This window comes from Oceanococcus sp. HetDA_MAG_MS8, assembly GCA_019192445.1.
Taxonomy (GTDB): Bacteria; Pseudomonadota; Gammaproteobacteria; order Nevskiales; family Oceanococcaceae; genus MS8.
In genome coordinates, this window is sequence record JAHCMK010000001.1 from 460,857 (window position 1) to 518,270 (window position 57,414).

A 57,414-nucleotide genomic window follows, 5' to 3' on the forward strand; every position below is an offset into this window, starting at 1 on the left:
CGCCAGATTGTGGGGGACATCGCCCACGCGGGTCTGCAGGGCGATGGCAGCGGCTTTAATGCTCATGCCAGCAGCCCTAGAAGCAGAATAAGCCCCAAGCCGATCAATTGCCCGGCGAAGAAGAGTCCGCGTACGAAGACCAGTAGGGACGTGGTTCCCAATAGGTGGGTGAAGGACTGGGCCAGCCGCAAACCAAACAGGTAGGGCAGCAACCAGGCCCAGTTCTCCAAGCTGGCTGGGTTTTGGCTGATCAGCAGGAGGGCGACTAGCCACAATACAAAGCTTTCCACACAATTCTTGTGGGCGTCATGGGCGCGTTGCACAAAGGCAGGCTCAGGCGCCGGCCCGCTGCGGGCCCAGACATTGGCCGCCGAGCGTCCCAGAATCACCTGCAGGCTGCGAAAACCGAACACCACAGCCACCAGGGCCAGGGTGAGCAGGGCATACAGGCTCAAGATCAACAAAACCGGTTGGGTCAACATGGATGTGTCTCCACAAGTGTTTGATGGGAATAAGACTGCCGCAGCGGTTCAGGGCCGACTTGTAGAAATCTGTTGCGGTCTACCAGGGGGTGGTCCAGAGCCTGAAGCCACCCTGAATGATTCCGGCATCCCGGGCGCTGATGCCAAACATGCTGCGAAAGGCCGTGCTGAAATGCGAAGAATCGCTAAAGCCGCCCTCCAGCGCAGCATCGGTGAGCGTGCCCAATTGGCCTACCGCCTGGACGGCGATGCGAAAGCGGGCCCAGTGCTGCACGCGCTTAAAGCCCACACCTAGTTCGCGCAAAAACAGATGCTGCACCCGGCTGGTGGAAAGATTCATGCGCGCAGCCAAGTCTTCCAGCCGCAGGTCCTGGCAGTGCTGCAGGTGTTCGCTCAGAGCGGCTTGTAAGCGGCTTTGCGTGTCGGGCGTCGGGCCCAGAGTGTTCCGCAGGGTCCTATCCAAACCCTGTTCCAAGGCGGATGTCCAGGCCTGTGATTCCGCCACCGCCGTCAATGCACCTTTGAGGGCATCGATGTGAGGGAGTGAGGCCTGCGCCGACTGCAGGGGCTGCATAGCCTGCCAGCAAGGCGAATGGACATCGGAATAGATCACGGCGCAGCGGCCCTGCTGTGGATCCAGTTCATGGCGGGTGCCAGCGGGAATCAGGGCGCTAAAATGCTCCACCCAATCGCCCTCGGGTTCGCGGATGAGCATCGGCCGGTCCAGGGCCACCAGCGCCACATTGGCCGCATGAGTGTGGGGCAGGCCACGCCCCAGCGGCCCCACATAGATGAGGCTGCGCGGTCCAAGCAGAATCGTGGGTGGGCTGGATGCAGACAATGTCTCGGATGTCGTGCGCTGGCTGGTCAGTGTCTTATTCTAGTCTGCGCCGGCATTCAAGCTTGCGTCGCGGAGCTTGATCGAGGCTGGCAAGATTCCGAAGAGCCACTCATTTCGTATCGCGGTGGGGCGCCACAATGCTCTTCGAAGAGATGGCTGGCCCCGACCGCAGCGCGACAGACGCCGCACATAGCATGAATAAGGCGCTGGGGCTAAACGCCAAGCCCCACAGGCTAAAGACGCTTGCGAACAACAGTGCGGACAAGAACATCGCCATCAGGCATTCCACCAGGGGGCGGGGCCGCAGCTTAAAAAACAACCAGGGAATCAGCGTAAAGACAATGGGAACGGTGAAAGGCGCTATCACATCGCTTCCATTGGTTTGGTAGTACGCACTGCTGGTGTTTTCGCAATGAGCACTAACCTCCGCCGAGCTCTGGCCCTCCGGTTGGCCATCTTCCCAATGTGGTCTCACTACAGCCTCACCATTCGGCCCTTGTGTGAGTTCATAAGAAACGCTACCTGCGCCTTGAACATCCGAGATCGACAAGCTGCAAGTCGAGCCCTGGTAAGCCGGTATGACGAGGAGGGAAGCGCTGCCCAGAGCGGCAGCGATAAAGGCCATGAACAGCCAGCCTTGCTCTCCGCGGTTTTCACTGAGATGCACGGGGAGCTTGCGCAATAGCAGTATGCGAATGCAGCCGACCACGAAAGCGAGGAATGCACCAACTACGTTAAACATGGCCAGCATCGCCAATGCCCAAGCAATCGCGGGCAGCCAATTCGCAGCGTCAGCCAGCACGGTGTCCGTACACCGCCAGAATGGTGGAAAGATAGCCCCGACATTTACTGATCGTCTTCACACCAAAGCCCTCGTCATAAACACATTGAAGTCGGTGGAGCGGTAGTCGCCGAAGGGGCCGCAAAAGCGAAACCCGTTGCGGGTGTACAGCCGATGCGCTGCCTCGAAGTTCTCCCCGCTGCCGGTTTCCAGGAACAGCGCCTCGTAGCCGCGCTCCAATGACGTTCGAATGATGGTGTCCAGCAAGGCCTGTGCGACACCGCGTTTAAGAAAGGCCGAGCGGGTGCGCATAGACTTGATTTCCCCGGCAGCAGGGTGCAGCTCCTTGAGGGCGCCACAGCCGCACAGGACGCCATCAATACTGGCGGTCCAGAAACTAACCCCCGGCGCCCGTAGGGCATCCAAAGCCAAAGCATGCACATGACCCGGCGGCGAATTAGCCGTCATGCCGGACAGATGCTCAGCCACCAACTCGCGGGATTCCTCGGATTCGATCTTGTCCTGGGTGATTGTGATCATTGCGTTGCAGGGTATGGGCGGAGTCGAGAGGCGCTATTCGAGGAAAGCGCTGGTAAGTCCCCAGGTTTCACGTCCATTCGAGCTTTAGCTCTCGATGCGTTGACGCACAATCACGCAGGTACAAATTGATGAGGCTTTGGTACGGCAGCCCTTTCTCTTCAGCCATGTCCTTGAAGTAGGCGATTGTCTCTTCGTCGATACGTATCGTGACCTGCTTCTTCAGGCGCTTGGCATAAGGGTTTTTAGACGATTCGGAAAAGTCGTAGTTTTTACGCATGCCGGAACCTTTGGTACTGCTTCCACTCTCGCTTTTCGGCTTTACGGGCGGAAATGATGCGAATGGTGTCTCCGTGCCGGTAACAGTGGGCAACCACCAAAACCCGAAACTTGGCACTAAGACCGAGAAGGATGAACCTGTCCTCAACGTCAGAATGGTCGGGATCGTTGATCAACCGACCCCACTCGTCAGCGAATGCAGAACGAGCTTCCTCAAATGAAACGCCATGTTTCCTGAGGTTGGACTCTGCTTTCGCGGTGTCCCATTCGAACTCGAGGTGGCTCATACACCAAGTATAACTACAACGTATTTACGCGCAATCTTCCTAGACTGTTCACACCTAATTGTTCCCGTTGTGCTTCAGCAGACGGGCCCAGGTCCAAGTACAGGTGGTGAGGTGTTGGGGCCGTATTTGGTTCACCGTTGGCGTTTGCTTGATTACTCCACCAAGGATAGTCGCCTGGGTGCGGAACCATACCCGCCCGAACGGGATTGAGTTCGATATAGCGATAGCAACTAAGAAGATAGGCCTCAGAGTCAACGATGGCAGAGCGGAACCGTCCTTCCCACAGTGAGCCGCTGCGACCATAGATGCGGTTGATGTATTGCACGTATCGCTGGCCTAGCCGGCGCATCATATTGGAGGCTCCCCGGTCGGTGTGGGGAATCGCCAGCAAATGCACGTGGTTGGTCATGAGAACGTAGGCATGAATATGCACTGCGAAAAACTCGGCAAGCTCGCGCAAATCGTCCAAGTAGCGGGTGTAGTCCTCGTCGGCGAAGAAGCAGGCGGAGCGGTTATTGCCGCGCTGAATGATGTGGAGGGGGTATCCGGTGAGGACGAGTCTGGCACGTCGGGGCATGGGGAGAATAGGAAGAGGCTCTCCCTCTATGACGAATAGGGAACGAGAGACCGGACGCGTGGGAAATGGTGGTGCGTCCCTATTTACCTAGCCTCCCCAGCTAGCGAAGCATTTGCACTCCGCTCAACATAAGCCCGAAACACATCTTCTGACATATTGTTGTGTCGCGCGTCATAAGTCTCAGGGGCTTGGTTGTAGGCCGATGAGGTACTGAAAAACACGAAGCTACCCTCCAGAAACCTTGTGACAGGCCTCGCACTATCCGGCAGCGGCTGACCATTTAGCTCTCCATAGTCCCAATGCCGATACGGAACGTACTTCCCAGGAGAAATTTCCGTGAGTTCCTCGCTTATGCCATCTGCATAGACAGCATCTTCAACACCAGAAGGATCGATCTCTTTAGCTTCCAGGCGGAAATAGCTCCAGTTTAAGTCTGCGCCAAATGACTCGTAGGAAAGCTTCCGAGGTTCGAGGATTTCTACTTTTTTCACCCCCACCAAAAGCTCTATTTTTCCTGGCTCATGTGATCTGTTAGCCCCTAGGAGGGTCATTCCGCCCTTCGAAGGATAAAACATGTGATTCAAACTCGGCGCGTCAGCGATGGCGGAAAGAACCGTGCAAATCTCGTCAATTCCCGACCAAGAGGCACGGGCCGGGGCGCCAAAGGGGAATAGCTTGTTGGTCAATTCTACCCATTCGAGCTGATTCCTCTTAAAGAAATCTTCTGTAAGTGCTACCCATTCCTTAATGCGATCCCGAACGCTGGCCATGCTGGGCCTTCGGTTCGGGTCCGTGTCCGTGCATTCGGTTAATAGCCGGTCGAGGGGAGTGGTGTACAAACCTTCAAGGTGACTTCTTAATGCAAGAACTGAGTCAGGATTGTATTGACCATCAAAGCCAAGGTCTTCGCCTGTAATAGCGATCCAAAGCGTTTTTGCAAAAGAATAGACGTCAGCACGTATGCCGTCTGCATCAGCCGCCCTTCGCCGCATCTCTGGAGCCATCGTAAACTTAGCACCTACATCACGCTTTTGGGGAGTAAGGTCTTCTCGCTCTGGAAACTTGACTAAGCCGAAGTCTGAAAAGCACAGCTGATTATCGTAAAAGAGAATATTTGCGGGCTTGATATCTCGATGCGAATACCCCTGTTGGTGAAGTTCATGAAGAGTCTGAGCCAAGCTTACGAAATCTTTTGCGAGATCAACCTTGGATTTATGCAGCTTGTACTCCTCGAAGGATTGAGCCAATGGCATAACGAACCAAGGCACCTCAGCCGCTTCGTTTGGCGGATTGTTACAATCGACGATAGGGACAACGCCGGCCGTTGGCCCAATTTTTTTGAGAGTATCAATTTCCACTCTGAATCGTGCACGAGACTCAGAGTCGGTTTTGTGCAAGAACTTTACAGCATAGTTCGCGGCGGCCTCGCCGGCTTTTTTAGCTCTCCAAACATCACCATTACCGCCACGTCCTAGCAGGTAGTCCAGTTGCCAGCTTCCAACTAGCTCACCAGCTCTCCGACCATTGCACTTGCGGATTTTCCTCTCCATAACCTTTCCGTTTAACCGACCAGCGCTCACTGGGTGCCTAACGCACAAGCTCAGGCGCTGCCTTCGGCGCTCGTCTTGATCGACTTGTTGTGCGCTTCGATACGCTCCGAAAGAACTTCACGCCAAGTCTGCTCCTTACCCCATCGGCCTAGGTCTGACTCAAACGTCTCTGCTTCGCGCTCGTGGTTTCGCAGCCAGCTGACAAACCTTTGACCTCGAGCAGAAAGCAGCACTCGACGTCCAGAGTCTGAGACCGTAACAAAATCGGTGCCCGACAACTTCGAGATAAACTTGTAAGGGGAAAATAGGCCGCCGGCCATTCCGCGCCCCTTCAGTATGATCTGATACCGGTGTGTGTGCCCGAGTTCGTCCGGCTCCGGAAGGACAAGCTCATTTCCCTTGTTCGCCATCAGAATCAGGTGCTGTTTGATCTCCTCAGGCAAGAGCGTATCCAGAAGCTTGAAGACGGCATCTTCATCGAAAGGATTCCTCTGAGCATTCTCAACTGCGAGCGCCGCGTCACTCGGCAGTCCTGACAGAGCCTTCGCATATTCGCCAGGTGACAGGCCTGCGAACTCCGACGGTGCGTAGAGATTCGCGGGCTTTCGCCAAAGCACGACGAAGAACCCTAGCGTGACCAAGATCGGATAGATGATAAAGAACCCCAAGAGCAGACTCTGCGCAGTCCCTGCAGTCTGAGAGACCGCGTACCCAGCTGCCGCCTCTGCGATAGTCATGAAGAACGCGATCACCCACAGGGGGCAGTTTTTGAAGTGCTTCATGGGAGGCGCTCTGTGGGCGCACGACAACAATTGGACGGACTCCGGCCGTCTGAATGCCAACGCGCTGACCCCCTAATCCCGTCGGGTCTATCCGTGCGGTATGTTGTGGTCACTTGCTCAGTGTGCATAGGCGGTTTCACCACCGGTGCTAGGTGGCCACTGGCCGTATAACGCTCACCGCCAGTCCGCCTAAATGCGGGCAGACCCAGCGTTTTGCCTGGCATCGCGACGCTTCGGCGTTCATACATGGTCAAGAGCCCCTCCAATCAGCGGCTGAGCGTGATCGCTTCCGCTGCACTGACTAATGCGCGCCTCATCTGATTCTTATTCCACGCAATCCACAATTTTGTCCTTCCCGGAGCAATGTAGCGGGTTTTGAGCGGGGTGGCACCCCCTACGTGGAGCTTCTGTTGGTCCGGTATCGCTATGCTCTCGGCTTACCCGCTATAAGTGTTCCAGATGACCTTCGCGATTTCTGCTCAGGGTGTTCAGGCTGCTGCTGGTCGCCTTCAGGGGCATTTGGTGCGTACGCCTTTGCTGAGCAGCGTGGCCTTGGATGCTGCAGTGGGTGGTCGGGTGTTGATCAAGGCGGAAGGCTTGCAGACCTGCGGCAGCTTCAAGCTGCGAGGGGCGATGAATGCTCTGCTGTGTTTATCGTCCGCGCAGCGTGAGAAGGGTGTGGTGGCCTTTTCATCGGGGAACCATGCCCAGGCCGTGGCCGAGGCAGCGCGGCGCTTGAAGGTGCCGGCGACGATTGTGATGCCGGGGGATGCGCCGGCCATCAAGCGGGCGCGTACGGCGGCACTTGGTGCGGAGCTGGTGCTGTATGAACGCGGGAAGCAGTCGCGCGAAGAGATTGCGGGCGAGATTGCTGAGCGAACGGGCGCTTCATTGATTCCGTCCTTTAACCATGCGGATGTGATGGCCGGGCAGGGGACCTTGGGCCTGGAAGTATTAGAGCAATGCGCGGAGCAGGGTGCGCCCCTGCCGGATCAATGGGTGGTGTGCTGTAGTGGTGGGGGGTTGCTCGCTGGCATTGCGACGGCTGTGAAGGCGCAGACGCCGCTGGCCCGGTTGTATGGGGCGGAGCCGGCCGGCCATGATGATTTGGCGCGTTCTTTGGCGGCGGGAGAATTGTTGGCCAATACCGGCCCGGAGCAGGGTTTGTGTGATGCTCTGCTGGCGCCGAAAACTGGCAGCCTGATCTGGCCGATTTTGCAGGCTCATTTGTCCGGCGGTGTGGTGGCAGACGACCTACAAGTGCAGCAGGCCATGTTATGGGCCTTTGAGGAGTTGGGGCTAGTGGTTGAGCCTGGCGGGGCGGTGGCATTAGCCGCGGTGTTGGCCGGCAAGCTGTCTTTGGCAAATAAGACCACGCTGGTGGTGCTGACGGGCTCGAATGTGGATGCGGCGCTATATGCCCAGTGTTTGGCCGAAGGTGGCCGGCAGCGCCCCGCCATCTTTACTTAGCCTGTGGGACCGCTTTCCTTAGCCGGGCGTGCGGGCCACGTAGAGCATATAACTCCACCAGCCAAAGCGCTGGTTGGCCTGGAGGGCCGCGGCGGTTAGGGCGCAGCGTTGGCGCAGGCTACGCGGCAGGGTGTACTGCCGGCGGTAGTGTTGCCACCACTGGCAAAAGCCCGTGAATACCTGGCTGCTGAGATCGCGTTGGTGTTCCAGCTTCCAGCCTAAGGTGCTGAGTTGGGTGTTCAGCTCTGCAGGGGTTTGCAGCTGCTGGGCATCAATACCGGCCAAAGACAAACTGCTTAGGGCCAGGCCGCTGCTGAGTTTGGTGAGGGGCTTGGTGGCCTGCTTACGGGCAATGTCGGTCCAGGCGTAAAGGCTGCCGGGGCGCAGCACCCGCGCGAGCTCGCGCAGTAGTTGCGTTCGCTGCGGGAAGAAATAAGCGGCATCGACGCTGAGGGCCACATCCAGCGACTGTGCGGGCAAGCTGCTTAACGCCTGCGGTGCGGCCTGGGCAATGAGTTGATCCGATGACTGCAAGTGCGCTTGCAAGGAGGCCGTTTGAGTGGTGTCGGGGTTGATGGCCGTGATGGAGTTCACGGCATAGCGCGAGTGCCACAACGCACATTGCTGGCCTAACCCGGCGCCCAAATCCAAGACCTTGTGCCCGGCGCTGAGCTTCGCGGCATCGGCGACGGTGCAGGCCAGGCGCTCGGCGGCGGCCGCGTAAATATCACCAGCTTCCCATAGGCCCAGGTTGGCCCAGGCTGTAGGCGTGCTGCTTTCTTGATTCAGAGCCTCTTCGATAGCCACAGCACTCATGCCACGCTCATTGAGGCGAGAGCAAATGCTGGGCAATGGCTTCGGCGGAGGCGCAAGCACTCTCCAGCAAGGGCACGCCGCGCGCCGCATAGGAGCCGCAGAACCACAGCCGGCGTTGGCTGGGGCTTTGCCGCATGGCGGCCTGAAGACTGGCAATGGCTTTGCTGCTGCGGGTGTTGATTAAGGGGCGGGGGAATTCGGCTTCGGCCTCGATACGGCGTGGTTCGCACAAGGGGTTCCAGCTCTGGAACACGTTTTCGGCCTGGGTCTGCACCGGCAGTACGCGATTCAGCCAAATGGTGGCCATAGGGCGCTGGCCTTGGCGGTCGGCTCGAAAATTCACGCTGCTCCAATCGCGTGATTTTTGCGGCATAAGATTGGCGTCTTTGTGCACCACCACGCGGCTGTTCACATACTCGAACTGCTGTAGCAGCTGGCGCTCGGCGCTGTGGCGCTTGGTAAGTAATGCCGCCGACACCGGGGCAGGGGTGGCCAGAATGACGTGGTCGAAGTCTTCGGCGCTGCCATCTTCGTGACGTAGCTGCACGCCTTCGGCGGTGGCCTCCACCTCAGAAACGCGGGAGTCCAGATGCAGGCTGTGCAGCTTTTGGCTGAGAGTTTGCACCACGGTATCGGCGCCGCACACGGTGCGATGCACGGGGCTGTGGAGGATACCGCGGCGTAAGTAATCAATGACTTCGCGCGCCGGGGCCTGGCGAATATGCTGCAAGTCGCAGGTATGAATGGCGGCAAAGCTGGGGTAGAGAAACTGCTCGCAAAAGCCGCTGCTATAGCCGCGCTCGGTCAGGTAATCCTGCAGCGCCACATCGGCGCTGGGCAGCTGACTTGTGCGGTGATGAGTGAGCAGTAGACGGCCAAGATCGGTGGCGATATGGCGACCGGGCTTGCTAAGCAGGTCGCCTGCTGGCACCAGTGGCAGCGAGACTTGGGGCAGGGGGCGCCAGTTCTGGTAGCGAAAATAGCTCTGGCCCTCCACATCGCAAAAACAGGCTGAGTAATCGGTGGGCGTGGTGGCAATGCCGGCATCGGCGTATAGCGCTAGCAGGCTGGGGTAGTAGGCGGGGTAGATCACCCGCAGGGGGATATCTACGCGGGCGCCACCAAAAGAAAGGCCGTGCGCGGCCATTCCCAATCGCGGGTGGCGTTCATACAGGCTGATGTGGTGGTGTTGCCCAAGTCGGTAGGCGGCGGTCAGGCCAGACAGCCCACTGCCAATAATCGCGATTCGCATGCGCCAAGGCTGCTCAGGGTGAGAGCTGGCGTCAAGTGTTTTACTAATGGCCAGGCCCTAAATGACGCGGGCACCCACTGCCAGTTCACACACATGTGTTGCCCAAAGTGGCCGCGCAGGAGACTGGGGGGACTCCAGCCGACCATTCAGGACAAGGCATGTGATGTTGACTGGCTTTTGGCGATGGGGTGCCCGCATCCTCCGGAAAAGTGTGTGTGGTTGTAATTACAGGCCGCGACCACTGATGCCGGCATACACAAACTGCGGATAGCCGGGGCTGCCGTTTTGGTCGTAGTACTCACGCATTTGCAGCTTGTAGTTGTTGCCGTCGCGGCCACGTACCACATACACCACATCGCGGGCGGAAATATGGTGGATGCCGTTGCCGTCATCGCAGAAGCCGCTGTAGTAGTACCAGCCGAAATCGCTATCAATCCCTCCACATGCCGCGCGGCCGGTGTTCTCGGCTGGGGGCTGAGTCACCATGGCCAGGCCGGAATCGGTGTCTTGATGGAAGTTGGCATCTGCCGGTACCCCGGCAAGGGCTGCGTAATCTTCGCGCAGCATGTCGTGAATGCCGACATTGGCCGGGCCAGAGGAGCCTCCGTTGAGTTTGATGTCGGTACGCCGGAAAGCCAGATCCCAGTTGCTGTCGGCATTATCGGGCTGTACCTGCACGGCGTTGAGCAGGTCGATGTACACCCACAGCTGCTCATCGGAAGCATTGGCGGTGACTCGCTGGCTTTGGCCATCTCCGGCATCGGTAAATTCCACCCGGCCTTGGGGTGCCGGGCCGCCCTCGGCAGCCGCCGAGCTACACTCGCGCCCGCTGATTTGGTCTAGATCAAAAGCCGGAAAGCCGGGGTTGCCTTGGGCATCGTTGTAGCCGGTCATGCGCAGTTTGTAGTAACGGCATTCCACGCTGCGCATGATAAAAGCGGCGTTTTCGCGGGGGCTAATCATGTTGCCGCTGGCAGTGCCGCTGTCGCGATACCAGCCGTAATCACCGGCGCCCGTTGCGGGGTCGGGTTCCTGGTCGGCCGCGGGAACACGTGTCATGGCGTAGTTGATGTCACCACCGCCGAGCAGTGGCGGCAGGCCCGGAATCAAGGCCTCTAGCGGGCCCTCTTCGGTGGTGTCGGTGACATACTCCACCGCGCCGGGTGGTGGTGCTTGTGTGATGTCTTCCCAGGGATAGGGTGTGCCTTCGGGCTCCTTATCGCCGTAAACCACCACCTCTTGGCCATTGGGGTTGCCGCTGGCGCCGCCATTCAAGGCGATGTTGCTGCCGTTAAAGGCCAGGTCCCAGTCCTCACTTTGGGCCGGGTCGGCGGGAAACACCTGGGTTTGGCTTTCCAGATCCAGGTAAATCCAGGTGTCGCTATTGGCACTGACCACGCCACTGACAAAGCCATTGGGGTTCTGGGAAATTTGGATTTGCGGGCCGCCGCGTTGGGAAAGTGGTGGGAGGTCGTCCGATTGACCCAGAGCAGGATCGCTGCCCGTGCCCACGGGGGAAATGTCACCTGCGCAGGCGACGATAAACAGTGAGGACAGCAGGGCCAGGAATGGGGGAGTGTGTTGGCTCATAGCAGCTCCTTACGAATTTCGATGAGGAATTGACGGGGGGCGATGGGTAAAAACTGGGCGTCACCGGCATCCAGCAGGTTTTCTCCGCCGGCTGCGAGGGTCCACCCTGGAAGCAGGCTCTTGGGTTGCCATTCCAAGCGCAGGTCCAGCAGGGTGTAGTCGGGCGCCGTACCCGCCGCGGTGGGTGGGCCGCCACTGTCTAGCTCCAAGTTGAAGATCCGCTCGTCCACCCATTGCGAGCGGAGTACGGCTTCAAACTCGCCCACACGGTGCCGGGCCTGTAAGCCGAAGCGATGGGGTGCACGGCCACTGAGTTCGCCGCCATTGCTGCGGTTTTCGGTGCGCAGCCGGCTGTAACTGAACTCCAAGCGGGTGGCGGATTGCGGTTCCCAGGCCAGCAGGGCGTCGGCGCCGAATATGCGGGCGGTTTGCACGTTCTGGTAGGTGAAAATGGTGGGTGGGCCTGGCTCGGAGGTGACGATTTCGATGAGGTCCTCACCCAAGGTGGCGTAGGGCTGTAAGGAGAAGGTCCAGGCGTAATGGGGCATCCAGGTCCAGGCCAGCTGAAAGCTACGACTGCGTTCGGGTTGCAGATTGGGGTTGCCGTCCACGCGGTAGCCCACACTGGTGTTTTCAAAGCGCAGCAGTAGCTGTTTGAAGTCCGGTGCCCTAAAGCCTTCGCCATAGGAGGCGCGCAGGGTGTGTCTGGGGCTGGGGTCCCAGCGCAGGGCAAGTTTGGGGGTGAGGGCATCACCAAATTGGGAGTCGCGGTCATAGCGCAGACCAGACACCACGGTGAGGCCGGGGCGTAGGGCCCAATCATCTTGAAGGTATACCGCCTGCCGGTCTCGCTCCCCAGGCACGTTGAGCCGGTCGGCTTCGAGGGCTTCGAACTGGTATTCGGCGCCAATACTCAGTGTGCGTGCGCCGAGTTGCCAATCATATTGAGCACCGGCCACAAACAGATCGTCGATGGTGCGTTCGTCCAGGGTGGCATCGGGGTTGCCATCTTGGGTTTGCACAAATTGGTCGTCGTAGCGGGAAAAGCGCAGGTTGGTTTTCAGGTCGCCGCTGTCCCACTGCCATTGCGGGCTGAGGCCTATGCGCCAGTCCTCGATACGTTTTCGGGTTTGCAGCTGGCGCCCGGCGGTACCGCTGAGGTCGCGGGCCTGGTCTTCGATATCGTATTCCAGGTTGATATCCACATGGCTGCGCTCACCACTGAACCAGCGGCCCTGAAGCTGGCCAAAGGCGGCTTCACTGTCCAGGCCATCGCTTTGCGCGCGGCTGCCATCGATGTTGTAGCTATCTTGCTCGACCGCGCCCACGGTGGCTTCCAAGCGCAGCTTTTCCCATTCATGGCCCTGACGCAGGCTGATATCCCGCGAAAAGCTTTGCGCACGAGCCACCAATTCACCGGGTTGCAAGGCGCCATTGGTAATGATGTTGATGACTCCGCCCAAGGCATCGGAGCCATAAAGGGCTGAGCTTGGGCCCTTCACAATTTCGATCTGGCGGATATTCGTGGTTTTGAGCCGGCGCAGGTCCACCGCCCCATTGATACGCCCGTTGATGCGTTGGCCGTTAATCAGAATGAGCACCGACTCGGAACTCAGACCCTGCATTTCAATGCGCGAGCCGCGCCCTGCTTGGGGCACCACGTACACGCCGGGCTCGATGCGTAGAAGCTCGTCTACGTCGGTAGCGCCGCTACGACGAATACGCTCCTGCGGAATCACCTGAACCACCACCGGGCTTTCATCCAGAGTTTTTTCGGTACGGGTACCGGTTACTACGATGGTTTGCAGTGCGACTTCCGTCGATTGACCTGCTTCCTCGCTGTCTTCCAGCGTGGATTGAGGGTCATCCGATTCCTCTAAGGCGATGGTGGCATAAGGAGCAGGCTGCGCCCCGACCATGGGGCACAACAAGGCTAGGGCGGCACCAACAGTGCCGCCCTTGAGGCAGAGTTTGATCACGGGTTGCTAGCGACCTGGGTGTTGGCCACGGGGGTGAGTACCACGGCATCACCCAGTCGAGTGTGTTCTTCCAACGCCGTGGTCATGTCGCTATTCCAGTCTTCCGGCCCTTCGACTTGACCGGCGTAGACCAGACCCGCAATGGCGAACATCTTGCCCCAGAGGGTGCGCTCGTCTTTGCTCACGGCTAGTTGAACGGGTTGCGAACCATCCATCTGGGTGTTCCACCAGGCTCGTACGTCCGCCCAGAAGCTGTTCGTTTTGTCCCAGTAGTCGTATCCGGCTTGCATGTCGTGTGCGTCGCTGCGCACATAGGCGTTGAAGCCGCGTTCCCGGGCTAGAACATCGCTGGTGACGCTGTCGCCCTCGCGTGGATGCAGTACGCGCTTCATGTTGTCTTGTTCATGCAGCCAACCAGCGGGTGTGAGCAGGTGCACGTTGCGGGCGACCAGAACGTCGTAGTCATCCCGTTTGGTCCATTCCCGGCGGGGTAGGGGGCGACCGGTTTCGTCGCCTTCCCAGCGCGACCAATTGTCACCATGGTGCCAACGGCCAACGCTTTGGTAACGGGGGCTATCATCCACTTGCCACACCGTTTGCACCCAGGCACCACGGGATTGGGCCTCGCTCAGTTCTTCGGGCACCCAGGTTTGATGGCCATCAATAGGACCAAGGTAGCGGTAGACCACCTCCCGCTCGTAGTGCCAGTCTTGACGCCAATGCTTAACCACACTGCCGTCTTCGCCGGTGACCAAGATGTGCTGCAGAGAAATAAACTCCGGCTCGCTCTCCAACACCGTGACGATCTCGGTGGCGGTAGCGTGGTAGGGCTTTTTCAGCTCATAGCCGGGCGTCAGCGCGGCTGTCTCTTCAAAGCGAAAGTCCACATCAAACTCACCCACCATGGCGAGGATGGCGGCGCGGTCTTGTTCACGCTTGGTGTCAGATGCGGTGTCTTGGCTACCTTGCGGCAGTACGGCGCATGCGCTGAGTACAGCGGTTAGGGCAAGTGCACCAGCACTACGGAGCAGTGCTTGGCGGCGGGAAAAGGTGGGCATGTGTCGGCTCCCCAATAAAGCAAATGGCAATAGGAACGATTCGCATTATAAGTACGCCGTTATGCTGTTGCAAAGCGCCGGTGTTCATATGCTTAGAACAAATGACACAGGATGGTTATAGGAACCTTTCGGAATAAGAGACAAGGCTCTACAATTCGCCCCATGGATAAATTTCGTCGCGAGCGCGTGCTGAGCGTTCATCATTGGAATGAAGACCTTTTTAGCTTCCGGACGACGCGGGATCCCGGCCTGCGCTTTGAGAACGGCCAATTCATCATGGTCGGCTTGGAGCATGAGGGCCGGCCGCTCATGCGGGCTTACTCCATCGCCAGTGCCAACTGGGAGGAGGAGCTAGAGTTCTTCAGCATTAAAGTCCAGGACGGGCCACTTACCTCCAAGCTGCAGCATATCCAGGTGGGTGACGAGATCATGCTCTCGAAGAAACCCACAGGGACCCTGCTGATCTCCGACCTCAATCCCGGGCCGCGCCTGTATTTGCTGGCCACCGGTACCGGTCTAGCGCCGTTTATCTCCATCATCAAAGACCCGGAGACCTACGAGCGCTTCGAGACCGTGATTGTTACGCACGGCGTGCGCCGGGTGTCGGATCTGGCCTATCACGACTTCATCACCAAAGAGCTGCCCGAACACGAGTACCTCGGTGAGATGGTGCGCAAACAGTTGCGTTATTACCCCACGGTCACGCGGGAGCCTTATCGCCATCAAGGCCGGCTGACCGAGCTGCTAGCCACTGGGAAAATGTGCAAAGACCTGGGCTTGCCCCCGATTAACCCCGAACATGATCGGGCCATGATTTGCGGCAGCCCCAGCATGCTGGCCGATTTCCGCCACATTCTGGACGAGCACGGGTTTCAGGTGTCCAAGTTCATTGGCGATACGGGCGACTACGTTTACGAGCGGGCCTTTGTCGAGAGCTAGGGGACACTAGGTCTTAGACGCAGTCCATGTCCGCACTCTGGCAACGGCGCTGCCGGGCTTTGCATCGCGGGCTCGCTGCCGTGGTTGGCGTGCAGTTGCTATTTTGGGTACTCGGCGGTCTAACCATGGCCAGCCTGAACCTAGAGCGTGTGCGAGGGGCTGACCGCCGCGCCCAGCAGCCGCAAGCCAGCCTGAACTGGGAGCACATTCTTACTCCGGAAATAGCCTTAAAGCGAGCGGGTGTTACGGAGCCAGTGCAGTCCTTGCATCTGGAAACGCGTTTGAATCAGCCGCTTTACCTTGCCAATGCGAATCAGCAGCGTTGGCTGATTCACGCGGAAGATGCTCAGCTGTGGTCTCCACTGAGCGAGGAACGTGCGGTGGCAGTAGCCCTCGCGGATTATTCTGCATCGGCCACTGTGGAAAAGGTGGAATGGGTGGAGACGGCTGGCACCGAATACCGGGGGCGCGAGCTACCCTTATGGAAAGTGCAACTGACGGACGCACGTAGAACGGCTTTGTATGTCGACCCCTTCAGTGCAGAAGTCGTCGCGCGGCGGAATCGTTATTGGCGGATATTCGACTGGATGTGGATGCTCCACATCATGGATTACCGCCAGCGTGATGACTTCAATCATCCGCTACTCGTGGTATTTGCGGGTACGACTCTGGCCTTTGTCGTCAGTGGTGCCAGCCTTTTGTTCTTTGCCTGGCGACGGGGCCGAAACAAACCCGCTTAGCTGACGCCAAGCCCTCGCTGAGGGCAGCGTACTGTCGTCGATTGGTCACATCCAGGCTTTAGCATGGCCACCATGGCATCTGCGCAAAACTCTCACCCTTCGGCTCCTCCCGTTGTTGGGAAGCTCATCCTTGCTCTTGTTTCAGCGCTGAGTCTATTTGCGTGTGGAGGAGGGCGTCCTGCGGATGGGGAGGCTGTGGTGCTAGACCTCAATCAGCCACGCGTCATGACTTTTAATGCGGGCACCCCCGATTGCGACGACAATAGCAATGCCGATTACAGCTGTGCCGACGCCGACACTGCCAGTGAATGGTATGGAACGGGGCTCGCCCATCTGGCGTTGATCGCGGACGTCAAAGCGTTCATGGCGATCCAAAAACCAGCTGTGGTGGCCTTACAGGAAGTCTTCCACCCGCCTCTTTGTGCTGAAATTCCGCCGGAGCATCATGCCGGCTTCATCTGTGAGCGTTGGCAGTCTGGGGACCCCAGCGTTGCTCAAGAAATACTAGGGCCGGAGTATCAGGTGGCTTGTCATCAAAACCGTCCGGATAAATGCGCCGCTGTACATAACTCTTTCGGTCGCTTTGAAGGCTGTTCCACGGCTTTGTGTCTGAATGGCTTGGACGGTGGGCAGAGTGATGATTGCGGGGGTGGCACAAGGGTTGGGCGCGGACGCATTCTGCGACGAGATGGTCAGGCGCTCACCCTGGTGAGCGTGCACGGGACCTCTGGGGTCACACTGGAGGATCAAAGCTGCCGCGTGGAGCAGTTTGAGCAAATCTTCGTAGACCTTTTAGATGGCAGTGGTCAGCCCGCGGTTGGTGGGGTGGAGAACCTCGTCATGGGAGATCTGAACACCGACCCTGGTCGTTTTGCCTTGATTGACGCAAGTGCTGCGCGCTGGAATGAATTTGTTGGGCCCAACCTGCCGTTCCAAATGGTGACGCCCGTGGGGCTACTGTCCACGCCCACCTACCTGAATCTGATCAACATCGACCACATCGCTAGCGATGCTTACTCCGGTGATTGCTTTGTTGGGGTGCCCAGCGATGAAACCGCTTTTGATCATCAACCCATCATCTGTGACCTGAACCCCAGGCAATGAAGGTTTGGCGCCAATTCATCCTCTAGGGAAGAACGCTCGCTTGGGAGTTTGTCCGCGGCAGCATGCGCGAGGCATACCAGCATCCGTCTCCGGAGTAGCGATACAGGCGCTGAGGTTGCAGGCGCCCATGTTGCCAAGGATGACTGCGCTGCCGCCACGGTAGACGAATACGAAAGGGGTTTCGGTTCAGAGTTTCTAAGCATGCGGCTTGGGTATCCAAGCCCACCCAGGTTAAAGACTCGAAGAACAGTTGCACCGGGGGGGAGAGCTGATCCCAGGAAGCCAATTGCTGTTCGGACCAAGCTGCACCGACCGAATTCGGGCCAGCCTCATCCAAGCGCAGCAGCTGCGCGCCCAGAAGCAGTTGCAAAGTTTGACCATGGCAGCCCAAGTTATCCGGGCAGGCGCTCAGGTTAGTAATGATCAGACTCTGTTCTGGGGATCTTGGCATGGTCTTATTCTGCGCTTCGCATGCAAAGCAAAGGTCAAGACCATGGTCGCATGGCGAAGGTCGGGCGAGCGCTTGCAATAGAGATTAACGGCCACGCAAGCCAAGGTTAGCCTGTGCCATTGGCCATAATGCCTCTAAGGCAGCAGTTGAACCGCCCCTAGTTTGGTTTTAGCGTTGCACCACCGGCAGCACTACATGCGAAGGCTGCTCGGCTCCACTATGCACGCTGAGCAAACCTATGAGGCCGGAGAGCAAATCAGGGACTGGCGGTAGCCCATGAGGGAGGTCCGAGGCTCCAATACTGACCCGCAAGCGATGCCCCGGTGCAATCTCGAAGCTGCTGGGGAATACCTCGACCTGCATGAGCATGGCTTGACCAGGAATCACCGGTAGTTCGGTGTCTTCACTAAAAACATGCCAGGGTTGTAGGCTCACGCCGCCAATGCGGCGGCCACGGGCAAGGTCCACCGCTCGCTTCGAGGCCGTCAGGATGCCATTGGTGATCTCGCGTGACTGACCATTAGGGGCGACATCGGTGATGCGCACAACCAAACCCGCGTCCAAAGCCGTGGTGCTGATCCAGATATTGGCTTGTATTGGCCCATTCACATACAGCGGCGCTTCCAGGGGTGCGCTGGTGTAAGTGGCCTCCAACAACTCGGTGATGCGGTTATCGCTGGCACAGGGCAGGGGAAGCAACCCAATAACTCCGGCAGTCCACTGGCTGGCGCTCATGGAACAAAGGCCATTGACCGGCTGTTGTAAGACCAGATCTGTTCCTGCGTCGGTGGGGGGCGCTGCATCAAGGCCGCCGCCGGCCTGCAGATAAAGCCGACGCGGCCGCATGCGGGGATGAGGCCAATCTCGACTGGTTCGGTACTGCTCAGCCCCATACACATATTGCGTGACATCGGGTTGGTTCTCAGCGCCATTGCGCTGTTGCTTGAGGTAGCGGTCAAACCATTGCAGCGCAATATTGTCCAGGCTGGGAATGCCCTGTGCGGGCAAGCCTTCGCCGAAGGAGCCTTGCAAGTGAGTCCATGGCCCCATGAGTAGCTTGGTGGGAGCGTTGTTGCGCATGGCCTCGTAGAGCAGGGGCTGGCCACGCTGGAAAAGATCATTATTGCCACCGACAATGAAGGTGGGGATGCGCAGATCCTGGGCAAACTCTATGGGGGAGCGAAGGCGCCAAAAAGGCCCATCGTATTGGTTGGCACTGCCTAAGACGGCGTTGGCAATCTCCGCCACAGCAAAGGTCAATAGTGACCCGGTGACGTGGTCAAGCAAGGCATTAACGCCCACCTCCGGGTCTTCCATCAAGCTGACTACGGGCAGGGCGGCCAAGCCACCGACTAAGCCACCCCACAGTGGAATGAAGCCGGCGTTGACCTGCCCACCGGTCAGGAAGATGTCGCGGTAAGCATCGGCCATGGGCACGATGGCGAACATGGCTTTATGTGCGGGATGGGCGTGACGTGCGGCAAAAAACTGGGTGATGGCCATGTAACTCGGCCCGTAGGTGCCAATATTGCCGTCACAAAAGTCCTGCTGCGCAGTCCATTCCAGAACTTCGCCGAAATCGGCCTGGGCGGCTTCACCAAAACTGCTCCATGTGCCTTCAGAGGAACCAGTACCGCGCTCATCAACATACACATGAACGTAGCCGCGCTCGACGAAATAATCGGCATTGAAGATGGTTTGGCTGAGGCCTGCGTTATAGGCCGTGAAGGTCATAATGACTGGCAACGCGTCACCGACTGCTGTGCCGTTGTCGTCGACCGGGCGAGTAATGGTGGCCGCAAGACGAACGCCATCGCGCATGGTCAGCAGCACATTCTCACGCAGTACGCCCGCATATTGCGCATCTCGCTGATAATCGCTCCATTGTTTGGCGCGTTCTTGCGGAAGCGTGTCCTGCTCGTCCAATCTGGAGGCTACTCCAGCGTCTCTGCCCCCCTGGCAGCCTGCGAGCAATGTTGTGATGGCAACAGCAAGGCCGAAGCGCAATAGCGTATTCATGATCGGTCGTTGTCTCCCCAATGTCGCAACGCAGCGTAATGAAGATGCTTGGCCCTGTAAGCCAGAAACTGGCGCGCTGCTGTGTGGGTTCTGACTGACACGGCTCCGTTGTTCGTTTGGGCGGTGCTGGGCTGCGCTGGGCGACCTTGGGCGGAATTGTTATGGTGAGGCGAGAAACTTGGGCGAGGAGGACGCCACCATGTCCCCAATTTCTGCATTGCGCACACCGGATTCCCGGTTTATGGATCTGCCAGGCTTTGGCTTCAAGCCACATTACCTGGACGCTTTGCCGGGGTTCGAAGGGCTGCGCATGCACTATGTGGATGAGGGCCCGGCCGCTGCAAGCACAACGGTTTTGTGTCTGCATGGGGAGCCCACCTGGAGCTATCTTTATCGCAAGATGATCCCGGTATTTGCGGCGGCTGGCTGCCGGGTCATTGCTCCGGATCTATTCGGCTTCGGGCGCTCCGACAAGCCGGTTAAAGATGCCGACTACAGCTACCGTTTCCACCGGCAAAGCTTGCTGGAGCTAGTGCAAGGACTGGACCTGCAGAATATTTGTCTGGTCTGTCAGGACTGGGGCGGCATCCTGGGCTTAACTCTGCCCATGGATATGCCGCAGCGGTTTTCGCGTCTGCTGGTCATGAATACCGCACTACCGATCGGGGAGCCCCCATCTGCTGGCTTTATGGCTTGGCGAGAGTACATGCAGCAGACGCCGGACTTAGATGTGGGCCGGCTCATGCAAAGAAGTACCCAGGTGCTACGCCCTGATGAAGCCGCCGCCTACGATGCCCCATTTCCAGATCGCCACTATAAGGCCGGTGTGCGGCGCTTCCCGGAATTGGTCATGACCCATCCGGGCATGGAGGGTATAGCCGAGTCCAAGCGGGCGCTGGAGTTTTGGTCTCAGGATTGGGACGGTCAGAGCTTCATGGCGATTGGCCAAGCTGACCCTGTTTTGGGGGAGCCAGTGATGCAGTCCCTGCGATCACATATTCGGAACTGTCCTGAGCCTATGCTGGTTCCGGAGGCAGGCCACTTTGTTCAGGAGTGGGGTGAAGAGATTGCCCATGCGGCTTGTGCGCATTTTTGCATGGGGCTCTGAAGGCTAAAGGCTGAATACACGAGCTGTAGCGCTCGCTGACGCCCAGGATAGTTTGTGCGACTGAGCCTGCCTGAGCAATGACTGATCGATGGCGCGGTGGAATGAAGCTTGCCTCCGAGCCACAGTCCCCTGGTATAGCCGTATGGTTCGGCGCACACATTTGAGCAAGCCCTCCCAAGAGAGCGCAGTATCACCGTCGGCCGGCCAAAATAGCCTGCCTCGCTGGCGCCGACAGGCCCTGGCCAGATTGGGCCAAGTGACCTGGTCGCATTTCTCGCCCCACTCGCAACGCTTTGAAACGCCGGTGCAGCGGGCGATGCGCTTGCTATTGACGGAATTTCCCTTGGTTTCGGTTGAGCTGGTGGACTTTCAGCGGCGCAGCGGCTGGGTCACGCATGCCAGCGACGCAGGGCATGCTGTGGGCATGGCCCTTGATTTTGTGGGGCTGGTTGATGCTGAGGGTGAGGTAGCCTACGTATCCACCCGTCACCCGCATCGTTCTGGCGTGGGGCAAGCGCGGGATGCGTCGGCGGACTCGGCCATTCAAAACCTGCTAGGGCGCGTGGACTGTCATCAGCAAGGGCAGGTGGATACCTTGCTGTGTTGCCGCTTGAAACCTGGGTTACAGCAACCGCGCTTGTCGGCGGGGCAGACGCAACGCTTCGCAGTCTATGCCGACATTGTTCTAGACGGCCTTGCGCTGGCCCGTGAGCGAGCGAAGGCGCAGGTCTTAGAAGAACAAGCGCAGCGTACAGATGAGTTACTGAGTCAATTTGAACAGCTGAGCCCGGTTGGGCATTGGCGACTCGATGTGAATACAGCAGCCGTCCAGGTGTCTGCTGGAGTCAACGCCATTTACGGCATTCCGCCGGGGAACCTGGACCGGCCGCAGGTGGGTATTTCCTATTACGTTCCCGCGGATGCTCTCGTGATAGAGCGGTATGTTCAGGCCATTGTCGCCGGCGACATTGACCATTTCGATTTACAACTCTCTTTGGTCGATGCCGACTCCAATCGCCGCAGTGTTCGCACCACCGCGCGTCGGATGGGCTCACAAGTGGTGGGCACCTTGCAGGACCTCTCTGAGGCAGCCCTGCAAAAGTGTGTCATTGAGCAGTGCCTGCAGAACCTGGACATGGCAACGTGGGTGCTTGATACCCGCGGGCATTTACTCAGCTGCAATGGGCTTGCACAGCAGTACTGCCACATATTAGGAGTGCCATCCGACAAGGGTCTGTGGCCGAGTGATTGGTGCTTCGTGGATAGAGGCTTTCAGAGTGAGTTGGCCTTACAAATCTCCCGCGCCTATCGCGGGAAGGGTGGGGAGTTGGCCACTCCCAAAGCCGTTCTTGATCACTCCAAACTCATTGTAGAACCCATCTTCAACGCTGAGCAGGTGGTGCTGGGAGTTCGAGTGCAACTGCAAACCATGCCAAGCAGCATGGTGCAGCGGGAGGATGAGCTTATCGCTGCCATGCGGCTACTAGGGATGGGCACTGTGCATTGGTCTCCGCTCAATGGGGCGGTTCGGGCCGACCAGGCAGCGCTGAGGCTACTGGGCGTGAAAAATAAGCTGGGTTCGGTCACTTTGGAGCAGCTATTGTCCAAGCTGGATCACAAAGACCTGAAACAGCGTGAGGCGGCCATAGTGGAATTATGTTCCGGACGAAGCCCAGTGTATCGATGCCAGTACCGGATTCAGCTTGGCGATGATTGTTTTCGCGATATTGAGGAACTGGGGACGATTGTGGCGCGCTCGGCAGATCGTGCTCCGGCGAATGTGCTGAGTGTGCTGCACGACAATACGGCCCGTAACCAAGATCGTTATGCGCTCAAACTTCTTGAGCAACGATTCCAAGGGGCCTTCGAGCACTCCGGCATTGGCATGGCCATTGTCGGGCCAGATGGTAGCTGGGTGCGTGTGAACCCCCGCATCTGTGAAATCGTTGGTTATACGGAAGATGAGCTGTCTCGGCTGACCTTCCAAGACATTACTCATCCTGACGACTTGGAAAACGACCTCAGCCTGCTTGCCGAGCTCGCGGCGGGAAAACGTGCCAGCTACCAAATGGAGAAGCGCTACTTTCACAAAAACGGTAGCTTGGTGCATATCCTGTTGTCGGTGTCAGCCGTGCGGGACGACGTCGGAGAGGTGGTCCACTATGTCTCCCAGATCATTGACATCACCCAGCTCAAACAGGCCAAGGCTGAACTTGAGCGGTTGCTCCGTGTTGCCGACGCGCAGAACGCCTGGCTCAAGCAGTTCGCCCACATCGTGTCCCACAACTTGCGTTCACACAGCAATGGTTTGAGTGGCTTGCTGGCATTACTGACCGAAGATGTGCCCGAGCTAGAAGACCTGCGTGCCGGACAGTTGCTGAAGTCCTCCTGTGAGCGGCTCAGCGAAACCATTAGCGACTTAACGGAGGTTGTCCGTGTTCATATGAGCGATGGTGAACTCAGCTCGGTTCCCCTGGCAGAGTTTGTACAGCGGGCGGTGGACTCCCTCGCTGGCGTACTCAAGGATTCCATCATTGAGATTGATGTAGATCCCGATATTGTTGTGCTTGGGGTCCGGGCCTTCATCGACAGCCTTTGCCTGAACATGATCACCAATGCCTACAAGTACAAGCACCCTGAGCGACGATTGCATTTGCAGGTGCGGGCGCGAGAGCAGGGCGACAGTGTAGAGATTGACTTCAGTGACAATGGCCAGGGTATTGCCCTAGACCGGGTTGGAGACCGTCTGTTTGGGCTGTACCAAACCTTTCATACGCATCCGGATTCACGCGGCGTTGGCTTGTTTTTGGTGAAAAGCCAAGTGGATGCTATGGGTGGCAGCATTAGCGTGCAGAGCCGGCCCGAAGAAGGCACAACCTTTCAGGTGAAGCTACGCAATGCGCTACGGCAGCATGTCAGTGAGGCCGCCGAAACTAAAAGCTTAGGTTCCAGTTAAGGCTGTACCGCCGGCCGAGCAGTCGGTAGGTGGCCACATCGGTATTGGCGTCGTCGGCATTGATCACCAGCGGTGGCTGGGTATCGGTGAGGTTGCCAATGACCGCCGTAACGTCCCAGCCACTGGTACTCCGCCAGCTCAGACTGAGGTCATGGTAGCTGCGCGAAGAGATCCGCCGCTGGCTGCCAGCAAACAGGTCTCCACCGCGCTCGTCCATGCCATGGATGTACTGCAGCGAATACAACCAGCGCCAAGCCCCGGTGCTCGCTTGCAGGCTGTATAAGCCGGTCCATTGGGGGATGGCGCCGACATCTGGGGAGTACTCACCGGCACTCGCAAGTGCCGGCACATTGGGCTCCGTCCGGATTTGCCGCTCGATGATGTGACTCAAGAGCAAACGATGCGCCAAAGACCAGGAGCCGAGCCGGGGCCGCCAGCTGGCCTCGATGTCTAGGCCCTGCACCCGATCCTGGGCAATGTTGCTCAAGGGGCTGTTGATTTGCAGAAGTCGACCCTGATCGTCGCGTTGTATACGAGCGCAGGCATTGAGGTCGGCATTCGTGATGCATTGACGCAAAATGGACTCTGCGCTTAAGCCAGCAATGGCTTGGTCTATATCAATATCAAAGGCTGCCAGCCTGACTTGTGTTTGGTTGTTCGGGGACCAGTCCAAGCTAAGGCGCCATGTTTGGGCGGTTTCAGGCCGCAGCGCGGTGCTTCCGCCGCTCAACAATGGCACTTCGTTGCCATTGTCGGAAAAGCTCCCATCCGCGGGCACACCCTGATTGACGCAGCGTTGCTGCTCCTCGGGCGCCAAGTTGTTGAAATCAGCACAAGGGTCGTTCACGGCGGGATTCGTCTGACTGACGCCGGCGAAGAGCTCACCTACAGTTGGCGTGCGATAAGACTGCGCATACCCTGCGCGGGCTATCAGTCCGGGTGCAAGCTGTAGCCTAAGGCCTGCATCAACAACGGCGCGCGGAGAAAACAAACTGGTATCGAGCACCCGCAAGCCGAACTCGGCTTGAAGTCCTTGTTGGGTGATGGCGTTCCGCCACACCGGCACGCCCATCTCTAGGTAGACCTCTCGGGAACGAAAACTCCCTCGCGTAGCAGCACGCGCAGCGCCGGTAGTAGCTCCGGTTTGGGTTAACTCCGCCGGGATATCGCGTGCTTCCTCAGCGCGCCATTCTAGTCCCCAGGCCAGCTCTAGAGGGCCAGCGGCCAATTGCGCCAAATCACGCCTAGCGTCCCAGTTCACTAGCGTTTGTGCATTGCTAAAACTATCGCGCAGTGGGGCAATGCCAGCGTAGTCCAGCATCTCCTGGCTAATGGAGCCTGGTCCACCAAAGAGGTTCAGCGGTATACAGCCCTCAATGGCTAGCTCGGGACTGTCGCAGCGTGGCTGGCCGTCCTCGTCACGAAAGGAAGGCCCCAAGGCCAGCTGTAGGCGATCCCGCCGCAGGTCTCCGCTTTGAATTTGCTCCACCCGGTTCTGCCCATAACTCAGCTGCGCGGACCACTCCCACTGCGCCCAACTTCCTTGGGCGCCAAGTTCAGTGCGCCATAGCCGTGCTTGTTGTGAATAGCGTCGTGGTCCCGCCTCCACCAAACGTCGGCGAACATCCACCAACTCCTCGCCAAAGGGATTAAACAGGTTGTCAGCCGCAACGCTGACGCCGGGAAGGCGATTGGTGAAAAATGGGAGCGGAGCCAAAGTGGTACTGGACTCACGGTTTTGCAGCAGCCCGCGCGCATAAATGTCTAAGTGCTCAAACCCCTGATAGTTCCAACTGCCAAATAGCGACTGGCGCTGGTTGTCCTGAACAAGGTCCTCAAAGGGGTTGTAGTTGAATCGGTCGCTGTTGACACCGTTGTTGATGAAGGGACGGAAGTCATCAGGGGATGTGCCATCTTCACCATCAATCAGGGTCAATCTGCCCTGGCTGGTGCGGTAGTTACCCGCGGGCGGCGCTGAGGAAATGCCCCTGCTAAACACAACATTCTGGGGACCCTGAACCGATAACTGATCCGCTGAGTAACGTCGATCGGCCTTGCCCACCGGGCTTTGTCGATTGAGCTGAGCGGCCAAAAACCAATGCTGATCCTGCCCTGACTGTCCCCAGCTGGCATTGGCCTGCCATTGCTGGCCGTCTCCGCGCTCTGTCAGGCTGCCGCTGATACCAAAGGAAGCCCCCTTAGCTTGCTTATGGGTGATGATGTTTACGACTCCGGCGACGGCATCCGCGCCATACTCAACAGACGCACTACCGCTCAGAACTTCTACTGCGGCTACAGCGCTTAGCGGCAAGCTGGCTAAGTCCACGACACCGGCAGTGCCGTTGCCGCCAGCAATGAAGCGACGACCATTCACCAGAATCAAACTGCGCTGGCTGCCCAAGCCGCGCATATCCAGCGTTTCTATGCCGCGGGAGAGGCCCCCGCCTGCGCCCCGAGCCCCGACGCCCGTATTCAATGGGGACCCGATCATTTGTGGCAATAGCTGTAGAAGCTGGCCTAAGTTCTGGGCTCCGGTGTTGATCAGCTCATCGACCTCGATCCGCACAATGGGGCGCTCACCACCAGCTTCGGCAGATAAACGCGTACCTACGACGGATAAAGACTCAAGTTCGTAGGGTTGGCCTGGCTGGGTTGTCTCTGCTGCCAAGGCGGGGCCGGCAACGCAGCTGGCACCACATGCGAGCGCGAGCGCGCAGACGACTGTGCGGGTCATGAAGAGATGGGGAAATCAAGGTTCTATCGCCAGTATAAGGCTTCGCGCGACACCCTTCGTGCCATTCAGAGTAGTCCTAGACCGGCTCGAGGCAGACGACATTGCCGGCCCGTAGCCGCTGGCCCAGAGCGATGCGAAAAAAACAGCCCGCGTTAGCGGGCTGAATGAAGAACCGATTTCGGAGAGAACGCGCTGCGTTCATTCTTGTTTACGAAAGGTATATACGGTTTGGATGCAGACGCGAGTTGCTGGGCGCAGGGCGGCCTGCCATCTACCCACGGCGGATTAGGATGATATGCCCAGGTCGTGGCAGTGCTCCGAGCGCTCTACCGCATCGGCATGAGGCCCGGTCCCCAGGCAACGGTCGACACTGGTGAGGGTAAAGCCATACCAATAGTTTTCATTGCGAAAATGGTGCAGGCGATGGGCGCGAAACAGGCTTTGGTAGTAGTGAAGACGCGGACGCACCCGTGTATGCACCAAAAAATGGGTCCACTCATAGTTCAAAGCTGCTAGCGCAACACCGCACACCATACTCAGCGCTAAGGCCGGCTGTGGACTCACGAACGCGAGGACGAACAACAGGCTGCCGGCGACGAGGTGCAAAACCGGGGGAAGGAGGATCAGCCTGGGATCGGTCGGAGATCGGTGGTGTGCGCGATGCTTTTGTGACCATGCCAAATCCCAGGTGCGTGAGCCCCAACGGATCGGTTTCATATGCAGTACATAGCGATGTAAGGTCCATTCAATCCATGGCCAGAGTGCAATGCCGGCCAGGAACAACACGCCGTCACGCCACACTATGGGGGCGAGCTGAGTGCGGGCGATGGCGCTTATAAGGGCAAATAATGCGAGCAACCAAGGGCTGGGAAAACTGAGCCAGGCGCGCATGGCCTGGGTATAGCTATTGAGGGCTGCTGTGTCCGTGCAGGCCATGGGTGTCTCCTATGTCTTTGCCGCCGAGGGAGGCTTGCGAAGAGAGCATAGCCTAGACTTCGTCAAATCTCCGACTGACATTTTCTTGACACTAGGGCGAGCAACCTGAAATTGCCAATCGGAAATACAGGGATGCTTCGCCATGACAGACATGATTCAAACTTTGGAAGACTTGCTCACCACTGCAGAGCTCAGCCGTACCGAGCGCGATAGCGTGGAGCAGGCTTTGGATGAAGGCTATGAGGCATTAGATGATCGCCACAAGTCTTGTATCCGGCGTTTACTCAATAGCACCGCAGCCGGTCAACATCGTCCAGGAAGTGTGCTCGCCAGATACCGCCAGCGACGTGCCCAGCAGCTGGCCAGCCCCAGAACGGTCGCGCATTAATGGATGGTATGCAGTGGTTTGCAGGCCCAGGTTTGGGTAGCGGTAGGTCGGCAGCGGTCTACTCGCCATGCGCCAAGTGCGTCCACACTATTGCGGAGCTGGGGCATTCCATAGCCTAGGGTTAGGCCTGTGAACATCGCTCTAAGGCAGTGTCTGGCAGTTGCAAAAGCCTGCCACACGGAGCTTTAAGCACTCAAGAGGTGGACTGGGCCAGCTCTTCAGCGAATCGGCGACGAACGCTGCGCAGGTACTGCGCAGGCCAGAGCCTCCACAATATGCTGCCAAAAGCGCTGAGGCTATCTCCGAACAACCAGGGCTTGTTGTGTTGCCAGGCCCGGTGAATGCGCCCGGCCATCCAATCCGCATCGCGGATACGACCAACGCTGGTGCGACGATGCTGAGCGCGCTGGCCATCTGCTCCCAAGGCATGTTGCTCAATATTGGTGGCTAGGAAGGATGGATACACATTAAGCACGCTCACACCCTGGTCTTTCAGCTCCAGCCTTAGCACTTCAAAAAATTGCGCCAAAGCCGCTTTGGCTGCGCAATAGGCGGCCCTTCCAGGGACCGGCATCCAGCCCGCCATGGAGCCAATATTAATAATGCCGCCCCGGACCTTCACGATGGCCGGGAGCAGGGAATGGGTGAGTTCTACTGGAGCCTGCCAATCTACCGTCATCACTTCTGAGAAAACTTTGACATCGGTGTCTTTGATCGGCGATCGATGCGTGATGCCAGCGTTGTTCACGAGCAGGTGCAAATCTCCGCCCCAGGCGTGTATTTGCTCAACAATGCTGCGTTGAGTCTGGACTTGGCGCAGGTCCCCAGTAACGACTGCCACCTGGCAGTGCGGCACTAGCTCCGCGCGCAGGCTCTCCAGCCCGGCGCTATTCATGTCGGCGATCAGCATGGCGCTGGCTTGGTTGGCAAAACGTTGCGCCAAGCAACGCCCAAGGCCGCTAGCCGCGCCAGTCACAATAATGATGTGGCCTTTCATAGCCTGCCTCGCGAACGTGCATGCTCCACAAAATAGGCAAAGACCTCAGCTGAGGTTTTTTGCGGGGTGTAACCGAAGCTCGTTTTTAGCGCGGTGTTGGCCAGAACGGGGCGATACTGCAAAAAGCGCACTTGCTCTGGGCCATAGCGGCCGAGGCCTAGAAGTTGGCCTAAGCGCAAGGCACTGCGGAGCAGCCAAGGCGGTAAAGCCAAGTAGGGCTTGCCCAGCTTTTGAGCGAGTTCGCGCAGGGGGAGGGCGCCGTCACCAGCCACATTAAACTGGCCGGCCTTGGATTGGAGCACTCCGTCATGGATGATTTGAACTAAGTCCTGATCCCAAATAAACACAAAAGGCGAGTCGCTTCCACGCACGCCAATCAGGGCACGCTGCGCGAATACGGCGGTGATTAGGTTGTTCGTGTCGGCACCAAGCACGGTTCCTACACGCAATACCAATTGGGCCAATTGAGGATGCTGCTGACGGTACTCGGCGAGGAGCTCTTCCACCTGTCGCTTGTGATCGGAGTAAGCAAACTCGGCATTCCCCCGCAGCGGGTCATTTTCGCTCAACCATGCCGGAGAGTCAGGGTGATATCCATAGGCGGCTCCGGAACTGGTCACCGTGAGGTGCTTCACTCCCGCCTGCAGGCAGCAGTCCAAGACATTGCGGCTACCGTTGACGTCGATATCGAAGTCGCGTTGGCGATCTCCAGAGTCCTCCAATACAGCGGCGAGGTGCACCACATGGCTGATGGATTCCTGCCGCAGCAAGTGCTCCAGTTTGGGGTCACGAATATCCAGAGCCTGTATTGGGAAACCCATGTTCTGGCGTGGGCGGATATCCACACCGATGACATGATGCTTTGCGGCGAGCCGAGCGCCCAGTTGCGAGCCCACATATCCTGCGGCCCCAGTGATCAAAATATTCAAGGCGCACTCCTTGCCCAATAACCGGCCAGGCTCAGCCCGGAGATCAAATGCCAAATACCCCAGCAGGCGGCAATGAGCAGCATTCCATTGGCATGCGGAAAGAAGGTCAACAGTAGGCTTAGCCCTAAGGCCGAGTTTTGAATGCCGACCTCCATAGTGACGGCGCGACCCTGCGGCCGGCTTAAGCCGGCCAGCTTTGCCGCGGCTGCTCCGAGTATGAGGGCCAGGCTGTTGTGCACGATGACCAGAGGAATCACCAGGCTAAGCGCCTCCCGCAGTAATCCGAGATTACGCTGAAAGGCGAGGGCGACCAACGTGAAAAAAATAAGCAGCGATAGGGCGCGCATGGGTCGATCGGCCGCTTTGGCCCACTGTGGCCAACGGCGTGCGAACAACATGCCTAGCAATAGGGGCAGCCCCAGCACCACCGCAATGAGGGCCAACACCTCTAAAGGGGCAATATGGACCTCTTCCAACAGCGCGCGCGTATGCGGATTGAGCGAACCATAAAAGGCAAAGTTCAGCGGTGTGAGAACAATGGCTGCCGTTGAGGACACCGCGGTCATCGTGATGGAGGTGGGCAAATCTCCACGGCCTAACCACGTCATGATGTTGGAAAAGGTGCCGCCAGGGCAGCAGGACACCAGAATCATGCCGAGCCCGACCTCTGCGGGAATGGCCGCCCCACAGACCAGCAGCGTTGTTGCTCCTGGGAGCAATACAAACTGGGCGAACAAGCCAATCATAGGGGCCTGCGGGTTGCTGATCAGGCGCCTAAAGTCGGCAAAGCGAATCTGCATACTGGCGCCAAACATCATGAGGGCGATGGCGCCGTTGAGTAGTATCAGATCCTTTGCATCTAGGGCGAGTTGGGCTTGCGCCATCAAGCCGCCCGTGCTCGGCTGTGACTGGGTGTTGCTGCTAAACCCTTACTGAGCTGGCGCAGATGCTTGTTTAAGGCCTTGAGATAGCTCGCCTTGTTGACGTAGTAGGCCATGCGATCGAGTGGCAAGTAGGCATAGCCACCGTCCAAACGCTTGTCAGCATGCTGCTGCTTGTGTTTTTTGAAGTGTGCAGCTGCCGGCGTTTTCTGATCCAGGGCTTTGAGGTAGGTGGCAACCAAGGCTGCTTGTTGGTTGCGTCCTTCCCAGCCCAGTCCGGACGCTTCCACCATGCCAAGCATGAAGATGTCGTCATGCTCTGGATGGAAGATATTCATGTACAGCTGGGGCGCGGCACCTTGCCAATGCAACTCGGCGGAATCTACGAAGGGGTAGTCCAGCTCATAACCCGTCGCCTGCAAGATCAGGTCGTAGTCGGCTTCGCTACCATCGCTAAACTGCACTGTGCTGCCTTGCACCGCGCTTATGGCCGGCCTGACGCCCACATCGCCATGTCCGGCATGGTGCAAAAGCAAGGTGTTCATGACCGGGTGGGACTCGTACAAACGGTAATCCGGATCGGGAAAGCCGTAATCCGAAGGTCGGCCTACAGCGGCGCGAATCAGCGCGGCATCGATGCGTTGCTTGAGGGGGCGCGGCAAACTCACCACGCCGCCCAAGGTGTCGATGGCTTGGCCCTTGAGGAACTTGGGTAGGAAGTAGTAGCCACGGCGTACCGACATATCCACACTGTTGGCGTGGTGAACGGCATCCACGGCAATGTCTGCGCCGGAGTTGCCACAGCCCACAATCAGCACGCGCTGGCCATGAAAGACCTCTGGCGATTTGTAGTCTGCGGAGTGCATCACATGGCCGTCAAAATCACCGGGCAGCGCGGGTTTGTGGGGCTTGTGTAGCGTGCCATTACATAACATCACACCCTGAAATGATTGCCGCAGCTCCTGCCCCTCGCTGCGTGAAGTGACCACCCAGCCGGTGTCACTACGGCTCAGGCTCAGCACTTCCGTGTTAAAGCGAAAATGCGGGTACAGGTTGAAATGCTTGGCGTAATCGCGAAAGTACTGCCGCAATTCAGAATGATGTGGATAGGTCGCCACATCCTCAGCCATAGGGAACTCGGCGAACTCGGTCATGCCCTTGGATGAAATCAGGTGGGCTGACTCGTACATGGTGCTAGTGGGCGAAGTGATGTCCCACAAGCCACCGACATCCGAATGGATCTCAAACCCAATAAAGGGCAGGCCTTGTTTTTGAAGGTTGCGCGCCATGCTCAGACCCATGGGGCCAGCACCAATGACTGCGTACATTACGTGTTCTCAAAGTCTCCTCAATGCACATTTTAGCCTGTGCTCTCGGCCTTAGCTTTAGGGAATATTGCTACAGCTACGTGCGTTAAGCGGCTGGGCAAGCAGAGCCGCGAGTACGGCAGGGCGGTCGGTCATGATGCCGTCTACGCCTAAGTCCAATAGCGAAATCATTTGCTCGCAGTCGTCAATGGTCCATACATGCACGGCCAGCCCGTTCGCGTGGGCATCGGCGACAAAGTCGGCATTCACCACTTCCAGACCAAGGGCAGGCGGCACTTGAAAAGCGTGATACAGACTCCCCAGCGGAAGACCGGGGAGCGGCCCCTGGCCGGCGGCCACCGCAGCCGCAACCTGCGCGGTGGGCACAGCTGTACTAATGCAGGGCGCATTGGCCTTAAACAGCGCAGCGCTGGTATCTAAGAAGCTGGCAACCATCACGTCGGTATTGCGCCCGTAGTCGTTGAGGATGCGGGCCACTGTGGCTTCGTACTCGCCGCTGGTTTGGGGGCTGGGTTTGAGCTCTACGTTGAGGAGATGATTGGGATAAGCCGCAAGTGCTTCTTGCAGGGTGGGGATACGAAAATCTGCGGCTCTAAAGCCCTCGGGTGGGGCTTTGTCTCCAGTGGCAATGCCTCGATAAATGTACGCAGACTCTTCGGCATCGCGGGTGGTGCCCACACCCGGTACGAACCAGTAAGCCGCATCCAGCGCCTGAAGCTCAGCCAAGGTCAACGCAGACACCTCGCCGCTGCCCTCGGTGGTGCGATCTACGGTGGCATCATGGATGACGACGATCTCCCCATCGGCGGTGGGATACACATCCATTTCCAGCACATCCAGACCCAGTCGCTGGGCTTGCGTGTACGCGAAGAGGGTGTTTTCTGGAAACTCACGGACGCCACCACGGTGGGCGAAGCCGATGGGGCGACGCTCTAACCAGGGGTTCGTCTGCGCAAGGCCCGCACAATTTTGATCATCGTTAGCGATGATGGCTGCAGCCCGGGCCAGGGACTCACCCTCGGGGCTAGGACTCAGCTCCAGCCAAAACTGCTCGGCAGGTTCATCTTGGTTATCGGCAAGTAGTGTGATGTCGACTGTGGCTTCTTTGTCGCCGGCCTCCCAGCGGATAAGGCGGCCTTTAAAGGCTTCAAAGTCGGTGTCAGGGTCAGCTGCAGATGCGTCAGTAGCGTCAATGAGGGTGCGTGCCCAGAGCTCCAGAGGAGCGTCCAAAGGTCCTTCGCGGAGCAGCGGCATCGTCAACATGCCGTTGGTGGCTGTTCCCTCAGGTGCGGCTTGGGTGCGGATACGAACAACCGCATCGCCGTTGTCGGCAGCGGCTGAGGTGGTCGAAGAGTCACAGGCGCTCAGCGCTACAGGGAGTAGGGCGGCAGTGAGGATAATGACTGGAGTGCGCAGTGTCATGCCGAGCAAAGGGTGGTTGTTTGTGCGCATTATGCCCAGAGCAGATCGACAAAGCGATGACGTTCACGGGCGCCAACTAGGGCGTGATGGGCAGACCAGCGCTTCATCACCTGCGTGCGGCAGAGTGATGAAGCGACGTCAGTCCTTCAAATTTTTGCGGCTAACTCCGCTCCCTGGCGGATGGCGCGCTTGGCATCGAGTTCTGCGGCCAAATCGGCTCCGCCGATGAGATGGAACTGGGTTGAGCCCAGCTTGCCGTCCTCCGGATAGAGCTCGCGTAATGACTCCTGTCCGGCGCAGACCACCACATGGTCTACATCCAAAGTTTGTTGCTTGCCATTCACCGTAATGGTGAGTCCAGCATCGTCGATGCGGTCATAGTTGGCTCCGGCCACCATTTGGACCCGCTTAGATTTGAGTGTGGCGCGGTGCACCCAGCCACTGGTTTTGCCTAGGCCCTTGCCAAGCTGGCTGGTCTTACGCTGGAGCAAATAGATTTGCCGCGGCGAAGGATCAGGCTGAGCCTGCACCAAACCGCCTGGATTCATGGTCTCCAAGTCCACGCCCCATTCGCGCATCCACTCGGGTGTGGATACGGGCTCCCCATGCGCGCCGGCGTGTGACAAAAACTCACCCACGTCAAAACCGATACCGCCGGCACCAATGATGGCCACCTTCTGGCCAACCTCGGCACCATCCCGGAGGACTTCGACATAAGAGCGTACTTTAGGGTGGTCGATGCCCGGAATAGGCGGCATCCGCGGAGTCACACCGGTGGCCACAACCACCTCATCGAAGCCTTCCTTCACCAACTCCTCGGCCGTAACCCTGCGGTTCAGAACCACCTTGACCCCAGTGAGCTCAAGACGCTTTTTGAAATAGCGGATGGTTTCCCAGAACTCTTCCTTGCCGGGTATGCGGGCAGCCATGTTGAATTGCCCGCCAATGCGGTCGCTGGCGTCGAACAGCGTCACACTATGGCCGCGTTCGGCCAATACCGTGGCCGCTGATAGTCCGGCAGGACCGGCGCCTACGACGGCGACATTCTTAGAGGAGCCTACCGGTTTGTAGACCAGCTCGGTCTCATGGCAGGCGCGGGGGTTGACCAAGCAGGACGCGCGTTTGAGCTGGAAGGTGTGGTCTAAGCAGGCCTGGTTGCAGGCAATACAAGTATTGATCTCGTCTGTGCGACCGGCGGCCGCTTTATTCACGAATTCCGCATCGGCCAGCATGGGTCGCGCCATCGATACCATGTCGGCCTTGCCTTGGGCCAAGATGTCTTCGGCAACGTCGGGCATGTTGATGCGATTCGAGGCGATTACCGGGATATCTACAGCGTCTTTAACCTGGGCGGTGGCATCGACAAAGGCTGCTCGGGGCACCGAGGTTACGATGGTTGGAATCCGGGCCTCATGCCAACCTATACCGGTGTTGATGAGGCTGGCACCAGCTGCCTCAACTTGGCGGGCTAATTGAATGACTTCGTCGCGGGTGCAGCCGTTGGGCACAAGCTCCAGCATGGACAATCGATACACGATGATGAAGTCGTCCCCGCAGGCCTTACGCACGGCTTCCACAATTTCGGTTGGGAAGCGCAAACGGTTGTCGACCGACCCACCATATTTATCCGTTCGGTCATTGGTACGTGGAGCCGTAAACTGGTTAATGAGATAGCCCTCACTCCCCATGATTTCCACGCCGTCGTAGCCACCCAGCTTGGCCAGCTTGGCGGCCTTGGCGAAGTCGCGCACGGTTTTTTCCACTTCGCGCGTGCTCATCGCTTTGGGTTTAAACGGGTTGATCGGCGACTTCTTATTAGAGGCGGAGCGCGATAAGGGGTGATAGGAGTAGCGACCAGCGTGGAGTAGCTGCAAGCAGATTTTGCCGCCGGCTTTATGCACCGCCCGCGTCACCGGAATATGGCTGAGTGCGTCCGCGTAATTCAGCATGCTGCCAGCGAAGGGGTAGAACCAACCCGCGCGGTTAGGGTTGAAACCACCGGTGATCATGAGGCCGACGCCGCCTTTGGCCCGCTCAGCAAAATACGCTGCCAGCTTGTTGCGATGCCACAAGCGATCTTCCAGTCCCGTGTGCATGGACCCCATCACAACACGGTTCTTCAAAGTGGTATGCCCCAAATCTAGGGGCGCCAGTAGGTGCGGGTAAGGCGTACTCATAAACGCTTGCTGGTTGAAACTTGACGGCGTCAACATATGGGGGCATCTTGACGCTGTCAAGCCCTCCTCACTATATGTCCAAATCCACCGCGTACCACCATGGCAACTTGCGCGCCGTGCTCTTGGAGCAAGGTCAGACTTTGCTGCGCTCGGAAGGCGTTGATGGCTTAAGCCTGCGCAAGTTGGGAGAGCGCGCCGGAGTTTCCCGGATGGCGCCCTATCATCACTTTGGCGACAAACACGGATTGCTGTGTGCGCTTGCCACCCGCGGTTTCGAGGAGTTGGATGCCCTCATGGAACCGCTACGCCAGGATCAACTCAGCCCCACCGTTGTGGTGGAGTTCGTGCAGAGCTATTTACGCTTTGCCACCCTCGAGCCCGAGCGCTACGAACTGATGTTCGGGCGGCGCATCTGGAAGCTCGCTCAGCCTACACCAGAGCTTCGTCGCACGGCTTATGCCACATTCAAGGCTTACACCGAGTGTATGGGCCGACTCAACCCTCGCTTGTCGAGCACGCAGGCGCTTCGTCTGGCTCAGGCCAGCTGGGCCACGGTGCATGGGCTGTGCCGATTGCAGATCGACGGCGTCTACGTGGACGCCGATGATATGGCTGAGGTCAGCCGTGTCGCGGTTCAAAGAATGTTCCGCGATATGGGTCATTGATCTAGATCAATTTCTGCAGACATGGCTGCGGTATAGCTGGAGGCACATTCGGTTGTGGTTCTCGCATGCGCATTTGTCTTATCCATCCCAACTATCACTCGGGTGGAGCCGAAATCGCTGGTAGCTGGCCTCCGGCCTGGGTGGCATATATTGCCGGCGCCCTTAAAGCTGCGGGTTACAACGATGTGCATTTCATTGATGCCATGACCGACCATCTCAGCCCTGAGGACCTGCGCTCAAAACTGCTTGAGCTACAACCTGATGTTGTAGGCACAACGGCAATTACACCGTCGATATACGTCGCCGAAGAAACCCTGCAGGTGGCGCAGGAGGCTGTGCCCCAGGCCGTCCGGATTCTGGGGGGCATCCACGCAACCTTTATGTACAAGCAGGTGCTCTCCGAGGCCCCATGGGTGGATGTGATTGTGCGCGGGGAAGGCGAAGAAATTATTGTCAATGTGGTCCGCAGTATTGAGCAGGGCCGCCTTGCCGATGAAAGGGAGGTCATTCATGGCATTGCCTTTAGAGATGGTCAGGACATCATCGCCACCCCGGCCGCACCCACGGTGAAAGATCTAGACGGAATCACTCCGGATTGGTCCTTACTGAATTGGGAGCAGTACACCTACGTACCCCTCAATCGACGGGTCGCCATCCCCAATATGGCCCGTGGCTGCCCATTTACTTGCTCCTTTTGTTCGCAGTGGAAGTTCTGGCGCGACTACCGGGTGCGTGACCCGATCAAAGTGGTGGATGAGATCGAAACGTTGGTGAACGACCACGGGGTTGGTTTTTTCATCTTGGCCGATGAGGAACCCACTATTCACCGGAAAAAGTTCATTCAATTCTGTGAAGAGTTGATTCGGCGTGGCTTGCCCGAACGGGTGCAATGGGGCATCAACACCCGAGTCACCGACATCATGCGCGATAAAAAGCTGTTGGGGCTGTACCGCAGAGCCGGTCTGGTGCATGTGTCTTTGGGTACCGAGGCTGCCGCTCAGCTCAAGCTGGATCGATTCAATAAGGAAACCAAGGTCGAGGAAAACAAAGAGGCGATTCGCTTGCTACGCGAGGCGGATATCTTTGTGGAAGCACAGTTCATTGTGGGCTTGGATAACGAAACCCCAGAAACGCTGGAGGAAACCTATCGCATGGCTTGGGATTGGCAGCCTGACCTTGCCAATTGGGCCATGTACACACCATGGCCTTTCACCAGCTTGTTCCAAGATCTGGGCGACAAGGTGGAGATTTTCGACTTCGAAAAATACAACTTCGTCACGCCCATCATGAAGCCGCAGTCCATGAGCCGCTCTGAACTGCTGGATGGGGTGATGAAGAATTACAGGCGCTTCTACATGCGCAAGGCTTTATTCCATTACCCCTGGCGCGGTACTGGTTATCGTCGCCGGTACTTGTTGGGCTGCCTGAAAGCCTTCTTGATGGCTGGCTTCAAACGCAGTTTCTACGACCTGGGCAAGGTGAATTATTGGGGGCCACAATCCAAGGGCCGGGTGGATTTCCATTTTGACCGTTCGCGAAAGATTGCGTCGGCGCAGATGGAGGATTGGCAGTCCAGCCAGGATATTGCGGCGCAGAAACGGGCGGCGAAAGCCTCTCAGGGAGTGGAGTTCCCGCTGGAGGCGATGCCCAAAGCATGCGGCGGCGGCGCGCAGCAAATGAGCGAGGCCACCTTAACGCGATTGGAGCCTTGAGTGGCCGCTGCGGAAGCCGCTATTGGCCCAAACGCTATTTTGCAATTGCTCCCTGTTGTGAGCGAAAGACTAGGGCCAGGAGCAGCGGACTGTTTGCTGTTACGCGCCGGATTACAAAGCGCTCCTGATCCGGCCGCTGGTCTTATGCCCGAATTGCCGGTGATACGCATGCTCCAGGCGCTACGTAGTAGCTGGCCCAGCGTAGCCCCTGGGATTCAGGCCTTGGCGGGTGAGCGAACGGCTGAATATTTACTTGCCCATCGTATTCCGCGGCCAGTACAGCTGCTGCTACGCAGCCTTCCGTCCCGCCTCTCCGCCGCGCTGTTGAGCAAAGCCATTGCCAGCAACGCTTGGACTTTCTGCGGTTCCGGTGAGTTCAAATATGCCATGTGGCCATGGCCCAGCTTTGAGATTGCCAATAACCCCTTGGTCCGCGGCGAAAGTTCCCAAACTCCTCTGTGCGTGTGGCACCAAAGCGTGTTCTTAACCTTGTTCGATCGCCTATGTGGTGGAGGATGGTTGGTGCGGGAAACCCAATGTGGGGCACAAGGCGCTGCCTGCTGCCGCTTTGAGCTCCGCCGTTAGGGCGAAGATGGCTGCGCGACATAGGCTTGGAGCACCGTGCGAGACCCATCGCGCAACATATCGCCATCTCGCAGGCAAGACTTGGGTTTGCGCCTGCGCCAGGTCGGCCCAGTTTTGCATGGCGAAATCCATGGGAACCGAGTGTATGCCCTGGCCAACAAGGCCTAGTTCAGATACGAAGCCTAGGAGTTGGCTGTAGAAGAAGTTCGACGGCTAAGCAAAAAGGCCAGCAAAAACAAGAGGCCGAATGCGAGGTCATTCAAACCATAGCCGGCGATAAAAATCGCCGTGAGCGGGTCGGCATCCCACAGATTGCTGAACTGCTCTGCACTTTGAGCCCACCAGATGGCCCATACCGCGACATACGCTAGTTTTTCCACACAAAACACCAAGCATAGCCAGGGAACGGCAGCGAATTGCTTGGCCACAGCAATATAGGCCAAACCCCATACCAGGATCATGACTTGGCCGAAGGTCGAGAACACCGCAGGATCGGCTTGAACCAGATGCGGGTTGTTCATCCCCTTGGAGACCGCCAGCATCCCGAGGATATTGACTAGCCCAGCCAAAACAAAACCGGCCGAAACCCACGCGAATGTTTTGTTGTTAGTCATTGCCTGCTTGTGGCCTTGATGATTGAGCGGCCACTGTAGCGGCTTGGGCCAGCATGTGGGCCCTCGACCGCGTTGAATACCTGCGGCTGCGTGCGGGGTTTATGCAGGTTGCACCCGTCTGGGCCTTGGGCTGGGCAAGGTGAGGCGTAGCAGTTGCAACAGGGTCGTCCCAAGTTGGCGGGTGAAGCCTGCGGCATTGTAAGGAACGCCGTAGCGCTGACAGATGTCCTCGACCTTAGGCGCCACAAGTGGGTAGCGGTTAGAAGGTAGGTCCGGGAAGAGGTGGTGCTCAATCTGATGGCTCAGATTACCGCTGAGGATATGAAAGAGCCGACCGCCGCGGATGTTGCAGGAGCCAAGAATCTGACGGTGGTACCACTGTCCACGGGACTCACCAGCAATGTCCGCCTTGCGAAAGTGATGCACGCCTGCGGGGAAGTGGCCACAGAAAATAATGACGAAGGTCCAGATGTTGCGCAGGACATTGGCCGCGACATTAGCGCCGAGGATGATGCCGAAGAATGGCCCGGCGAGTAGCGGCCACAGCAGATAGTCCTTAACAATTTGACGGCGGGCCTTGCGCTTGATTTCACCGAGTATGGCGCGGGTTTTTTGGGGGTCTTGTTTGCCCTTGAGAATTCTGGCGATGTTGAGATCGTGAAGCGCAATGAACCACTCGAAGAACACGGCCATCAAAACTACATTGAGCGGCTGCAATAAATAAAAGGGATGCCAGCGCTGGTGGTCGGTGACTCGCAACATTCCATAACCAATATCGCGATCCATCCCTAGAACATTGGTCCAGGTGTGATGTTCTACATTGTGGGAATGCCGCCATTGCGATGAGGGGCAGGCATGGTCCCATTCCCAGCGGTCCGAGCGAATCTTGGGGTCGTTCATCCAATCCCACTGGCCATGCAGAATGTTGTGGCCAATTTCCATGTTGTCCAGGATCTTCGCCAAAGCCAGGCCAACGACGCTCAGTGAGAGAAGCAGCCAAAAGCCGGTCGCGCTGGCAAAGGCATGCCCCCATTGCGGAAGCAAAGCCAGGCTGGCAAACAGGCCCAAGCGAGCCACCCACTCCAGGCCATTCCGAAACGTGAGCAGACGGAGTAGGTACTGCCGGTCTGCCGTTCCACGGTCTGCGAGATGGTGTTGATAGAGGGCATCTAGCTCCGCCGCGAAGGACTCCCTCATTTGTGGATTCATTGAGGAGTTGTGGTGACTCATAGGGCAATCTCTACGGCTGTGATAGGAGTGCTCACACAGGGTTGGATGCGTTGTCCGGGCTGGCTGAGGATTTTGTTGCTACGCAGATCCCGCACTTGTCCGGCAACAAGTTCGCAGTCGCAGCTATGACAAATGCCCATGCGGCAACCGTATTGGGGGCTTAAGCCCTGCTTTTCGGCGGCGTCTAATAATGTGGTTCCGTCGCGTACCTCGGCAGACTGTGCACTGCGTGCAAACTGCACCTTATGCGCCTCGGAGCTATGCGTCGGCGCAGCCTTCAGGGGTTGGTGAAAGCGCTCGGTATGCAGCCGGTGGGCTTGGCCGGCCTGTGACCAGTGATTTTCCAGCTCTTGCAGCCAAGCGTTTGGTCCACAGGCCCAGCTTTGCCGTTGCTGCCAGTCTGGGCATTCTCGCTGCTGCTGCTGCGCCGACCAGCGCTGCTGACTGAAGTTGGGCTGCGCCTCGCGGGTAAAAGACAAATGCAACTGATATGAGGGCCAAGTGGTCCTCAGTGCCTCTAATTCCTGGGCATAAATGAGGCGCTGGGGCGAAGGGGCATAGTGCATGTGACAGACTTTGGTCTGCGGCGCAGACGCGTGCACTTGCTTCAGCATGCTCAGGATGGGGGTGATACCGCTGCCGGCGCTCAGCATCAGCAAATTGTCGCTCTGGAGAGATTGCGGCAGGTGGAAACACCCGCTGGGCGCGCTCACATCAATGCGATCTCCCGCCTTGGCGCTGCGTAGTAGATGCGTTGACATCAGGCCCTGATCCACGATCTGCACAGCAACCCTCAGATGATTCGTGCGCTCGCTGGGTGCGTTGGTCAAGGAATAAAATCGCTCCACGCGCCGGCCATTGAGGTACAGGCTGAGACGGATGTGTTGGCCAGCAAGATGGCCTTTCCAAGCCTTGGGTTTGAGTAGTGTGAGTTCCACACATTGGGCAGTCAGCTGCCGACGCGACACGATGTGGCTGGCCATCCACTCAGATTGGCTGGCCTGCTGTTGAGGTTCTGGGTCCAGTTGCCATTGAGCCGGCGTCGTGAGGGCCATCCAAGCCTTCGTAGCCCAGCCGTTCATTCGGGGTTTCGCTGAGGAAATGGTATTCATGCGGCGACAATATACACATGTATATACGTATGTGCACGCATGTGTACTTTGAGCACCGCCTATACTTTGAAGATGACAGCCCAGACCGAAGCCAAAGTTCTCAGCCGCAGAGCGCCCGTGACGCGCGAGCAGTTGCTCAACGCTGCGCTGCGCTTAGTTGGGCCCAGTCGTAGCGTGTCCAACCTGACTCTGAGGGAGGTGGCGCGTGAGGCAGGTGTGGCGCCCAATAGTTTTTATCGGCACTTCCGAGATGTGGATGCACTCGCCATTGCATTGATTGACGAGGCGGGTGAATCTTTGCGGCGCATCATTTGGGAGGCACGCTCGCATGTGGGGCAGGGTGGCAGCCTGATTCGGAGCTCGGTGCAAACTTTTATGCAACAGCTTCATTCAGGGGATCAGCATTTACCGCTCCTTCTTCGGGAAGGGACAGCGGCCTCTGCAGCCTTTAAAGCGGCGGTGGATGCGCAATTGAGCTTTTTTGAAACGGAGCTCACCACCGACCTACAGCGCCTCGTAGCGGAGCAGGGCCAGCACTTACCGCGCCCGGATCTGGTTGCCCGCGCGATTACCCGCTTGGTGTTCACCATGGGCGGGCAGGCCTTGGATGCTCCGGAGCCACGCTTAGAATCACTGATTGATGACACCAGCGAGATGATTCGCATGATCATGCGTGGCGCGTTGCAGGCGGCCGAATAAGGCAGAGCCGAAGTCACGCAACCTCAAATCGGCTGCGCTTGATAGCATCCACCCCAATACTCAGACCTCGCAGGCTAGTAACAAGCTCGCGGGTTCGAGCTTTTGAACGACTGCACTCACCCCTGGGAGACAACGATGAAAACACGCGCTGCGGTGGCCATGCAGGCCGGCCAGTCTTTGCAAGTTTGCGATGTGGATTTGGAAGGGCCGCGGCCAGGGGAAGTCCTGGTAGAAATAAAGGCCACCGGTGTCTGCCATACGGATGCTTTTACTTTGTCCGGCGATGATCCAGAGGGGGCTTTTCCAGCCATCTTGGGCCACGAAGGCGCTGGCGTTGTTCTTGAGGTGGGTGCTGGGGTGAAGTCATTGAAGCCTGGCGATCACGTTATTCCCCTGTACACACCGGAGTGTCGGGAGTGTGATTATTGCTTGCACCCAAAAACCAATCTCTGTCAGGCCATTCGCAGTACTCAAGGGCAGGGGCTGATGCCTGACGGAAGCAGTCGCTTCAGCCTCGATGGACAGCCCATCCTGCACTACATGGGTTGCTCCACCTTCGCCAACCACACGGTGTTGCCAGAGATTGCCTTGGCTAAGATTCGTTCAGATGCCCCCTTTGACAAGGTGTGCTACATCGGTTGCGGGGTCACCACCGGTGTAGGCGCAGTAGCCTTCGACATGAAGGTGGAGCCAGGCTCAACTGTGGCTGTGTTTGGCTTGGGTGGTATAGGTCTGAATGTGATCCAGGGTGCACGGATGGTCGGTGCGGATCGGATTATTGGTGTCGACATCAATCCGGCCAAGGTCGAGCTTGCCAAGCAGTTCGGGATGACCGATTTCATCAACCCCAAAGAGGTCAACAATGTTGTTGAGGCCATTATCGATCTCACCGACGGTGGAGTGGACTACAGCTTTGAGTGCATTGGCAATGTGCAGACCATGCGCCAAGCTTTGGAGTGTTGTCACAAGGGCTGGGGAGAAAGCTGCATCATCGGAGTAGCAGGGGCCGGACAGGAGATCTCGACTCGGCCTTTCCAGCTGGTCACCGGGCGTAGCTGGCGGGGATCGGCGTTTGGTGGCGCACGGGGCCGCACAGACGTACCCAAGATCGTGGACTGGTATATGGACGGCAAGCTGAACATCGACGACCTCATTACCCACACCATGGGCCTGGATGAGATCAATACCGCCTTCGATTTGATGCACGCGGGCGAATCTATTCGCTCTGTAGTCGTCTACTAGAGGCGCTGAGATGGAGCTCATTGCCAACAACCGCTGCTTCGGCGGTGAACAACGCCGATACCGGCATAACTCCGCAGTGCTGAACTGTGAGATGACATTCTCGGTTTATCTGCCCCCCAAAGTTTTGCGAGGCGAAAAAGCTGCTGTGGTTTACTGGCTGTCAGGGCTAACCTGCACCGACGAAAACTTCGTGCAGAAAGCGGGCGCGCAGCGCTACGCCGCCGAGCTGGGGCTGATTCTGGTGGCGCCCGATACCAGCCCGCGTGGCGACGAGGTGGCTGATGACGCTGAAGGCGCTTACGACTTGGGGCTTGGTGCTGGCTTTTATGTCAACGCCACGCAAAGCCCTTGGACTACGCATTACCGCATGTACGATTACATCCTCCAAGAGCTACCCGAGGTCGTGGCTGAGGTGACACCGCATGCGAGCGATCGCGCCTCCATTTGCGGGCACTCTATGGGTGGGCATGGCGCCTTGGTTGTGGCACTGCGGAATGAACAGCGCTTTTGCAGCGTGTCGGCCTTCGCACCCATTTCCTCGCCCACCCGTTGTCCTTGGGGACAAAAGGCCTTGCAGGCCTACCTTGGTGATGATCAAACAACCTGGGCCGACTACGATGCCAGCCTGCTGTTGGAGCGCGAAGGCACAAGCCTGCCCATGCTTGTTGACCAAGGTACTGCGGACGACTTTTTACAAGAACAGCTCTGTCCGGACTACCTACAGGATGCAGCGCAGACGGCAAGGTCCTCACTACAACTTCGCATGCAGGAAGGTTATGACCATTCCTATTTCTTCATCAGTAGCTTCATTGGCGAACATTTAAGTTTTCACGCCAAGCATCTCTACAAGGAGAACGATGAAGCGTGAAGTTCAGCGAGATGCCTTGCCGCATCAGCTACGAAAATCCGAGCAATCTGCGTATGCGGCCATATTTGTGCCGATGAAAGTGAAACCTCGTTGGTGCCGCTGTTCCAGCCGTTGCGGTCAAGTATTTGCATGGTAGCGCTCTGAGTTTCATACAATCGTGGCCGCAGGATTCGGGGTCGGCATCATCGTGGTGTCGGTCCGATAAGTTCCAAACCTTCCAAACCCTCAATCGACGTAGCGCGTAACAGGGCATAGGTGTAGGTTGGGCCCATTGAAAAAGTCGTGGCGCTGCATGGGGGATCTATGCGAATAGATGAACTCCGGCGAGGGGTGTAGCACTCGTTTTATTGTTCGACTGCCGAGGAGAGGCTGTGAGTCGTTATAAAGAAGTGCTGTTGGTTGACGATAATGAGGCCGATCATTTCATTAGCCGGAGGATCATGCAAAAGGTCGATCTGGCGGAAAACTACGTCGAGGTCTATAACGGCGAAGAGGCTCTGGAATACGTTCGTTCTGGCGGCCCCGGCGGAGCTCCGGGTCAGGCCGAGTTGATCTTCTTAGACATCAATATGCCGCGTATGAACGGTTGGGAATTTGTGGACGAGTTTCGACGCCTCCCACCCGAGCTACAGACGGCTCGGATCGTCATGATGCTCACCACGTCCAACAACGACCAAGACCGGGCCAAGGCTCGTGAGGCAGGAGTCATCAAGAGCTTCATTAACAAACCATTGACGGTAGAGTCTTTGGAAGCCTGTTTGGCTGCAGACGAGTTTGATGCTTGAGCGTCGCTAGCTTTGCGCCGCCTTCGCATGCCGAACTGCGCGCATTGTTTTGCCTTCTATAGCCAACAAGATCTCAGTAGCCCCATCATCTCTTTCGCGCTTTGCCGGACTCCTTGGCTTTTCGTGGGGGTTACTTGATGGAGTGTGGGCAAACACTCAGACCGTAGTTTTCCCTCTTGGGCATCCTACAACGCACCGCCATTAGCCAGACCGCTGGAGACCTAGTTGGCACGATCTCTCATGGCGCAGGACGAACCGGGCATGGCTTCGGTCCAGATCGGATCCTTCAGATCATAGACTCGCGCTTGCATGTAGTCGACGGGGTCGCTGAGGTAATCAACTAAAGGGGGGTTCTCCAAGCTGGCCATTTCGCGTTGCCACTGTGTTTCATAGGCTGCTGCCCCGCCGCCAATAACAGGGGCCCAAGCGTCATGATGGCTGGGCAAAAACACCCTTGGGTGAGCATGTTCCACATAGAGGCGTGGATCTCGTAAACCAGACAAGGGTTGGTTGAACCCTACAATGGCTCCAATTTGCACATCGACGCATTGCGGAAACTGATTCAGTGCCTGTTGTACCGCTAGCCCTTCTTCCGTGGAATCGATGATCGGTCCCGTGGAATCGTGCCAAAGCAATGTGAAGTCGCCGATCTGGAAATGATAGGCCCAGGTGCCTCCTTGTTCGTCCCTCAAGGTTCCCAGGAAGCGGAGCAACTCTTCTGGGTCGCTATTGAGGTATCCAAGGTAAGGCAGAAGATTAGGAATATGGATGAAGGGCGTGTCTCCCGGCTCATAGGTTTGTGGCGATAATGCGCTATGGATGTGCTGAAGAATTGAAACCTCGCCCAAGCTTTGCCATAGCCTGACCTGTTGAGTGACTCCTGGGGCGGGTGTATCTGCCGTGCCTGTGATGAGGCAATCAAAGGACTGTTCCAAACCATCGGCTGCAGCATCTGCTTGTGCTGTTGAGCAGATCTCTTCAGAGCCAACGACCACAGCCCCACTTCGCCCAGCAATGTATCCCGCGTCCGCCATATGGTCGAAGTGTCCATGGCCCACGAAAATTGCCTCAGGTTGAATGGCAGCCAGTTCTTCTCGTCCAATTGGCACATAGTTGGCCTGTATGCCGATGGGTTCCCAGGCATCCATCAGCCAAAGATGGCCGCCGGCGCTCATGATGAAGCTAGAAACGCCGAACCACCAAATTTTCACGGCATCGGGGTCTAGCGGCTTCGGTCCAAGTAGCTGCTCACGCGCAAGCTGCGTGTCAGAGCTGACTTTTTGTATTGGCAGTGCCTGCCACTCATCCAATGTGAAACGCTTACCCGAGGGTTTGTAGGTCTGCGATGGGAGAGTGGTCTGGGATTGCGTGAGTGGCTGTGAGGCTGTTTCGCAGCCGCTGAATGTTGTGGACACGACAATGCAGCACATACACGCGAATGCGTTCTTAGTCGCCATCAATAACCTTCTCTATTGCGTCTCCTCTGGTATGGCAGTTTAGCCTGATTCCCATTCATCGCTGGTCATTGATTGATCTCTGGCGAGCTGAAGAACACGCCTGGTTCGCAATATCCATACCTTGCCTTTTTCGACGGCCCGCCCTTAGTCTGCGGCCATGGGTGCGCGTGGGGCGCATCAATGAGGAGACAATTGCGATGGTTTGGGGAATAGCTCGCCTGAGGGGCGCTGTTGCGGCTGTCCTAACGGGATTGATACTCGTAGGCTGTGGCACAGAGTCAGAGAACGACTCTACCGGGCAACTCGTGGCTGCAGAGTCGTTCAAGGTTGGTACCGCGGAGGCATTGCATAATCCAAGCGGTGACATCTGTGTCGGAGGAGGAGCGACACTTTGTGGTCGACGTGTTGATGCCAGTTCCGCCGAAGCGATCGCTGATCCGCTGTTGGTCAAGGCGATGGCCATTACCGGGAAGAATGGCCAGTCTTTCGTTCTGGCGACCACGTCGAATATTGGCTACTTCGCCGCATATAAGCCTGAACAGGGCGGGCCGAATGGCATTTTCGACATGCGCTCAAGAATTAGCCAAGAGACTGGAGTGCCGATTAGCAACATTGTCGTCGTCAGCGACCATTCCCATAACGCCCCCGACACCATCGGTATCTGGGGTGGAGTGAGCCAAGATTATCTTCGGATAACCGCAGAAGCGGTTGTGCAAGCTTCTGTACAAGCGGTTGCGAACCAAGTTCCCGCCAAACTGTTTGTGGCCGCCGTGAATCAAAATACCCAGCCGGTTGCAGGAGTCACCAAGGTTGAGTCTTCCGCCTACGCAGCGCCGCCTGCGGCGGATGAGTCCCGAGGCAATCCGAGTAATGAGTTTCGGGTGCTCGTCGCCGAAGCGGCGGAGGATGGGCGCCGCCTACTGACGTGGATGAACTACTCCCCGCATGCCACGGTTTGGAACGGCGTGGCCACCGACAAACTCACCGGCGACTGGGCAGCCTGGGCTACCCAGGAGGCTGAGGCTCGCTACGGTGGTCGGGGCTTAGCAACTTTGGGCACCATGGGTGGAACCGACTGGAATAAGGGCGAGGGAGGCGCGCAAGAGCGCGAAGTCGAAGCTCGCGGCAGATTGCTTCGCTTGCTAGAAGCCGCCGAGAAGAATTTGCAGCCCGTCATTGGTGAGGACGTTCTTGTACAAACCACCTTTATTCGCGAGTCAATCGCTCAGCCAGTACTGTTGCTCAACTACAAGCCGGGGCTACCAACCAATCAGCCGGGCACCCCTGGTGACGGCGTAGATGTACGCATTGATCGCACCCTCACCCCGCCTTTTTTACAAGGCACGGTGTTCGGTACCCACATTAGCGCTATTGCCATTGGCGAGGTTTTCATTTCCACATTTCCCGGCGAGCCCTTCGGAGAGCTTGAGCATGTGCTGCGTGAGCAGCAGCGGGTGATGGGTGCTCAAGCCTACTTTGTACTGGGGGCCGCCAACGATTTCTTCGGCTATATGGTCCATGAGCCAGAAACCTATGCTCAGTTATTCGAGGGGGGAGCGGCATGGCTGGCTGGGTGCCCGGAAACGGAGATTCTCGATAGTCTAGGCGTCGCCAAGGAACCCGGTTGTGCCGACCATTGGACGCTGATGGTATCTCCCAGCATCGGGACACATATTATTTGCACACTGCAAGACGCCGCGCAGGCTTTAGGTTTTGAGGTGCAAAACCGCAATGCGGAATGCCCTGTGCTCACTGCTTTGGACGGCGTAGCTGGGCCCGAAGACCTGCCGATGTTGCCAAGCGGAGCATGGGACCAATCGCACCCCGCAGTCGCTGCACTGGCCAAGGAGGCACTAAAGGAATGCGCTTCACGCGGGGCTTTGAGTAGCCTCTGCGCGAACTTAGTCGACATCCGCTATCCCTAGTGTCCTGTCTCCGAAGTTCGTTGCATATCAGAGCCCCTCAAATCGTTCGATACAAGGCGCGCTCCGCCGGGAATGGTCATTCCCTTGCCAAGGAGCGCAACGCGGTAGCGGGCGATTTGAGGGGCTCCCTGCGGGCGAGCCAGAACGCGGCGTTCCGCGGTGTTGCGCTCGCTTGAAATGGAACAACCATTCCTGCGCGAGCGCGCCTAGCGGCACACCGCGTTCTGACTCGCTGATATGTAACGAACTTCGGAGACAGGACACTAGAGAAACATCCGCCGCAAGGCCCAGAGTACGAAATTATCGAGCGGACAGAGATGTCGTAAAGCGAGCTTGGGGAGGCGCGTTTAACGCGGCTTGTACTGTCCATGAGCGTAGCCGCGGAGTACCCCTGATGGGCGTTTCTGACCATGCTTGGTTTTGCGTCCGGTCACGCGCTGACGCCATAAGCGAAAGGAGGAGGGTTTTAGCTCGCGGCGCATGAAGCGAATCACCTGTTTTTCCTGCAGGCCGTAGTTGCGCTCTATGGCTTCAAAAGGTGTGCGGTCCTCCCAGGCCATTTCTATGATGCGGGATTTGTCTGCAGCACTCAAATCAGTGGCTTTTGAGCGTGCTTTGGGGCTGCCTGTTGTCTGCGCAGTCGGGGTGTTGGATCTCATGATTCGTCTAGACCAGACTGTTCATCGACCACCTTATGAAGTACGGCGGTTTGCAGTAACTGCTTCTCGTAATGGCGGTTACGTCGCTGCTTTTTGGCTTTGGCGCGTTTGCCGTAGCGCTTGTCCTGAATGATGTCGCTCATGCGGCTGAGATCATCGGCGCTGTGAATCTGGTTGGGTGATGTGCGACGCGTCATAACGGCCTCGAATGAGTGTGAAGCACGAAGACCACGACTTGGCCTCCGGTGGATCCCTCCCAATGCCTAATCTTTTGCGCGGAGTACTATCTCAGTGGGTTCAGAAGACGATTCCGCGGAAGTACAGCGAATGCTCCTTTGCTATTGCAGGGCTTAGCGCAGGTGCCGCCCGCCATCTAATGCCAATACGCGCCCAGTGATGTACTCGCTTTGCATCAGGTAATCCACTGTTGCTTGCAGTTCACCGAAGCCACCTTCCTTTTCCATCAAGCTTTTGGCTTTGGCTTTGGCTTGGTAGGCCTCATCGTCACCTTCGTTGAAGAGAAGCAGGGCTGGTGCAATGCTGTTGACCTTGATCTTGGGGGCGAGCTTTTGGGCGAAAGACATGGTGAGATTGTCCTGTGCAGCTTTGCTGGCTGCGTAGGCAATATGCTTCTTGCTGCCGTGACTGCTGACGTAGTCTCCAATATGGATGATGTCAGCGGGTGCGCCTGGGTGTTTCTGCAGCAGTGCCGCCAGCGACATATTGAGCTGGTAGGGTACGCCAACATGCACACGCATCATGGTGGCCATAATCTCGGGCAGGGCCAGGTCGGCGCTATCGCTGAGCCATTGCGATGCATTGTGAATCATGCATCGCAGATCAGCATGTTGAGCCTGAACAGCTTCAATCAAAGCGTGGACGCTGCCTTCATCGTTAAAGTCGCAGCGGTGCAGCTCTGCACCTCGCTCACGTAGCTTTTCTAAGCTGGGGTATTCCGTGCGAAAAGTCCCAATCACGGGGATCCCGCGCTGCAGCATTGTCTGCGCCAGAAATAAGCCAGCCCGACGCCCTACGCCGGTAATCAGCACATGCCCAGTTTTCATGTGTTGAGAAACTCGGAACGCCGGTACGGATTCTCGGAGAAGCAGCCTCCCAGTGCCACAGTGCTGGTGTTGGAGTTGGCATCCTGTACGCCGCGAGACTTCACGCAATAGTGTGTCGCGTCAATGCTGACACCCACATCGTCGGTGTCCAGCAGGGTTTGCAGGGCCACCAGAATCTGGCGGGTGAGGCGTTCTTGTACCTGGGGTCGTTGCGCGAAGAAACGAACCACCCGGTTAATTTTGGATAGGCCAATAATTTTATTCTTCGGGATGTAGGCCACTTTGGCGCTACCGTCGATGGTCACAAAGTGGTGCTCGCAGGTGCTGATCAGGTCGATATCCCGAATTTTCACCATTTCATCCACGCGCATTTTGTTGTCGATGACGGACAACTTGGGGAATTTGGTGTAGTCCAAGCCGGAGAAGATCTCGTGCACATACATCTTGGCGATGCGGTGCGGAGTTTCCATAAGACTGTCGTCAGCGAGGTCTAAACCGAGCGTGCGCATCACCTCGGTCATGGAAGATTTGATGCGCTCATACTTCTGCTCGGCGCTTAGGCCATTGTCCAACATTGGGGTTTCAAGCCCCTGCTCGATGAGGGCATCGCGCACAAGTCGGGCTTCTGGGCTCAGCTCAGGCTGAGTCGCAAGACGAACAGCATTCATGGTCATTGTGGTTCTCTGCAGGGTAGGGTTAATCGGTTTTTTTATGTTCTAGAGTGACCGCGACAGAGTCTGCAAATCGCAGTGCATGCGGCTTATCAATAGTGACTTGCGCTCTACGCACGGCGGAGTGTGTACAGCAAATGTTCAACACCTCGTGCACCAATCGTTCCAGCAGCAGGAATCGGCCATTCTCCACATGGGCGATGATTGCTTTGGTGATGGTCTTGTAATTCAGTGCAGCGTCTACCTCGTCATCCACAATACCCGGATTGATGAGGTGGTCAATCTCCACTTGAATCACCACATCTTGTGGCTTCGCTTGCTCCTCGGGGTTGAAGCCGATGAAGGTGCGCAGCCGTAAATTCGTGATGCGTATGGTGGCAATGGAACAAAGAACGGCGCTCACGGCAACTCCACAGGTGTACAAAACCAAGACAGGGCAACCAAAAGATAGCAGAGGCTGGCAGAAAATGGGAGGGGATAGGCCCAAAAATGTGAATGGCCGTCGTTCATGGGCCTATACAAGACCTAGACGACGGATCGATGCAAGCAGACGGCGGCGGGATAGAGCCCCTCGAGTCATCAAGTAAAGCGACCGTTGCCCACGGAGCGCAGGCTAGGTATGCCAGACAAAAAAAGGCCCCGCCGTACACGAGGTAGGGCGGGGCCGCGGTATGTGTAGGCTTATTGTGTGGCCGGAGGCTCTACAAAGCGGCCATCCGTGCAGATTTCATGCACAAATACGTTCTGGCCCAGATCGGCGCTTAGCAAATCTGAACTGAAACTCAGACGAACTTGGTCGTAAGGTTGGCTGGTACGGTAACCCACCAAGGCATGGGTGCCACCAGCGATTTGGTCCGTGCTGAAGCCCAGCAGGGATAAGCCGCTGGCGTCAATCTGGGCGCCACTTTCCTGCACCTCTCCATCCAGCAACGTATCTAAGGAAATACTGGATAGCAGGCCAAGGTCGAGCAAAGAGGGCGGGAAGCTTACAGTGGCAACTGCGAAGCGGTTCAAACCGATCTGCTGTCCTTCCGGTAACGAAAACAAGATATCCAGGGAATTCAACGACCCTAATAGCCCGGCTGCGGTTTGAGTGACAACTGCTGCGGTGGTGAGGTCGCCATCGAGAGCAAGCACGCGATCGTTCACGCTGTTGAGCAGAGCATTGACGCTATCGCCGGAGAGCAGGTCTAAAAGCCCACCCACAACGCTACCCACTAAGCCCCCGGCTGAGACCTCAAGGTCAACGCCACCGAAAGTGCTTAAGCTTCGGGTACAAACGAAGCCCAGGGTTTGCTCCTCAAAGGGGCCGCTGGAGACAACGACTTCACCGTTTTGAACAATCTGACCACCAACACTTCCGTCGTTGGGGAAGGCTGTTTGGCTATTGCTCCCGTCGCCCGTGGTGTTGCCCTGGTCATCAATGCCAGAATCCGGATTGACGGATTGCTCAAAGGGCCCACTACCCCCATCAAAGCCACTACCAGCTGAGCCACTGTTGGCTTCTAAACAGCCTGTTAAGGGTATGGTCACACCCATAGCGAGCAGCAGGGGAATAAAACGGTTGGTCATCAGGAGCCTGTCCCATAGTGTTAAACGATAGCCTGAACTTTAGCCATTAGGGCAAGGTGTATAGCCCGCCGTATGCAGGCAGCTGCTGTCATCTGCGTCTGATTTTGTGTGGGCCTTGTCTGACAGGCTAGCCAGGGTGCACTCGGCCATGACTAACCTGGCTTGCAGAATGACCTTGGCCAAAGTCCCGCGGAGGGGTGCCAGCAACGGCCGTCTGGGCCAGAACCAATGAGGTCTAACTATGGATTGACCTCCTGATACACCCAATCGCCCTCTACACCCCGCTGCGATTGCCACCGCTGTTGTGGCTTTTGCAGGCGTAGGTGATCGACAGCCTCAATCTGCAATATCAAAGCGCAAAAGTTTGGAGGTGGCTTGTCTAAGCAGACGCTCTCCCATTCGTGGCGTTCATCACTCACAGGCTCTCCCGGACTGAGCCAATGAAACTGGGCGCGCGCACTGTCTGAGAGCGTCGCCCACAGTTCCAGGCGGCTTTGGGCTGCATGATGCTCAGCGTGGATGAGGCGGAGCGTGCCGGCTAAGCGGAATTGCTCCCGCGTGCGCGTGAAATACCAGCAGGCTTCGGCGGCCGGGTTTGTGCGTATATGTTCTGTTTTCTGGCTGCGTTGATCCGTCACCATCAACAGCCGGTGTTGCTGATGGTCGAATTGTCTACAGACTAAGGTCCGAACGGCCGGTTGCCCATTGCTACCAACAGTTGCGATTTGCACATAGCGGTTATGCGCCTCGCGCCGGTTCTTTTTGATGGCTTGTCGCAAGGAGTTGACCCAGTTGTAGGGTGCCTCTGCTGCCGCTTGGTTCATGGAGTTGCTCGCCCGGCAATGTGTGCTGAGTTACGCCGGCAGCATGGGTTTAGTTGCGCGCGAACCGCCTGGGCAAGCGGTGAAAATCGCGACGCTTATCATCAATACGCCAAAAATGGATGGGCTGGCGTTATCGGAGTATTAGCTGCGTTTGTCCTGTCTCGTAGGAAAAAACTGCAGCGTTGTGCTCAAACATCACGCTGCCAGGCGAGTCGGAGCTGATGTTAATGATGACTTCGTCTTGAATATCAATACCCGACCGCGCCAGATCCAGTCGGAGGGCGGCAACATTGGTCAGGCTAAGGCTGAGCTTATTTTCGGGTGGGGTGGCTGGAGCATCGCCCCAGCTATTGTTCACTTCTGCATAAGGCAGCGGCAAAAACCCTGCTGTGGCACCCGGCGTGCCGGTGGGGCTGGCATAGCCGCAAGCATGCGATATGGCATCGACGGTACCTTTGGCGACCGTGTCATTACTATTGGCCAAGGCGATGTCTGATATCCAGTAGGCATGGTCATGAACTAAGCCATAGTCCAGGTTGTCTTCTGCCGGTAGGTAGCTATAAGTCACCCGCGCCGGGTTTCGGTCCACGCTGACGTCCTTGAGGAACTCCGTCGCCATGGGGTAGTTGTCGAGCAGGAACAGGGTGTAATGCTCGGCCGTAGGAAAGCTGAGAAACCGGTACTGGTAGTCCAAATCCGCAAAACCGCGAATTCCAAGCAGGGGATTACCGAGATTTTGCGCCTGTGGGCCAGGGTAGGGGACGAGCTCATCTAGCGCTGCGGCAATGTTCATGTAGGGAATGTGCCGAACATTCTCCAGTAAGCGATTGGTGAGCGTGCTAGCGCCCGCCGTAGGCTCATTGGGTGGCAACCACATGCCCTCTCCGGGTGGGCCGACCTGGGTGAAGGCTTTGCCAAAGAGGTCGGGATAAAGCATGGGCAGGCGATAACTGGCGTAACCGCCCATGGAGTATCCGGTGGCGGCTACTCTGTTGGCGTCAACGTCAAAGTGGCGGGCGATGTCGGCCCACACCTCAAACACATCCGCTTCGGCCTCATTGTCATACCAGTTGGTGGGGCTTCGCCCCAGGGTTGTAGGAACAAAGGCGTTGAGGGCCTCGCCGATCTGCTGCACATAAGTCGACCCGTTGTATTGCCAATGCTCCTGGGCGTTGGAATGAAAGGCCCAGTGAATGGGTAAGGGCTGGCCGGTCTCGGCGGCTTGCGGTATGTACAGAGCATAGGGCTGAAGCACCCCGAGATAATCCGGTTCGGCGCTGAGATCACGCCCCTCGGCAGTGCCGTTCCTGTTGATCGTCCCATCGCGATTTACGGAGAAGTGACTGGCCAGAATCCGGTTCTGAGTCCCAACACCTGGGATGTTGTCTCGATTGATGCCCTGCGCGAGGTCGTCATAGGCAATGACATGTTTGTACGAGCCAATGTCCTTGCTGCGTATGGCGGCAGATTGCAGGGTGTCGGGCGGAGTGTTTTGCGAGCGGATGGGCTCATCAAAGCGAAATCCCAGGTTGAAGACCGCGCTGGGGTTGGGGTCGAAAAGCCCCTGCTTGATGGTTCCGGGCTGCGTTTCGGTAGGAGCGCTGGTTAAGGGCATTAACCAGCCCCCGGTTTGCAGGTCGTAAAGCCCGGCAGCGACAGTGACACCGACCTTGCCGCTTGGGTCATGGATCGAGCGTGGCACCGTGACCCACATTTGGTTCGCATCCAGTCGCGTGGTGATCGGCAGTGCGCTGGCCACGGAGCCATCGGGGGTAAACCGCACATGCTCAGCACCGCTTCCCCAGAGGTAGATCACCTCATCGGTGCCTGGAAAAGGCAAGCCGGGGTCGCGGCTAAGAGTGGCTACGCCTGTGGCCTCACTGGTATCCATGTCGAATGCGATGGCGACCATGGTGGTATCCGGCTCTAGCAATGTGTTGAGCGTGACCCGGTAAGCAATGTCGCTATCACCATGACTGATGCGGAACTCCACTAAATCTGCGGCATTGCCACCGTAGCGGTCGAAGTTGGTGGGGTAGTCGATGTCTCCAACCCGTTGCTCCAGGCCATTCAGGCCGGAGTTTCCTACGGTGACCGGAATTTCGTTGAGGTCATCATTGCTGACGTCTGAGCCGTAGTCGTCGTAGATGTAATCCTGGTAGAGGTACTCGCCATCCACGTAGGCTTCGGCTCCTTGCACCAAGATCGGCTGGGCTCGAAAGCGAGGGTCGTGGTTCTGTAGTACGGCAGGCTGAGGCGCGGGGGCGTAGAGAATATCGGGCCCCGGTCGTGGCCCACTGGCAACGGAAGGCAGTCCAGGGTCCACGGGAATCTGGCTCTTGTCGGTGACGCAGGTCATCAAGGGCGGTGGAAGCTCAGAACCCTCAGCAGAGCTGTCTGCAGGGGTCGCTGCGGAGTTCCCGCCCCCACAACCAACAACGAGAGCGCAGATTGATAGAGGCAGGAGGCCCTTTGGGCTGACGGTATTCATAGTTGTTCTCTTGATCAAATCCATCGCCTCAGTGCCAGAGGTTGTCTTCGGTTTCAGAGCTGTTGATCCAGAGTTCGGTGATTCCAAACTCGGTCTTGCGTTGAACCAGTTGCTGGCTGCGCGATGCAGAGCGTGGAACGGCAAAACGCGCGCTCAAAGCCGTGCAGGTTTGTGCGGCTGCGTCCCAACTCACAGGTGTGCGCGCAATGAGGTACTCACCATCGTTCCGGGTACAAGCTACCGGCAGGCGCGTTTGGCAATCGATGGCTTCAAAGCGGCCGCTGGCATTGTGTTTGGCACACAAGCTTTGCCCGTCGTGCACAGGGGGTTGTTCAGCCGCCCAGGACCAAATCACGCCGGTTAATACATCATCCTGCGGCTGGAGCATGTCCACTGAAATCATGTTGACGCCGCAGCGCTGCATCTGCGCGGCGACTCCGCCATCGATGGCTTCTAGCGGCCGGAAGGACCCGATGAAGGTGGCGTCTTCCCAAAGCCGTATATAGCGATTGGCGTAATCCTCGGCGCTGAAGAACTCAGACTCGCAGTCGGGGAAGGCGTCAAAACCATCATTGGCTTTTTGCTTGCGGTCGTTGGCCCACACGGTCGCGGTCCACGACTCGCCAATCCCGCAGCCACCATGGATGAGCACATGTTTGCCGGCTTCAAGGATGTCTTGCTTGCTGAGCTGCAGGGGAAAGGTATGGCAGCTGCCGTCCGCAGGGGGTCGAAAAATGATGCCGCCCAAAGTGGCTTCGATGTCGTCGAGAATGGCGAGATGGCCAGCCTGGTCGCCTTTGTCGCCATCGCCAATATCCAGCAGCACCACCTCGCGGCTGTTGGCGGGCTCCATGAAGAAATCGGCGATCTCTTGCAGGCCCTTGCGCAGCAGCCGGTCGTTTCCGGAGCACACGCTATGGCAAAGCAGGGCTTGCTGGGATAAAGAGGGGATATGCCAGTTGAAATGCACATCGAACTCCAGCCCGCGGGCGCCCAGCCGTAGCTGGTCCAGAATGCTGATCTGCTGATTCGGATCAGCCTGGGCAATCCCTCCCTCCAAGCTGTTGAAATAGTGGGTGGAGTTATAAGAGTTGTGGGTAGCCAGCGTTTCCGAGGCGACCAGCGGCAGCGTTAAGCCCAGCTTGTTCTGCAGAAAGAGCGCGCGATACTCCCAGCGGCACTGATAGTCAGCGATGGGGTCGCTGCCCCCAGAGTCCGCACATTCTGGGAGGCGGTCACCCGGCGTATTGGCGGCGAAATGATCCACCAACGGTGAATCATCCGGCGGCACCTCACCAGAACTGCAGCCCCCCAAAATGAGGCCAAAGGCAGCCACTTTGAGAAAATCACGCATGAATGTCACCCACGAGCGCAAACATCCGCGTTGTAATGTGGGTGCAAACGCGCAGAGCAAAACCACGCCGCCTTAGCGATTAACCAGGGGAATACGCAGGCTGGCGCTGAGGTTGACCAGAGTCGGCAGCAGCGTTCCGGAGCTAGGGTATTGAGTGGTTTGAGAGGGGTAGATCAACAAGGCTAAGCGGTCGCCGGGCTCCAAGGACACCGACAAGCCCACCATGTCATCGGTGAACACGCCATAGCCACGGAAGGGCTGGTACTGATCCATCAAGGCTTCCCAGCTTGCGCCGCCGTCGCTGGACCGGCCAATAGCTGCAAACAGAATAGGGTCGCCCAAGCCCTCCAAGCCCAAAATGGGGTCGCGCACCGCCAACTGAATATGTGGCAAACCCACCAGAGCTTGCGGCCTGGAAATCTCTATGCCGAGGTCCATGACCACCGGCCCACTGAGTTGATCTGCCGCTTCATGCAGCACCACATTGCTGGCTTC

General features: G+C 57.6%; 54 protein-coding genes (2 of these 54 running past the window's edge). 15 read left to right on the plus strand and 39 right to left on the minus strand.

The window, feature by feature from the left end; genetic code table 11:
- From KI787_01830 to KI787_01875, 10 genes are all read right to left on the minus strand, one after another.
- Positions 1-66, minus strand: partial view of a carbon-nitrogen hydrolase family protein gene (locus tag KI787_01830; GenBank protein MBV6628671.1) — the 5' portion only. The gene continues 963 nt to the left of window position 1, outside the view; the window shows 66 of its 1,029 coding nt (coding positions 1-66); its start codon is at positions 64-66; the stop codon falls past the left edge of the window.
- Positions 63-482: an MAPEG family protein gene (locus KI787_01835; protein MBV6628672.1), complete on the minus strand. Its 420-nt coding sequence runs from the start codon at positions 480-482 to the stop codon at positions 63-65. Before KI787_01835 ends, KI787_01830 begins: the two co-directional genes overlap by 4 nt.
- Positions 483-561: 79 nt before the next feature.
- Positions 562-1,323, minus strand: a complete 762-nt coding sequence (locus KI787_01840) for a helix-turn-helix transcriptional regulator (GenBank protein MBV6628673.1) — start codon at positions 1,321-1,323, stop codon at positions 562-564.
- A 109-nt stretch (positions 1,324-1,432) separates the two neighbouring features.
- Positions 1,433-2,065: a hypothetical protein gene (locus KI787_01845; GenBank protein MBV6628674.1), complete on the minus strand. Its 633-nt coding sequence runs from the start codon at positions 2,063-2,065 to the stop codon at positions 1,433-1,435.
- Between the two features lie 117 nt (positions 2,066-2,182).
- Positions 2,183-2,644 (minus strand): GNAT family N-acetyltransferase, encoded by a 462-nt coding sequence (locus KI787_01850; protein ID MBV6628675.1) that lies wholly within the window; start codon positions 2,642-2,644, stop codon positions 2,183-2,185.
- A gap of 67 nt (positions 2,645-2,711) precedes the next feature.
- Positions 2,712-2,921, minus strand: coding sequence for a BrnA antitoxin family protein (locus KI787_01855; GenBank protein ID MBV6628676.1), 210 nt, complete (start codon positions 2,919-2,921; stop codon positions 2,712-2,714).
- Positions 2,914-3,207, minus strand: coding sequence for a BrnT family toxin (locus KI787_01860; protein MBV6628677.1), 294 nt, complete (start codon positions 3,205-3,207; stop codon positions 2,914-2,916). Before KI787_01860 ends, KI787_01855 begins: the two co-directional genes overlap by 8 nt.
- A gap of 13 nt (positions 3,208-3,220) precedes the next feature.
- A complete protein-coding gene (locus KI787_01865; protein ID MBV6628678.1) occupies positions 3,221-3,784 on the minus strand; it encodes a transposase in 564 nt (187 codons plus the stop codon).
- A gap of 83 nt (positions 3,785-3,867) precedes the next feature.
- The gene (locus KI787_01870; GenBank protein ID MBV6628679.1) at positions 3,868-5,334 is read right to left on the minus strand and encodes a protein kinase; all 1,467 of its coding nucleotides are present in this window, start codon (positions 5,332-5,334) and stop codon (positions 3,868-3,870) included.
- Between the two features lie 50 nt (positions 5,335-5,384).
- Positions 5,385-6,116 (minus strand): hypothetical protein, encoded by a 732-nt coding sequence (locus KI787_01875; GenBank protein MBV6628680.1) that lies wholly within the window; start codon positions 6,114-6,116, stop codon positions 5,385-5,387.
- A gap of 459 nt (positions 6,117-6,575) precedes the next feature.
- Here KI787_01875 and KI787_01880 point away from each other — a divergent pair, with 459 nt between their 5' ends.
- Positions 6,576-7,586 (plus strand): threonine/serine dehydratase, encoded by a 1,011-nt coding sequence (locus tag KI787_01880; GenBank protein ID MBV6628681.1) that lies wholly within the window; start codon positions 6,576-6,578, stop codon positions 7,584-7,586.
- A gap of 18 nt (positions 7,587-7,604) precedes the next feature.
- Here KI787_01880 and KI787_01885 read toward each other — a convergent pair whose 3' ends face one another.
- The 5 genes from KI787_01885 to KI787_01905 all read right to left on the minus strand — a co-directional run bounded on the left by KI787_01885 (position 7,605) and on the right by KI787_01905 (position 14,281).
- Entirely contained in the window at positions 7,605-8,402 is a 798-nt protein-coding gene (locus tag KI787_01885) for a class I SAM-dependent methyltransferase (GenBank protein MBV6628682.1), read from the minus strand.
- A 7-nt stretch (positions 8,403-8,409) separates the two neighbouring features.
- A complete protein-coding gene (locus KI787_01890) occupies positions 8,410-9,654 on the minus strand; it encodes an FAD-dependent oxidoreductase (GenBank protein ID MBV6628683.1) in 1,245 nt (414 codons plus the stop codon).
- 225 nt (positions 9,655-9,879) lie between these two features.
- Entirely contained in the window at positions 9,880-11,244 is a 1,365-nt protein-coding gene (locus KI787_01895; protein ID MBV6628684.1) for an HmuY family protein, read from the minus strand.
- Complete coding sequence (locus tag KI787_01900) at positions 11,241-13,223, minus strand: TonB-dependent receptor (GenBank protein ID MBV6628685.1); 1,983 nt, start codon at positions 13,221-13,223, stop codon at positions 11,241-11,243. The genes KI787_01895 and KI787_01900 overlap by 4 nt, the downstream gene beginning before the upstream one ends.
- On the minus strand, positions 13,220-14,281 hold the full coding sequence (locus tag KI787_01905) for a hypothetical protein (GenBank protein MBV6628686.1): 1,062 nt from the start codon (positions 14,279-14,281) through the stop codon (positions 13,220-13,222). Before KI787_01905 ends, KI787_01900 begins: the two co-directional genes overlap by 4 nt.
- Before the next feature lie 162 nt (positions 14,282-14,443).
- Here KI787_01905 and KI787_01910 point away from each other — a divergent pair, with 162 nt between their 5' ends.
- The 3 genes from KI787_01910 (at position 14,444) to KI787_01920 (ending at position 17,064) form a co-directional block, all read left to right on the plus strand.
- The gene (locus KI787_01910; protein MBV6628687.1) at positions 14,444-15,220 is read left to right on the plus strand and encodes a ferredoxin--NADP reductase; all 777 of its coding nucleotides are present in this window, start codon (positions 14,444-14,446) and stop codon (positions 15,218-15,220) included.
- A 26-nt stretch (positions 15,221-15,246) separates the two neighbouring features.
- A complete protein-coding gene (locus tag KI787_01915; protein ID MBV6628688.1) occupies positions 15,247-15,960 on the plus strand; it encodes a hypothetical protein in 714 nt (237 codons plus the stop codon).
- 225 nt (positions 15,961-16,185) lie between these two features.
- Positions 16,186-17,064, plus strand: coding sequence for a hypothetical protein (locus KI787_01920; protein ID MBV6628689.1), 879 nt, complete (start codon positions 16,186-16,188; stop codon positions 17,062-17,064).
- Between the two features lie 22 nt (positions 17,065-17,086).
- Here KI787_01920 and KI787_01925 read toward each other — a convergent pair whose 3' ends face one another.
- Complete coding sequence (locus tag KI787_01925) at positions 17,087-17,515, minus strand: hypothetical protein (GenBank protein MBV6628690.1); 429 nt, start codon at positions 17,513-17,515, stop codon at positions 17,087-17,089.
- 168 nt (positions 17,516-17,683) lie between these two features.
- Positions 17,684-19,534, minus strand: coding sequence for a CocE/NonD family hydrolase (locus KI787_01930; GenBank protein MBV6628691.1), 1,851 nt, complete (start codon positions 19,532-19,534; stop codon positions 17,684-17,686).
- A gap of 199 nt (positions 19,535-19,733) precedes the next feature.
- On the opposite strand from KI787_01930, the gene KI787_01935 reads away from it, so the two are divergent.
- Both KI787_01935 and KI787_01940 read left to right on the plus strand, forming a co-directional pair.
- Positions 19,734-20,642, plus strand: coding sequence for an alpha/beta fold hydrolase (locus KI787_01935; GenBank protein MBV6628692.1), 909 nt, complete (start codon positions 19,734-19,736; stop codon positions 20,640-20,642).
- A gap of 316 nt (positions 20,643-20,958) precedes the next feature.
- On the plus strand, positions 20,959-23,598 hold the full coding sequence (locus tag KI787_01940; protein MBV6628693.1) for a PAS domain S-box protein: 2,640 nt from the start codon (positions 20,959-20,961) through the stop codon (positions 23,596-23,598).
- Here the strand turns inward: KI787_01940 and KI787_01945 are convergent.
- Together KI787_01945 and KI787_01950 are read right to left on the minus strand one after the other, a co-directional pair.
- Complete coding sequence (locus tag KI787_01945) at positions 23,576-26,332, minus strand: TonB-dependent receptor (GenBank protein MBV6628694.1); 2,757 nt, start codon at positions 26,330-26,332, stop codon at positions 23,576-23,578. The two genes, KI787_01940 and KI787_01945, sit on opposite strands and share 23 nt — an antisense overlap.
- Before the next feature lie 285 nt (positions 26,333-26,617).
- Positions 26,618-27,268 (minus strand): sterol desaturase family protein, encoded by a 651-nt coding sequence (locus KI787_01950; GenBank protein ID MBV6628695.1) that lies wholly within the window; start codon positions 27,266-27,268, stop codon positions 26,618-26,620.
- Positions 27,269-27,410: 142 nt separating this feature from the next.
- Between KI787_01950 and KI787_01955 the strand changes: the two genes are divergently transcribed.
- A complete protein-coding gene (locus tag KI787_01955) occupies positions 27,411-27,656 on the plus strand; it encodes a hypothetical protein (GenBank protein ID MBV6628696.1) in 246 nt (81 codons plus the stop codon).
- Positions 27,657-27,849: 193 nt separating this feature from the next.
- Here KI787_01955 and KI787_01960 read toward each other — a convergent pair whose 3' ends face one another.
- The 6 genes from KI787_01960 to KI787_01985 all read right to left on the minus strand — a co-directional run bounded on the left by KI787_01960 (position 27,850) and on the right by KI787_01985 (position 35,390).
- Complete coding sequence (locus KI787_01960) at positions 27,850-28,653, minus strand: SDR family NAD(P)-dependent oxidoreductase (GenBank protein MBV6628697.1); 804 nt, start codon at positions 28,651-28,653, stop codon at positions 27,850-27,852.
- A complete protein-coding gene (locus tag KI787_01965; protein MBV6628698.1) occupies positions 28,650-29,582 on the minus strand; it encodes an SDR family oxidoreductase in 933 nt (310 codons plus the stop codon). Before KI787_01965 ends, KI787_01960 begins: the two co-directional genes overlap by 4 nt.
- Positions 29,579-30,466: a bile acid:sodium symporter family protein gene (locus KI787_01970; GenBank protein ID MBV6628699.1), complete on the minus strand. Its 888-nt coding sequence runs from the start codon at positions 30,464-30,466 to the stop codon at positions 29,579-29,581. The genes KI787_01965 and KI787_01970 overlap by 4 nt, the downstream gene beginning before the upstream one ends.
- A complete protein-coding gene (locus KI787_01975) occupies positions 30,466-31,791 on the minus strand; it encodes an NAD(P)-binding domain-containing protein (GenBank protein ID MBV6628700.1) in 1,326 nt (441 codons plus the stop codon). The genes KI787_01970 and KI787_01975 overlap by 1 nt, the downstream gene beginning before the upstream one ends.
- A 57-nt stretch (positions 31,792-31,848) precedes the next feature.
- Positions 31,849-33,243, minus strand: a complete 1,395-nt coding sequence (locus KI787_01980; GenBank protein MBV6628701.1) for a hypothetical protein — start codon at positions 33,241-33,243, stop codon at positions 31,849-31,851.
- Between the two features lie 116 nt (positions 33,244-33,359).
- Positions 33,360-35,390, minus strand: a complete 2,031-nt coding sequence (locus tag KI787_01985) for an NADPH-dependent 2,4-dienoyl-CoA reductase (GenBank protein MBV6628702.1) — start codon at positions 35,388-35,390, stop codon at positions 33,360-33,362.
- A gap of 74 nt (positions 35,391-35,464) precedes the next feature.
- On the opposite strand from KI787_01985, the gene KI787_01990 reads away from it, so the two are divergent.
- The 3 genes from KI787_01990 to bchJ all read left to right on the plus strand — a co-directional run bounded on the left by KI787_01990 (position 35,465) and on the right by bchJ (position 38,352).
- Entirely contained in the window at positions 35,465-36,055 is a 591-nt protein-coding gene (locus KI787_01990; protein MBV6628703.1) for a TetR/AcrR family transcriptional regulator, read from the plus strand.
- Positions 36,056-36,120: 65 nt separating this feature from the next.
- Positions 36,121-37,767: a magnesium-protoporphyrin IX monomethyl ester anaerobic oxidative cyclase gene (bchE, locus tag KI787_01995; GenBank protein MBV6628704.1), complete on the plus strand. Its 1,647-nt coding sequence runs from the start codon at positions 36,121-36,123 to the stop codon at positions 37,765-37,767.
- Positions 37,768-38,352, plus strand: coding sequence for a bacteriochlorophyll 4-vinyl reductase (gene bchJ / locus KI787_02000; protein ID MBV6628705.1), 585 nt, complete (start codon positions 37,768-37,770; stop codon positions 38,350-38,352).
- Between the two features lie 182 nt (positions 38,353-38,534).
- On the opposite strand, the gene KI787_02005 is transcribed toward bchJ, so the two are convergent.
- The 3 genes from KI787_02005 to KI787_02015 all read right to left on the minus strand — a co-directional run bounded on the left by KI787_02005 (position 38,535) and on the right by KI787_02015 (position 41,308).
- Entirely contained in the window at positions 38,535-38,966 is a 432-nt protein-coding gene (locus KI787_02005; GenBank protein ID MBV6628706.1) for a hypothetical protein, read from the minus strand.
- 99 nt (positions 38,967-39,065) lie between these two features.
- The gene (locus KI787_02010) at positions 39,066-40,163 is read right to left on the minus strand and encodes an acyl-CoA desaturase (GenBank protein MBV6628707.1); all 1,098 of its coding nucleotides are present in this window, start codon (positions 40,161-40,163) and stop codon (positions 39,066-39,068) included.
- 29 nt (positions 40,164-40,192) lie between these two features.
- Positions 40,193-41,308: an iron-sulfur cluster-binding domain-containing protein gene (locus KI787_02015; protein ID MBV6628708.1), complete on the minus strand. Its 1,116-nt coding sequence runs from the start codon at positions 41,306-41,308 to the stop codon at positions 40,193-40,195.
- A 39-nt stretch (positions 41,309-41,347) separates the two neighbouring features.
- Here KI787_02015 and fabR point away from each other — a divergent pair, with 39 nt between their 5' ends.
- The 4 genes from fabR (at position 41,348) to KI787_02035 (ending at position 44,902) form a co-directional block, all read left to right on the plus strand.
- Entirely contained in the window at positions 41,348-42,007 is a 660-nt protein-coding gene (gene fabR / locus KI787_02020) for an HTH-type transcriptional repressor FabR (GenBank protein MBV6628709.1), read from the plus strand.
- A 135-nt stretch (positions 42,008-42,142) separates the two neighbouring features.
- Complete coding sequence (locus KI787_02025) at positions 42,143-43,249, plus strand: S-(hydroxymethyl)glutathione dehydrogenase/class III alcohol dehydrogenase (GenBank protein ID MBV6628710.1); 1,107 nt, start codon at positions 42,143-42,145, stop codon at positions 43,247-43,249.
- 10 nt (positions 43,250-43,259) lie between these two features.
- Complete coding sequence (fghA, locus tag KI787_02030; protein MBV6628711.1) at positions 43,260-44,117, plus strand: S-formylglutathione hydrolase; 858 nt, start codon at positions 43,260-43,262, stop codon at positions 44,115-44,117.
- A 371-nt stretch (positions 44,118-44,488) separates the two neighbouring features.
- On the plus strand, positions 44,489-44,902 hold the full coding sequence (locus tag KI787_02035) for a response regulator (GenBank protein ID MBV6628712.1): 414 nt from the start codon (positions 44,489-44,491) through the stop codon (positions 44,900-44,902).
- 221 nt (positions 44,903-45,123) lie between these two features.
- Here the strand turns inward: KI787_02035 and KI787_02040 are convergent, their stop codons facing one another.
- Positions 45,124-46,317 (minus strand): MBL fold metallo-hydrolase, encoded by a 1,194-nt coding sequence (locus KI787_02040; protein ID MBV6628713.1) that lies wholly within the window; start codon positions 46,315-46,317, stop codon positions 45,124-45,126.
- Between the two features lie 239 nt (positions 46,318-46,556).
- On the opposite strand from KI787_02040, the gene KI787_02045 reads away from it, so the two are divergent.
- Positions 46,557-48,284 (plus strand): hypothetical protein, encoded by a 1,728-nt coding sequence (locus KI787_02045; protein MBV6628714.1) that lies wholly within the window; start codon positions 46,557-46,559, stop codon positions 48,282-48,284.
- 347 nt (positions 48,285-48,631) lie between these two features.
- Here the strand turns inward: KI787_02045 and KI787_02050 are convergent, their stop codons facing one another.
- The 10 genes from KI787_02050 to KI787_02095 all read right to left on the minus strand — a co-directional run.
- Positions 48,632-48,943, minus strand: a complete 312-nt coding sequence (locus KI787_02050; protein MBV6628715.1) for a TIGR03643 family protein — start codon at positions 48,941-48,943, stop codon at positions 48,632-48,634.
- Complete coding sequence (locus tag KI787_02055; protein ID MBV6628716.1) at positions 48,940-49,140, minus strand: hypothetical protein; 201 nt, start codon at positions 49,138-49,140, stop codon at positions 48,940-48,942. Before KI787_02055 ends, KI787_02050 begins: the two co-directional genes overlap by 4 nt.
- 153 nt (positions 49,141-49,293) lie before the next feature.
- On the minus strand, positions 49,294-50,007 hold the full coding sequence (gene folM, locus KI787_02060) for a dihydromonapterin reductase (GenBank protein MBV6628717.1): 714 nt from the start codon (positions 50,005-50,007) through the stop codon (positions 49,294-49,296).
- Positions 50,004-50,675: a GTP cyclohydrolase I FolE gene (folE, locus tag KI787_02065; GenBank protein ID MBV6628718.1), complete on the minus strand. Its 672-nt coding sequence runs from the start codon at positions 50,673-50,675 to the stop codon at positions 50,004-50,006. The genes folM and folE overlap by 4 nt, the downstream gene beginning before the upstream one ends.
- Before the next feature lie 28 nt (positions 50,676-50,703).
- Positions 50,704-51,081 (minus strand): dihydroneopterin triphosphate 2'-epimerase, encoded by a 378-nt coding sequence (folX, locus tag KI787_02070; protein MBV6628719.1) that lies wholly within the window; start codon positions 51,079-51,081, stop codon positions 50,704-50,706.
- Positions 51,082-51,359: 278 nt separating this feature from the next.
- Positions 51,360-52,250, minus strand: a complete 891-nt coding sequence (locus KI787_02075) for a hypothetical protein (protein MBV6628720.1) — start codon at positions 52,248-52,250, stop codon at positions 51,360-51,362.
- A gap of 239 nt (positions 52,251-52,489) precedes the next feature.
- Complete coding sequence (locus tag KI787_02080; protein ID MBV6628721.1) at positions 52,490-53,074, minus strand: pyridoxamine 5'-phosphate oxidase family protein; 585 nt, start codon at positions 53,072-53,074, stop codon at positions 52,490-52,492.
- 130 nt (positions 53,075-53,204) lie between these two features.
- Positions 53,205-55,565: a hypothetical protein gene (locus tag KI787_02085; GenBank protein ID MBV6628722.1), complete on the minus strand. Its 2,361-nt coding sequence runs from the start codon at positions 55,563-55,565 to the stop codon at positions 53,205-53,207.
- 28 nt (positions 55,566-55,593) lie between these two features.
- Positions 55,594-56,919: a hypothetical protein gene (locus KI787_02090; protein ID MBV6628723.1), complete on the minus strand. Its 1,326-nt coding sequence runs from the start codon at positions 56,917-56,919 to the stop codon at positions 55,594-55,596.
- A 72-nt stretch (positions 56,920-56,991) separates the two neighbouring features.
- On the minus strand, positions 56,992-57,414 hold the 3' end of the coding sequence (locus KI787_02095) for a hypothetical protein (GenBank protein MBV6628724.1). Its footprint extends 1,170 nt past the window's final position; the window shows 423 of its 1,593 coding nt (coding positions 1,171-1,593); its start codon lies beyond the right edge, outside the window; it ends in the stop codon at positions 56,992-56,994.

What these genes read in the sequence shown, in the direction of transcription:
- KI787_01980 (MBV6628701.1), bottom strand. Translation starts at nt 33,243, where the DNA reads ATGCGCACAAACAACCACCCTTTGCTCGGCATGACACTGCGCACTCCA.
- KI787_01990 (MBV6628703.1), top strand. Translation starts at nt 35,465, where the DNA reads ATGTCCAAATCCACCGCGTACCACCATGGCAACTTGCGCGCCGTGCTC.
- KI787_02050 (MBV6628715.1), bottom strand. Translation starts at nt 48,943, where the DNA reads ATGAGATCCAACACCCCGACTGCGCAGACAACAGGCAGCCCCAAAGCA.
- KI787_02080 (MBV6628721.1), bottom strand. Translation starts at nt 53,074, where the DNA reads ATGAACCAAGCGGCAGCAGAGGCACCCTACAACTGGGTCAACTCCTTG.
- bchE (MBV6628704.1), top strand. Translation starts at nt 36,121, where the DNA reads ATGCGCATTTGTCTTATCCATCCCAACTATCACTCGGGTGGAGCCGAA.
- KI787_01935 (MBV6628692.1), top strand. Translation starts at nt 19,734, where the DNA reads ATGTCCCCAATTTCTGCATTGCGCACACCGGATTCCCGGTTTATGGAT.
- fghA (MBV6628711.1), top strand. Translation starts at nt 43,260, where the DNA reads ATGGAGCTCATTGCCAACAACCGCTGCTTCGGCGGTGAACAACGCCGA.
- KI787_01855 (MBV6628676.1), bottom strand. Translation starts at nt 2,921, where the DNA reads ATGCGTAAAAACTACGACTTTTCCGAATCGTCTAAAAACCCTTATGCC.
- KI787_02005 (MBV6628706.1), bottom strand. Translation starts at nt 38,966, where the DNA reads ATGACTAACAACAAAACATTCGCGTGGGTTTCGGCCGGTTTTGTTTTG.
- KI787_01930 (MBV6628691.1), bottom strand. Translation starts at nt 19,534, where the DNA reads ATGAATACGCTATTGCGCTTCGGCCTTGCTGTTGCCATCACAACATTG.
- KI787_01970 (MBV6628699.1), bottom strand. Translation starts at nt 30,466, where the DNA reads ATGGCGCAAGCCCAACTCGCCCTAGATGCAAAGGATCTGATACTACTC.
- KI787_01925 (MBV6628690.1), bottom strand. Translation starts at nt 17,515, where the DNA reads ATGCCAAGATCCCCAGAACAGAGTCTGATCATTACTAACCTGAGCGCC.
- KI787_01885 (MBV6628682.1), bottom strand. Translation starts at nt 8,402, where the DNA reads ATGAGTGCTGTGGCTATCGAAGAGGCTCTGAATCAAGAAAGCAGCACG.
- KI787_01870 (MBV6628679.1), bottom strand. Translation starts at nt 5,334, where the DNA reads ATGGAGAGGAAAATCCGCAAGTGCAATGGTCGGAGAGCTGGTGAGCTA.
- KI787_02025 (MBV6628710.1), top strand. Translation starts at nt 42,143, where the DNA reads ATGAAAACACGCGCTGCGGTGGCCATGCAGGCCGGCCAGTCTTTGCAA.
- KI787_02085 (MBV6628722.1), bottom strand. Translation starts at nt 55,565, where the DNA reads ATGAATACCGTCAGCCCAAAGGGCCTCCTGCCTCTATCAATCTGCGCT.
- KI787_02075 (MBV6628720.1), bottom strand. Translation starts at nt 52,250, where the DNA reads ATGACCAACCGTTTTATTCCCCTGCTGCTCGCTATGGGTGTGACCATA.
- KI787_01940 (MBV6628693.1), top strand. Translation starts at nt 20,959, where the DNA reads ATGCGCTTGCTATTGACGGAATTTCCCTTGGTTTCGGTTGAGCTGGTG.
- KI787_01960 (MBV6628697.1), bottom strand. Translation starts at nt 28,653, where the DNA reads ATGAAAGGCCACATCATTATTGTGACTGGCGCGGCTAGCGGCCTTGGG.
- KI787_01865 (MBV6628678.1), bottom strand. Translation starts at nt 3,784, where the DNA reads ATGCCCCGACGTGCCAGACTCGTCCTCACCGGATACCCCCTCCACATC.
- KI787_01910 (MBV6628687.1), top strand. Translation starts at nt 14,444, where the DNA reads ATGGATAAATTTCGTCGCGAGCGCGTGCTGAGCGTTCATCATTGGAAT.
- fabR (MBV6628709.1), top strand. Translation starts at nt 41,348, where the DNA reads ATGTGTACTTTGAGCACCGCCTATACTTTGAAGATGACAGCCCAGACC.
- KI787_01975 (MBV6628700.1), bottom strand. Translation starts at nt 31,791, where the DNA reads ATGTACGCAGTCATTGGTGCTGGCCCCATGGGTCTGAGCATGGCGCGC.
- KI787_01845 (MBV6628674.1), bottom strand. Translation starts at nt 2,065, where the DNA reads ATGTTTAACGTAGTTGGTGCATTCCTCGCTTTCGTGGTCGGCTGCATT.
- KI787_01880 (MBV6628681.1), top strand. Translation starts at nt 6,576, where the DNA reads ATGACCTTCGCGATTTCTGCTCAGGGTGTTCAGGCTGCTGCTGGTCGC.
- folM (MBV6628717.1), bottom strand. Translation starts at nt 50,007, where the DNA reads ATGAAAACTGGGCATGTGCTGATTACCGGCGTAGGGCGTCGGGCTGGC.
- KI787_01875 (MBV6628680.1), bottom strand. Translation starts at nt 6,116, where the DNA reads ATGAAGCACTTCAAAAACTGCCCCCTGTGGGTGATCGCGTTCTTCATG.
- KI787_02055 (MBV6628716.1), bottom strand. Translation starts at nt 49,140, where the DNA reads ATGACGCGTCGCACATCACCCAACCAGATTCACAGCGCCGATGATCTC.
- KI787_01945 (MBV6628694.1), bottom strand. Translation starts at nt 26,332, where the DNA reads ATGACCCGCACAGTCGTCTGCGCGCTCGCGCTCGCATGTGGTGCCAGC.
- KI787_02015 (MBV6628708.1), bottom strand. Translation starts at nt 41,308, where the DNA reads ATGAATACCATTTCCTCAGCGAAACCCCGAATGAACGGCTGGGCTACG.
- KI787_01890 (MBV6628683.1), bottom strand. Translation starts at nt 9,654, where the DNA reads ATGCGAATCGCGATTATTGGCAGTGGGCTGTCTGGCCTGACCGCCGCC.
- KI787_01905 (MBV6628686.1), bottom strand. Translation starts at nt 14,281, where the DNA reads ATGCCCACCTTTTCCCGCCGCCAAGCACTGCTCCGTAGTGCTGGTGCA.
- KI787_01950 (MBV6628695.1), bottom strand. Translation starts at nt 27,268, where the DNA reads ATGGCCTGCACGGACACAGCAGCCCTCAATAGCTATACCCAGGCCATG.
- KI787_01920 (MBV6628689.1), top strand. Translation starts at nt 16,186, where the DNA reads ATGACTTTTAATGCGGGCACCCCCGATTGCGACGACAATAGCAATGCC.
- KI787_01835 (MBV6628672.1), bottom strand. Translation starts at nt 482, where the DNA reads ATGTTGACCCAACCGGTTTTGTTGATCTTGAGCCTGTATGCCCTGCTC.
- KI787_01850 (MBV6628675.1), bottom strand. Translation starts at nt 2,644, where the DNA reads ATGATCACAATCACCCAGGACAAGATCGAATCCGAGGAATCCCGCGAG.
- KI787_01895 (MBV6628684.1), bottom strand. Translation starts at nt 11,244, where the DNA reads ATGAGCCAACACACTCCCCCATTCCTGGCCCTGCTGTCCTCACTGTTT.
- KI787_01955 (MBV6628696.1), top strand. Translation starts at nt 27,411, where the DNA reads ATGACAGACATGATTCAAACTTTGGAAGACTTGCTCACCACTGCAGAG.
- KI787_01915 (MBV6628688.1), top strand. Translation starts at nt 15,247, where the DNA reads ATGTCCGCACTCTGGCAACGGCGCTGCCGGGCTTTGCATCGCGGGCTC.
- KI787_02045 (MBV6628714.1), top strand. Translation starts at nt 46,557, where the DNA reads ATGGTTTGGGGAATAGCTCGCCTGAGGGGCGCTGTTGCGGCTGTCCTA.
- KI787_02090 (MBV6628723.1), bottom strand. Translation starts at nt 56,919, where the DNA reads ATGCGTGATTTTCTCAAAGTGGCTGCCTTTGGCCTCATTTTGGGGGGC.
- KI787_02010 (MBV6628707.1), bottom strand. Translation starts at nt 40,163, where the DNA reads ATGAGGGAGTCCTTCGCGGCGGAGCTAGATGCCCTCTATCAACACCAT.
- KI787_01860 (MBV6628677.1), bottom strand. Translation starts at nt 3,207, where the DNA reads ATGAGCCACCTCGAGTTCGAATGGGACACCGCGAAAGCAGAGTCCAAC.
- KI787_01985 (MBV6628702.1), bottom strand. Translation starts at nt 35,390, where the DNA reads ATGAGTACGCCTTACCCGCACCTACTGGCGCCCCTAGATTTGGGGCAT.
- folE (MBV6628718.1), bottom strand. Translation starts at nt 50,675, where the DNA reads ATGAATGCTGTTCGTCTTGCGACTCAGCCTGAGCTGAGCCCAGAAGCC.